The 42,979-nt window shown below is 43.6% G+C and carries 45 protein-coding genes, 1 tRNA gene, 1 pseudogene and 1 riboswitch; of the genes and pseudogenes, 21 read left to right on the top strand and 26 right to left on the bottom strand.

What is annotated here, in order from left to right:
- Both L8S15_RS21880 and fbp read right to left on the bottom strand, forming a co-directional pair.
- Window positions 1-81, bottom strand: a pseudogene (locus tag L8S15_RS21880) (helix-turn-helix domain-containing protein); the annotation flags it as partial.
- Between the two features lie 96 nt (window positions 82-177).
- Entirely contained in the window at window positions 178-1,188 is a 1,011-nt protein-coding gene (gene fbp, locus L8S15_RS20700) for a class 1 fructose-bisphosphatase (protein ID WP_010435070.1), read from the bottom strand.
- A 270-nt stretch (window positions 1,189-1,458) separates the two neighbouring features.
- Between fbp and mpl the strand changes: the two genes are divergently transcribed.
- From mpl to thiQ, 5 genes are all read left to right on the top strand, one after another.
- A complete protein-coding gene (gene mpl / locus L8S15_RS20695) occupies window positions 1,459-2,817 on the top strand; it encodes a UDP-N-acetylmuramate:L-alanyl-gamma-D-glutamyl-meso-diaminopimelate ligase (protein WP_280574953.1) in 1,359 nt (452 codons plus the stop codon).
- Between the two features lie 38 nt (window positions 2,818-2,855).
- On the top strand, window positions 2,856-3,479 hold the full coding sequence (locus L8S15_RS20690; RefSeq protein ID WP_016787846.1) for a flavin prenyltransferase UbiX: 624 nt from the start codon (window positions 2,856-2,858) through the stop codon (window positions 3,477-3,479).
- Window positions 3,480-3,522: 43 nt separating this feature from the next.
- Window positions 3,523-3,642: riboswitch (TPP riboswitch) on the top strand.
- 53 nt (window positions 3,643-3,695) lie between these two features.
- On the top strand, window positions 3,696-4,688 hold the full coding sequence (gene thiB, locus L8S15_RS20685; protein WP_280574951.1) for a thiamine ABC transporter substrate binding subunit: 993 nt from the start codon (window positions 3,696-3,698) through the stop codon (window positions 4,686-4,688).
- An 85-nt stretch (window positions 4,689-4,773) separates the two neighbouring features.
- The gene (thiP, locus tag L8S15_RS20680) at window positions 4,774-6,369 is read left to right on the top strand and encodes a thiamine/thiamine pyrophosphate ABC transporter permease ThiP (protein WP_261894894.1); all 1,596 of its coding nucleotides are present in this window, start codon (window positions 4,774-4,776) and stop codon (window positions 6,367-6,369) included.
- A 10-nt stretch (window positions 6,370-6,379) separates the two neighbouring features.
- On the top strand, window positions 6,380-7,084 hold the full coding sequence (gene thiQ / locus L8S15_RS20675) for a thiamine ABC transporter ATP-binding protein (RefSeq protein WP_010435064.1): 705 nt from the start codon (window positions 6,380-6,382) through the stop codon (window positions 7,082-7,084).
- Between the two features lie 113 nt (window positions 7,085-7,197).
- Here thiQ and yjgA read toward each other — a convergent pair whose 3' ends face one another.
- The gene (gene yjgA, locus L8S15_RS20670; protein ID WP_016795276.1) at window positions 7,198-7,722 is read right to left on the bottom strand and encodes a ribosome biogenesis factor YjgA; all 525 of its coding nucleotides are present in this window, start codon (window positions 7,720-7,722) and stop codon (window positions 7,198-7,200) included.
- Window positions 7,723-7,840: 118 nt separating this feature from the next.
- Here yjgA and pmbA point away from each other — a divergent pair, with 118 nt between their 5' ends.
- Window positions 7,841-9,184 carry a metalloprotease PmbA gene (pmbA, locus tag L8S15_RS20665; RefSeq protein ID WP_016791417.1) on the top strand — a complete coding sequence of 448 codons (1,344 nt, stop codon included), beginning with the start codon at window positions 7,841-7,843 and terminating at the stop codon, window positions 9,182-9,184.
- Window positions 9,185-9,298: 114 nt separating this feature from the next.
- On the opposite strand, the gene mgtE is transcribed toward pmbA, so the two are convergent.
- The 12 genes from mgtE to L8S15_RS20605 form a co-directional block, all read right to left on the bottom strand.
- On the bottom strand, window positions 9,299-10,654 hold the full coding sequence (gene mgtE, locus L8S15_RS20660) for a magnesium transporter (RefSeq protein ID WP_010435057.1): 1,356 nt from the start codon (window positions 10,652-10,654) through the stop codon (window positions 9,299-9,301).
- 147 nt (window positions 10,655-10,801) lie between these two features.
- Window positions 10,802-11,077 (bottom strand): HPr family phosphocarrier protein, encoded by a 276-nt coding sequence (locus tag L8S15_RS20655; protein ID WP_010435056.1) that lies wholly within the window; start codon window positions 11,075-11,077, stop codon window positions 10,802-10,804.
- A 2-nt stretch (window positions 11,078-11,079) separates the two neighbouring features.
- Window positions 11,080-11,949, bottom strand: coding sequence for an RNase adapter RapZ (gene rapZ, locus L8S15_RS20650; protein WP_280574942.1), 870 nt, complete (start codon window positions 11,947-11,949; stop codon window positions 11,080-11,082).
- Between the two features lies 1 nt (window position 11,950).
- Window positions 11,951-12,412 (bottom strand): PTS IIA-like nitrogen regulatory protein PtsN, encoded by a 462-nt coding sequence (ptsN, locus tag L8S15_RS20645; RefSeq protein WP_004738707.1) that lies wholly within the window; start codon window positions 12,410-12,412, stop codon window positions 11,951-11,953.
- Window position 12,413: 1 nt separating this feature from the next.
- Complete coding sequence (gene hpf, locus L8S15_RS20640; RefSeq protein WP_010435048.1) at window positions 12,414-12,701, bottom strand: ribosome hibernation promoting factor; 288 nt, start codon at window positions 12,699-12,701, stop codon at window positions 12,414-12,416.
- Window positions 12,702-12,761: 60 nt separating this feature from the next.
- Window positions 12,762-14,222, bottom strand: a complete 1,461-nt coding sequence (locus tag L8S15_RS20635; RefSeq protein WP_010435046.1) for an RNA polymerase factor sigma-54 — start codon at window positions 14,220-14,222, stop codon at window positions 12,762-12,764.
- A 54-nt stretch (window positions 14,223-14,276) separates the two neighbouring features.
- Window positions 14,277-15,002, bottom strand: coding sequence for an LPS export ABC transporter ATP-binding protein (gene lptB, locus L8S15_RS20630; RefSeq protein WP_004735304.1), 726 nt, complete (start codon window positions 15,000-15,002; stop codon window positions 14,277-14,279).
- 2 nt (window positions 15,003-15,004) lie between these two features.
- On the bottom strand, window positions 15,005-15,499 hold the full coding sequence (lptA, locus tag L8S15_RS20625; RefSeq protein WP_010435043.1) for a lipopolysaccharide transport periplasmic protein LptA: 495 nt from the start codon (window positions 15,497-15,499) through the stop codon (window positions 15,005-15,007).
- On the bottom strand, window positions 15,480-16,043 hold the full coding sequence (lptC, locus tag L8S15_RS20620; RefSeq protein ID WP_010435041.1) for an LPS export ABC transporter periplasmic protein LptC: 564 nt from the start codon (window positions 16,041-16,043) through the stop codon (window positions 15,480-15,482). Before lptC ends, lptA begins: the two co-directional genes overlap by 20 nt.
- Complete coding sequence (kdsC, locus tag L8S15_RS20615; RefSeq protein WP_016768636.1) at window positions 16,040-16,597, bottom strand: 3-deoxy-manno-octulosonate-8-phosphatase KdsC; 558 nt, start codon at window positions 16,595-16,597, stop codon at window positions 16,040-16,042. Before kdsC ends, lptC begins: the two co-directional genes overlap by 4 nt.
- Window positions 16,597-17,568, bottom strand: coding sequence for an arabinose-5-phosphate isomerase KdsD (kdsD, locus tag L8S15_RS20610; RefSeq protein ID WP_016795272.1), 972 nt, complete (start codon window positions 17,566-17,568; stop codon window positions 16,597-16,599). Before kdsD ends, kdsC begins: the two co-directional genes overlap by 1 nt.
- Window positions 17,569-17,602: 34 nt before the next feature.
- Window positions 17,603-18,568: a calcium/sodium antiporter gene (locus tag L8S15_RS20605; protein WP_010435036.1), complete on the bottom strand. Its 966-nt coding sequence runs from the start codon at window positions 18,566-18,568 to the stop codon at window positions 17,603-17,605.
- Between the two features lie 264 nt (window positions 18,569-18,832).
- Here L8S15_RS20605 and mlaF point away from each other — a divergent pair, with 264 nt between their 5' ends.
- The 8 genes from mlaF to L8S15_RS20565 all read left to right on the top strand — a co-directional run bounded on the left by mlaF (window position 18,833) and on the right by L8S15_RS20565 (window position 24,309).
- Complete coding sequence (gene mlaF / locus L8S15_RS20600; RefSeq protein WP_016787842.1) at window positions 18,833-19,627, top strand: phospholipid ABC transporter ATP-binding protein MlaF; 795 nt, start codon at window positions 18,833-18,835, stop codon at window positions 19,625-19,627.
- 1 nt (window position 19,628) lies between these two features.
- Window positions 19,629-20,408, top strand: coding sequence for a lipid asymmetry maintenance ABC transporter permease subunit MlaE (mlaE, locus tag L8S15_RS20595; RefSeq protein WP_010435033.1), 780 nt, complete (start codon window positions 19,629-19,631; stop codon window positions 20,406-20,408).
- Window positions 20,409-20,410: 2 nt separating this feature from the next.
- Entirely contained in the window at window positions 20,411-20,902 is a 492-nt protein-coding gene (gene mlaD, locus L8S15_RS20590) for an outer membrane lipid asymmetry maintenance protein MlaD (RefSeq protein ID WP_010435031.1), read from the top strand.
- Between the two features lie 40 nt (window positions 20,903-20,942).
- Window positions 20,943-21,584 (top strand): phospholipid-binding protein MlaC, encoded by a 642-nt coding sequence (locus tag L8S15_RS20585; RefSeq protein WP_123056820.1) that lies wholly within the window; start codon window positions 20,943-20,945, stop codon window positions 21,582-21,584.
- Complete coding sequence (locus L8S15_RS20580; protein ID WP_010435029.1) at window positions 21,584-21,892, top strand: lipid asymmetry maintenance protein MlaB; 309 nt, start codon at window positions 21,584-21,586, stop codon at window positions 21,890-21,892. Before L8S15_RS20585 ends, L8S15_RS20580 begins: the two co-directional genes overlap by 1 nt.
- A gap of 13 nt (window positions 21,893-21,905) precedes the next feature.
- Window positions 21,906-22,160, top strand: a complete 255-nt coding sequence (ibaG, locus tag L8S15_RS20575; RefSeq protein ID WP_010435028.1) for a BolA family iron metabolism protein IbaG — start codon at window positions 21,906-21,908, stop codon at window positions 22,158-22,160.
- Window positions 22,161-22,168: 8 nt separating this feature from the next.
- The gene (gene murA / locus L8S15_RS20570; RefSeq protein ID WP_016768634.1) at window positions 22,169-23,434 is read left to right on the top strand and encodes a UDP-N-acetylglucosamine 1-carboxyvinyltransferase; all 1,266 of its coding nucleotides are present in this window, start codon (window positions 22,169-22,171) and stop codon (window positions 23,432-23,434) included.
- 149 nt (window positions 23,435-23,583) lie between these two features.
- Window positions 23,584-24,309, top strand: coding sequence for a 1-acylglycerol-3-phosphate O-acyltransferase (locus L8S15_RS20565; protein ID WP_280574930.1), 726 nt, complete (start codon window positions 23,584-23,586; stop codon window positions 24,307-24,309).
- Window positions 24,310-24,435: 126 nt separating this feature from the next.
- Here the strand turns inward: L8S15_RS20565 and L8S15_RS20560 are convergent, their stop codons facing one another.
- The 5 genes from L8S15_RS20560 to arcA form a co-directional block, all read right to left on the bottom strand.
- Entirely contained in the window at window positions 24,436-24,825 is a 390-nt protein-coding gene (locus tag L8S15_RS20560; RefSeq protein WP_004735319.1) for a RidA family protein, read from the bottom strand.
- 136 nt (window positions 24,826-24,961) lie between these two features.
- The gene (pyrI, locus tag L8S15_RS20555; RefSeq protein ID WP_010435025.1) at window positions 24,962-25,423 is read right to left on the bottom strand and encodes an aspartate carbamoyltransferase regulatory subunit; all 462 of its coding nucleotides are present in this window, start codon (window positions 25,421-25,423) and stop codon (window positions 24,962-24,964) included.
- Window positions 25,424-25,435: 12 nt separating this feature from the next.
- A complete protein-coding gene (gene pyrB / locus L8S15_RS20550) occupies window positions 25,436-26,365 on the bottom strand; it encodes an aspartate carbamoyltransferase (RefSeq protein WP_004735321.1) in 930 nt (309 codons plus the stop codon).
- A gap of 287 nt (window positions 26,366-26,652) precedes the next feature.
- Window positions 26,653-27,657 (bottom strand): ornithine carbamoyltransferase, encoded by a 1,005-nt coding sequence (locus tag L8S15_RS20545; protein WP_016768633.1) that lies wholly within the window; start codon window positions 27,655-27,657, stop codon window positions 26,653-26,655.
- 156 nt (window positions 27,658-27,813) lie between these two features.
- The gene (gene arcA / locus L8S15_RS20540) at window positions 27,814-29,034 is read right to left on the bottom strand and encodes an arginine deiminase (protein ID WP_010435019.1); all 1,221 of its coding nucleotides are present in this window, start codon (window positions 29,032-29,034) and stop codon (window positions 27,814-27,816) included.
- A gap of 577 nt (window positions 29,035-29,611) precedes the next feature.
- On the opposite strand from arcA, the gene rraB reads away from it, so the two are divergent.
- Together rraB and L8S15_RS20530 are read left to right on the top strand one after the other, a co-directional pair.
- Window positions 29,612-30,028 carry a ribonuclease E inhibitor RraB gene (rraB, locus tag L8S15_RS20535; protein WP_010435017.1) on the top strand — a complete coding sequence of 139 codons (417 nt, stop codon included), beginning with the start codon at window positions 29,612-29,614 and terminating at the stop codon, window positions 30,026-30,028.
- A gap of 124 nt (window positions 30,029-30,152) precedes the next feature.
- Window positions 30,153-30,947 (top strand): beta-galactosidase, encoded by a 795-nt coding sequence (locus L8S15_RS20530; protein ID WP_010435015.1) that lies wholly within the window; start codon window positions 30,153-30,155, stop codon window positions 30,945-30,947.
- Window positions 30,948-30,972: 25 nt separating this feature from the next.
- Here L8S15_RS20530 and L8S15_RS20525 read toward each other — a convergent pair whose 3' ends face one another.
- From L8S15_RS20525 to pepA, 5 genes are all read right to left on the bottom strand, one after another.
- Window positions 30,973-31,467 carry a GNAT family N-acetyltransferase gene (locus L8S15_RS20525; protein ID WP_016798286.1) on the bottom strand — a complete coding sequence of 165 codons (495 nt, stop codon included), beginning with the start codon at window positions 31,465-31,467 and terminating at the stop codon, window positions 30,973-30,975.
- A gap of 49 nt (window positions 31,468-31,516) precedes the next feature.
- Complete coding sequence (locus L8S15_RS20520) at window positions 31,517-31,921, bottom strand: DUF2061 domain-containing protein (protein ID WP_010435010.1); 405 nt, start codon at window positions 31,919-31,921, stop codon at window positions 31,517-31,519.
- A 216-nt stretch (window positions 31,922-32,137) separates the two neighbouring features.
- Window positions 32,138-35,011 (bottom strand): valine--tRNA ligase, encoded by a 2,874-nt coding sequence (locus L8S15_RS20515; RefSeq protein WP_010435009.1) that lies wholly within the window; start codon window positions 35,009-35,011, stop codon window positions 32,138-32,140.
- A gap of 102 nt (window positions 35,012-35,113) precedes the next feature.
- Window positions 35,114-35,563: a DNA polymerase III subunit chi gene (locus L8S15_RS20510; RefSeq protein WP_010435007.1), complete on the bottom strand. Its 450-nt coding sequence runs from the start codon at window positions 35,561-35,563 to the stop codon at window positions 35,114-35,116.
- A 99-nt stretch (window positions 35,564-35,662) separates the two neighbouring features.
- Complete coding sequence (gene pepA, locus L8S15_RS20505) at window positions 35,663-37,183, bottom strand: leucyl aminopeptidase (RefSeq protein WP_010435005.1); 1,521 nt, start codon at window positions 37,181-37,183, stop codon at window positions 35,663-35,665.
- Window positions 37,184-37,375: 192 nt separating this feature from the next.
- On the opposite strand from pepA, the gene lptF reads away from it, so the two are divergent.
- Together lptF and lptG are read left to right on the top strand one after the other, a co-directional pair.
- Complete coding sequence (lptF, locus tag L8S15_RS20500; RefSeq protein ID WP_010435003.1) at window positions 37,376-38,476, top strand: LPS export ABC transporter permease LptF; 1,101 nt, start codon at window positions 37,376-37,378, stop codon at window positions 38,474-38,476.
- Window positions 38,477-38,479: 3 nt separating this feature from the next.
- Entirely contained in the window at window positions 38,480-39,550 is a 1,071-nt protein-coding gene (gene lptG, locus L8S15_RS20495; protein ID WP_010435002.1) for an LPS export ABC transporter permease LptG, read from the top strand.
- Window positions 39,551-39,614: 64 nt separating this feature from the next.
- Here the strand turns inward: lptG and L8S15_RS20490 are convergent, their stop codons facing one another.
- On the bottom strand, window positions 39,615-40,091 hold the full coding sequence (locus tag L8S15_RS20490) for an RDD family protein (protein ID WP_010435000.1): 477 nt from the start codon (window positions 40,089-40,091) through the stop codon (window positions 39,615-39,617).
- A 195-nt stretch (window positions 40,092-40,286) separates the two neighbouring features.
- On the opposite strand from L8S15_RS20490, the gene L8S15_RS20485 reads away from it, so the two are divergent.
- From L8S15_RS20485 to L8S15_RS20475, 3 genes are all read left to right on the top strand, one after another.
- Window positions 40,287-40,371 (top strand) — tRNA-Leu (locus L8S15_RS20485).
- Between the two features lie 474 nt (window positions 40,372-40,845).
- Window positions 40,846-41,253, top strand: a complete 408-nt coding sequence (locus tag L8S15_RS20480) for a VOC family protein (protein ID WP_010441580.1) — start codon at window positions 40,846-40,848, stop codon at window positions 41,251-41,253.
- A gap of 83 nt (window positions 41,254-41,336) precedes the next feature.
- On the top strand, window positions 41,337-42,590 hold the full coding sequence (locus tag L8S15_RS20475; protein ID WP_016783725.1) for an HD-GYP domain-containing protein: 1,254 nt from the start codon (window positions 41,337-41,339) through the stop codon (window positions 42,588-42,590).
- Window positions 42,591-42,979: the final 389 nt, after the last annotated feature.

Raw genomic sequence — 42,979 nt, 5'->3', positions numbered from 1 at the left:
TTTTGCTAAGTAGAGAGATGACGTGCCATCTAAGTATTGCCTAGCAATGATACATTTTAGCTCTCGGCTATATTTGGACATAAAAAGACCCCCAATAATTGGTGTCCAACTATTGGGGGTCAGTTCAGTAAATGCTGGCTTTTTTAATGACGTTATTTTGATAATTAATCGAGAAAACTAGTCTCGGTTAAGCTCAAGAAACTCTTCTACTTTACGTACCATACTTGTTGAGCCAACGAAGAAAGGCACACGTTGATGTAACTCAGTTGGTTTGATATCCATGATGCGTTGAACACCATCTGATGCGATGCCACCAGCTTGCTCCATAAGGAAAGCAATTGGGTTGCACTCGTACAACAGACGTAGTTTTCCTTGAGGGTGACTTTGTGTACTTGGATACAAGTAGATGCCACCTTTCAGTAGGTTACGGTGGAAATCCGATACTAGAGAACCAATGTAACGAGAGGTGTAAGGACGGTTGTCACTCGGCTCATCTTCTTGGCAGTACTTAATGTACTTTTTAACACCCGTAGGGAAACGGAAGTAGTTACCTTCGTTGATTGAGTAAATCTTACCTTCATCAGGGACCATCATGTTTTCATGAGACAGACAGAAAGTACCCAATGATGGGTCGTAGGTGAAGCCATTTACACCAGCGCCTGTCGTGTAAACAAGCATGGTTGAAGAACCGTAAATCACGTAACCTGCGGCTACTTGCTTGTGTCCAGGTTGTAGGAAATCTTCTTCTGTTGGCGGAGTGCCAATCGGTGATACTCGACGGTAGATAGAGAAAATTGTACCAACAGATACATTCACATCGATGTTTGAAGAGCCATCAAGTGGATCCATCAAAACAACGTATTTTGCATTTTTGTTTAGCTCTTTATTGAAGGCAACTGCTTCGTCTTCTTCTTCACTTGCTACACCACAAACTTGATCGCGAGCTTCTAGAGCTGCTTTAAATTTGTCGTTAGCGTAAAGGTCTAGCTTCTGCTGCTCTTCACCTTGAACGTTGTCTGTACCAACAGCGCCAGTAATGTCGACAAGACCTGCTTTGTTGATTTCACGGTTAACAATTTTTGCAGCAAGACGAATTGATGACAAAAGGGATGATAGATCACCACTTGCATGGGGAAAGTCATTTTGTTTTGCAACAATGAACTCACCAAGGGTGCGCATCTCAGACATGTTATTTCCTTAAACTTCTCTCAATATTAGGGGGGATTTGAGCACTGTAGATTCTGCCTCTTGTGTGGGCTTTATTCATCTAGACGCTTACCTAAATTCTACGGCTTAGATCTTTTTAATGGTAATGAACTAAGCGACACAGATCTCACTTACTATGTCGACTAAATTTGTTTTGCATTGCCACTCGCTTTTAATCGTCAATTCATGATAATGAAGGCTGATAGTTTGATTTAAACATGGTTCATTTAGCCAAGCGTTTGGAAGCAATATATGCATATTCATATCTTAGGAATTTGTGGCACCTTCATGGGTGGTGCTGCGGTATTGGCTCGTCAATTAGGTCACAAGGTTACGGGTAGTGACGCGAATGTTTATCCTCCAATGAGCACGCTGTTGGAATCTCAAGGGATTGAAATTATTGAAGGGTTCGACCCGAGCCAATTAGAGCCAAGGCCGGACCTAGTGGTTATCGGCAATGCGATGAGCCGTGGTAATCCGTGCGTTGAGTATGTATTGGATAATAATCTTAGATACACATCTGGCCCGCAATGGTTGCAAGAGTTCCTACTGCATGACCGTTGGGTTCTGGCGGTGTCGGGTACGCATGGCAAAACTACAACATCAAGTATGTTGGCTTGGATCTTAGAAGATTGTGGTTATGCGCCAGGCTTCTTAGTGGGTGGCGTATTGGGTAATTTTGGTATATCGGCTCGCCTTGGTGAAAGTATGTTCTTCGTGGTGGAGGCCGACGAATACGACAGTGCTTTTTTCGATAAGCGATCTAAGTTTGTTCATTACCACCCAAGAACCTTGGTAGTGAATAATCTAGAGTTCGATCATGCTGACATCTTCGATGATCTTGAAGCGATTAAGCGACAGTTCCATCATTTGGTGCGCACTGTACCAAGTAACGGTCGTATTTTTTCACCTAAGCAAGACACCGCTATTCAAGATGTTCTAGCTCGCGGTTGCTGGAGTGAAAGAGAATCGAGTGGTGAGCAAGGCGACTGGGATGCTAAGAAGCTGGTTAAAGATGGCTCTCAATTTGAGGTTTACCTCCAAAATGAATGTGTTGGAACGGTAAACTGGGATTTAGTGGGCGACCACAACGTAAATAATGCTTTGATGGCGATAGCTGCTGCACGACAAGTGGGCGTGACACCAGACCTAGCTTGTGAATCGTTAGCTACTTTTATTAATACTAAGCGTCGTTTGGAGTTTAAAGGCGAGGTGGCAGGTGTTTCTGTTTATGATGATTTTGCACATCACCCAACGGCGATTGAACTTACTCTGGGCGGATTACGTAATAAGGTCGACACGAAAAAAATCATTGCCGTTTTAGAGCCTCGTTCTGCCACAATGAAACGTGGTGTGCACAAAGAAACTTTGGCTGATTCGTTGAAACAGGCGGATTCTACCTACTTATTCCAACCGGATAATATTGATTGGTCGGTTCAAGATGTCGCAGACGCTTGTCACCAACCTGCGTATGTGAGTGATGATATGGATGCATTCGTTGCTAAAATTGTCTCAGAGGCACAAGTGGGCGACCAAATCTTGGTAATGAGTAATGGTGGCTTTGGTGGCATTCACCAAAAACTGTTGGATGGATTGGCACTCAAAGGCTAACGACATCCACGACCTTATAATTTGAAGTAATTGAGAACATGACAAAACACGATAAAGCGATAACCCTCGCTTTCACTGGCGCATCTGGTGCGCCTTACGGACTGCGTTTACTTGAATGCCTACTGGCGGCAGATTATCAGGTTTATTTGCTGATATCGTCGGCAGCTCGAGTGGTGTTGGCGACCGAGCATGAACTTAAGTTACCTGCTGGGCCAGATGCTGCGAAACAAGCTTTAGTTAAGCATTTAGGTTGCGACCCAGAAAAGCTGGTGGTGTGTGGCAAAGATGATTGGTTCTCACCGGTTGCCTCTGGTTCAGCAGCACCGAAGCAGATGGTGGTGTGTCCATGTTCTGCAGGAAGCTTGGCATCCATTGCTCATGGCCTATCAGATAACCTGATCGAGCGAGCAGCGGACGTGGTTATGAAAGAGCGAGGCCAGCTGTTGTTAGTGGTTCGTGAGACGCCATTTTCTACGTTGCACTTAGAGAACATGCACAAACTCTCGACCATGGGCGTAACGATCATGCCCGCGGCTCCGGGTTTTTATCACCAACCTAAGTCGATCGAAGATCTGGTCGATTTTATGGTGGCGCGTATTCTCGATCATCTTGGTATCGAGCAAGGTTTAGTGCCACGTTGGGGGTACGATCAACGTAATTGATCCAAACTTGATAGCTTATTGTTAAAATTCGAATTACAATTCTGAACACTCATCGGGGAGCAAACCATTCAAATAATGAATGCGAGCTGAGATCAAGCAAGTGCTTGGGACCCGTAAACCTGAACCAGATAATGCTGGCGTAGGAATTGAGTTAGGAACAACTTCTACCGTTCTCCTCCCTCAAACCTGTGCCGCTCAGACCATGGAGAGCGTCCAGTGAAATTAACATTTACAACTCTTGCTGTTACTACAGCTATCTCTTTCTCTGCCGTTGCTGCAGACAATACTCTAACTGTATATACCTATGATTCTTTTGCTGCGGATTGGGGCCCTCGTCCTGCCGTTGAAAAAGCATTCGAAGAAAAGTGTGGTTGTGATGTGAATTTTGTCGCGCTAGAAGATGGCGTGTCTATTTTAAATCGCTTGCGTCTTGAAGGTGGTAACAGCAAAGCTGATATCGTGTTAGGCCTAGATAACAATCTAATGGCTGAAGCGAAAGCGACGGGCTTATTGGCTGAGCACAGTGTTGATACGTCAGCAGTAACGCTTCCTAATGGTTGGAGTGACAGCACTTTTGTTCCATATGACTTTGGCTACTTTGCTTTTATTTACAACAAAGAGCAGTTGGTAAATCCACCTAAGAGCCTTAAAGAACTGGTTGAGCAGCGTGATGATCTTAAGGTTATCTACCAGGATCCACGTACATCAACACCAGGTCAAGGCATGATGCTATGGATGAAGTCTGTTTACGGTGATGAAGCGACAGACGCGTGGAAGAAGCTCGCTCAGAAAACGGTTACTGTGACTAAAGGTTGGTCTGAGGCTTACTCTATGTTCCTAGAAGGCGAGTCGGACTTAGTCCTGTCTTACACGACTTCTCCGGCTTACCACATCATTGCAGAAGGTGATTCTAAGTACGCAGCAGCAAGCTTTGAAGAAGGTCATTATACTCAAGTCGAAGTGGCAGCTAAGGTCAAAGGCAGCAAGAACGAAAAGCTGGCTGATAAATTTATGGTATTTATTCTGAGTGACGAGTTCCAATCAGCGATGCCAACGGGTAACTGGATGTACCCAGTGACAGATATTGAGCTTCCAAAAGGGTTCGAGCAACTTACGGTTCCTCAAAAAGCGCTAGGTTTCACGCCTGAAGAAATAGCATCTAAGCGTAAGCCATGGATTCGTGAATGGCAGAGTGCACTTACTTTTTAACTTACTATTAAAAAGATGAGCGCCCTGTACTTAAAGGCTCATTCGTGATGTTTGGAATGAGCCATTTACGGTAAATAATTAATTTATGATAAAGAAAACACCTAAGGTCGGGATCTGGGTTGCGATACTCATTACCGCCTTCGTGGTTTCAGCAGTTGGGGCATTGCTTAGCAATGCCCCTTCTCTTGATATCAGCCTAGTATGGTCTGATCCTTACTATTGGCATGTAACGAAATTCAGTTTTTATCAGGCGACACTCTCAACTGTGCTGAGTGTTGGCTTTGCTATACCTATTGCGCATGCTCTGTGTCGCAGACAGTTCTTTGGAAGAGCCTTGTTATTAAGGTTGTTCGCGTCAACCTTGGTTCTACCTGTGTTGGTCGGCGTATTTGGCTTGCTGGCGATTTACGGCAACAGTGGTTGGTTAGCTAAGTTCTTAGCGAACTTAGACATAGAGTTACCATTCTCGATTTATGGCTTGAATGGTATTTTACTAGCGCATGTTTTTTTCAACCTGCCTTACGCCAGCCGTTTACTTCTGCAAGCTTTGGATACCGTGCCTGCCGAGCAGCACAAGCTGTGTGCTCATTTAGGCATGAGCCATTGGAATAAATTTAAATGGGTTGAATGGCCGAGGTTAAGACAGCAGCTGCCGCATGTGTGCGGTTTGGTCTTCATGTTGTGCTTCACCAGCTTTGCTACCGTGATGGCGTTGGGTGGTGGTCCGAAATCAACCACCATTGAGCTAGCCATCTACCAAGCAATTAAATTCGACTTTGACCTGCAGGCTGGCGCGTTACTCGCGATATGGCAAATGCTGTTGTGTGGCGTATTAGCGGTGAGTATTCAGCGTTTGTCTAAGCCCATCTCTGTGACGGCTAGTCAGCTGTCGGAAGATAAATATTTGGTTAAGGACAGCTGGTGGTCAAAAGCTTGGGATAGCTTTTGGATCATCATAGTCTCAATACTGGTATTACCGCCATTAGCCATGGTTGTTCTAAGTGGTATTAACTCCCAGGCACTCACTGTACTGAGCAGTGAGCCGTTTTGGGCTGCGCTAATGACCTCGGTTCGTGTTGCTTCCCTCGCAAGCATTATCGCCGTTGGTATTGGTATCGCAATCCTTCTAACTAGTCGCACATGGCGTTTGCAAAACAAGAACTATAGAGCGGATAAGATTGAGCTGATTGGCACTATTATTTTGGTGACGCCGGGCTTAGTGATCAGTACGGGCCTCTTCTTATTACTGCGCTCATTTACCGATGTGTTCAGTTTGGCTTTCTTTATTGTGATTGCTGTAAACAGCTTGATGGCGCTGCCTTACGTGATTAAAACCTTGGCCCAACCTATGCTGCATCTTTCTCAGCAGTATCAGTATGTGTGTGCAAGCTTAGGAATGACAGGGTTCACTCGCTTTAGGCTCGTGGAGTGGCGCGCATTGCGCAAACCGATGGCGCAAGCATTCTCAATCAGCTTTATGCTGGCGATGGGCGACTTAAGTGCGATAGCCTTGTTTGGTAGCCAAGACTTTAGAACTTTGCCTTTGTATCTATTTCAATTGTTAGGCAGCTATCAAATGGAAGCGGCGGCAGTGGTGTCAGTGAGTTTATTGTTACTGAGTGTGGGCAGCTTTAGTTTGATTGAATTTTTGTTTACTCGAAGCTCAAAGCTAAAGAGTTAAGGAACCGATGATGTTAGTGATGAAAAATGTGGATTACCATTATCACCAAGAGTTGTTTAGTTTTGATTTCCAAGCAGAGCAGGGCGATATTGTTGCTCTTATGGGGCCAAGTGGTGCGGGGAAATCAACGCTACTCGCATTGGTTGCTGGCTTTATTGAGCCAACATCGGGCGAGATCTCGGTGGCAGGCCAATCGCTGATTGGCAAAGAAGCACATCAGCGCCCATTGGCGATGTTGTTCCAAGAACATAACCTATTTGCGCACCTCACGGTGCGTGAAAATATTGGCCTGGGTTTGCACCCAGGATTAAAGCTTACGGTAACCCAAAAGCTAGAAGTCGAACAAGCTGCTACACAAGTAGGGGTTGCTGAGTATTTAGATCGGCTGCCAGAGCATTTATCGGGTGGTCAGCGTCAGCGTGTTGCGCTAGCTCGCTGTTTTGTACAGCCGCATAATATTTGGCTGCTTGATGAGCCATTTTCTGCGCTTGATCCTTTGCTTCGTGAAGAGATGCTGAGCTTAGTGAAGCGATTAGCGGCAGAGCGAAACATTACTGTTTTGATGGTGACACACCATTTAGGTGATGCGCGCAGTATCGCGAACAAGTTTGTGTTTGTGGCATTGGGTAAGGTTTTAGTCGAAGACTCGATAGATGCGCTAACTGTCGATCACCCACAAGTCGAATTGAGTTCCTTTGTTCGAGCAGGTGAGTGAAGACTCATTCAGCCTTGATATTGAATACTTCTTGATATTGAGAGCGTCGAAAACAAAAAGACCTAGCATGTGCTAGGTCTTTGATTATCTTTACAAGTAAAGCAAGACGAAGATTAGTCGCCTAGCTTTAGCTCTTTTAAGATTTGGAAAATTTCACGAGAAGCTTTGGCTGGCTTGTTCGCTGATTTTTCTTTGTTAGCTTGGCGAGCGAGCTGACGAAGACGTTGACGGTCTGCTTCAGGGTACATGTCCATAACGTCTGAAATGGCAGTATCGCCTTCAGCTACAACACGGTCACGCAGTTGCTCAAGCTTATGTAGCTCAGCGGTTGCTTGTGAGTGCTTGTTACGTACTTTATCCAAAGCCGCTTGAATTGGCTCAGGATCGACACTACGCATTACTTTACCAATGTACTGAAGTTGACGGCGCTTCGCTTCATTTTTAAAGCGTTGTGCATCTTTAATCGCTTGTGCCAAATCTTCAGACAGAGGAAACTTGTCTAATACAGAAGGCTTTAAACCAACAAGCTCTTCTCCCAGCTTTTGCAGGGCATCCATGTCCGTTTTCATTTCTGTCTTACTTACCCAGATGATTTCTTCTTCTGGTTCCCATGGGGCTTTTTGGTTTTTGCGAGCCATCTTTTCTGCCTATGTCACTATCTCAAACGAATATATTGCCTATTTTAGCAAGAATCTTGGGGAGAAAGCGAAATTCTTGTTATCCTACCTAATATTGACCTACAAAATTAGAATAGATATGGATGTAAAACAGCAAGTCGCCCAGCAAAGAGTTGAGCTAGAAGCCGCAGTAGCTAAAGCGTTGGATATGGCATCAGTGAGTGCAGACGCAGCTGAGGTCGCTATTACTAAGTCAACGGGTTTAAGTGTTTCAACACGTATGTGTGAAGTGGAAAACGTTGAATTTAATAGTGATGGTGCACTAGGTATTACTGTTTACCGTGGCCAGAAGAAAGGCAGCGCATCCACATCTGATCTAAGTGAGAAGGCTATTGCTCAAACTGTCGCAGCGGCACTAGACATCGCTCAATACACTTCGGAAGACCCATTTGCTGGCCCTGCCGCAAAAGAATACATGGTGAAAGAAATTCCAGATTTGGATCTTTTTCACCCTGATGAACCAAACCCAGACTATGCCGCGGAGATTGCGATAGCTGCTGAGAAGCAAGCATTAGCTTATAGCGACAAGATCAAGCAAAGTGATGGTGCAAGCTACGACAGTCACTATGGCGTTAAAGTTTATGGTAACAGTCATGGCTTACTTGCGAGCTACGCTTCCAGTCGCCACAGTACGAGCTGCTGTGTGATTGGGCAAGGCACTAACGGTGAAATGGAACGAGACTACAGCTACACAGTTGCACGTCACCGTGACGAGCTCTGGACGCCTGAGCGTGTAGGTCAAGAAGCTGCAGAAAAAACGATCAGTCGTTTGGATGCTAAAAAACTACCAACAGGCCAATACCCGATTATGTTCGCTAACGATGTCGCAACTGGCTTAATTGGTCATCTTGTGATGGCAATCAGTGGTGGCAACCTTTACCGTAAATCATCTTTCTTGTTGGATCACCTCGGTCAGAAAATTCTACCAGATTGGTTCAATATCTCAGAGCGCCCACATCTTTTACGTGGTTTGGCTTCGAGTCCATTTGATAGTGAAGGTGTTTACACTCAAGACCGTGAAATCATCACCGATGGTGTTTTAGCCACTTACCTACTGACGAGTTACGCTGCGCGTAAAATGGATATGACGCCAACAGGCCATGCCGGTGGCATCCATAACTGGTTCGTTAAATCGACAGGTCAAAGCTTTGAGCAAATGCTAAAAGAATTAGGCACAGGTTTCCTTGTGACTGAAGTGATGGGTCAAGGTGTGAATACCGTTACTGGCGATTACTCTCGTGGCGCTGCGGGTTTCTGGGTTGAGAATGGAGAAATCCAGTACCCAGTATCTGAAGTGACGATCGCGGGCAATCTAAAAGACATGTTCACTCAGATTGTTGCGGTTGGTAACGACGTAGAAACACGTTCGCAAATTCAAACCGGTTCTATCTTGCTTGAGTCGATGAAAGTCGCAGGCGAGTGATTTGCTTAATTTGCTTAGTTTTAAACATAAGATTTAAACCTGAAGCTTAAATCTTATGTATTAAAAAAGGGAGCCAATGGCTCCCTTTTTGTATTTACCGAGTCGGTAATCAAGCTAGATAAGTATGGTGGCTAAGCCTAAGAACACCGATAGGCCAATTACATCGGTTACCGTTGTGAGTGCCATACCACCAGCAAGGGCAGGGTCGATATTCATCTTCTTCAACATCACTGGAATGGTTACGCCTGCAATACCCGCGACAATCAAGTTTGTCATCATCGCTGCAGAGATAATGCCTCCCAAGATCCAATTGCCTTTCCAAGCAACTACTATACCGCCAATGATAACGGCCCATAGAATGCCGTTAAGGAAGCCTATAGAGGCTTCTTTGAGTAGTAATTCACGTTTGTTACTGTCACCAATGTGACCAAGTGCTAAACCTCGAATGACCAGAGCAACGGTTTGGTTACCAGCAACACCACCCATGGACGGTACGATGGTCATCAAAACAGCGATGGCTGCCATCTCATTCAGTGTCGCCTCAAACATATTAGACACAGACGCTGCTGCGAGTGCCGCCAAAACATTTGCGCCTAACCACACACTACGACGACGAGCGGATTTGACGACCGGAGCGAAGGTGTCTTCGTCATCGTCCATACCCGCCATACTCATCATAGAGTGTTCAGCATCTTCACGAATGACATCAACCACGTCATCGATCGTAATACGGCCAACAAGGTGTTGATTTACATCGACAACAGGAGCTGAAACCCAGTTACGACGTTCGAAGAGGCTGGCGATATCAGAAGCACTGGTTTCCACAGCGATAGCTTCGTCGGCATCTTCCATTACTTCCGAAACCGCCACATCGGGTTGTGTTGTGATCAATGTACTGAGTGAAAGGTTACCAATGAGACGTTCATCGTCGTCGATAACATAGAGAGCATCAGTTGCGTCAGGTAATTCACCACGCATACGTAAGTAACGCAAGACAACTTCAACATCGACATCACCACGGATTGTGATTACGTCAGTGTTCATTAACGCACCCGCTGAATCTTCGGGGTACGATAGTGCGGTTTCAACTAAAGCACGATCAACGGAGTCCATTTGAGAAAGTACTTCGCGAGAAACATCGTCGGGTAGGCTTCGAAGTACGTACGCGACGTCATCGGTTTCCATGCCTTCGGTTGCTTCTGCCAAGGTTTCTGGTGCCATTTTCGACACAAGAGCATCTTTGACGTCTTCGTTTAGCTCATCAAGAATTTCACCGTAGTCTTCAGGATCGGTGAGTTGCCAGAGTACATCACGACTTTTGCGAGGGGAGGCTTCTAAAAGGTGTGCAATATCTTCAGGTTCCATGTCCTGAAGCTGTCGGCGTACATGAACAAATCGGCCGTTTTCTAGGGCTTCGCTGACTTCTTGGAGGGTTTGGTGAGCTTGGTCGAATTCTAATTGCTCTGCCATATTTTCCTCCTATCTCATTATTTTAACAATGCTTGGAATAGTAACTTAATTCTGGGGCTTATTTAAATCATTAACTTAGGTAGAACTAAGATTTAATATTGGTTGGTTCGTTGTTTGAGTTTTTGGCGGCGTGAGTGACGTATTTCGTTACTCACCCTCATCAAACTTTGCTTCAATTAGCTGACAGACAGCATCAAGAGCTTGCTGAGAATCAGAGCCTGCCGCTTGAATGGTAATGTGTTGCCCTTGCGCTGATTCCAGCATAAGTAGCCCCATCACGCTATCTGCAGTCGCGATCTTATCTTCTTCGCTATGGATAGTAATGGTCGCATCAAAGCTTTGCGCTAGCTCAACCAACTTGACGGCTGCTCTAGCGTGAAGACCCAAGCGATTTTGGATCAGTACAGTTCGAGTTAATTCCATGGTTAGCCCTGTTGGTGCTTCTCTAGGGAGGCGTGTCTGATCTGAACTTGATGGCCAAGTTGATCGAAATACTCACCAATTTTCTGAGTCAGATAAACCGAGCGGTGTTTGCCGCCAGTACAGCCAATCGCGACCGTTAGGTAACTGCGATTATTCTTTTCTAGCATTGGTAACCACTGCTCGATAAAGCCTTGGATTTGTTGCTTGAGCTCTAGAACTTCCGGGTGCTTTTCTAGAAAAGAGTGAATAGGGGCATCAAGACCTGTTAATGGTCGTAGAGCGGGTTCCCAATGAGGGTTCGGCAAGAAGCGTACGTCAAACACATAGTCAGCATCGCTTGGTAGACCATATTTAAAGCCGAAAGACTGAAGAACAATGATCAGCTCTTGCTTCTCTTTACCTTCAACTTTAAAGCGAACCTTTTCACTCAATTCGTAGAGGTTGCAGTCGCTGCTATCAATTACAATACAGGCTTGTTCAGCAAGCGGTGTTAGGAGTGTCTTCTCTAAATCGATAGCTTGTTCAAGAGAGAGCTTTTCTTGGCCAATCGACAAAGGGTGGATTCGGCGAGTTTCACTGTAGCGTTTGAGTAGCGTTTGCTTGCTCGCATCTAAGAACAACACGTTCACATCGATGTCGGTTGCAGACTCAAGCTGCTCAAGCGTATCTGTGACTAATTGAGGCTCTTTCGGTAAGTTACGAATATCAATGCTAACGGCGACGTTTTGATTGATTTCACGAACTGACTCGACGAAGTCGTTGAGCAGATTTACTGGAAGGTTATCGACACAGTAATACCCCAAGTCTTCAAGGACTCGTAGCGCGACACTTTTACCTGCTCCTGATTGGCCACTAACAACGATTAACCGCATGTTATTGCTCGCAAGTTGGCACTTGAATCATGATGTCGTAAAGCTCTTGATCGCTTTGAGCATTACGCAACTGTTTAAGAGTCTGCTTGTCGTTAAGTCGTTCTGCCATGCAAGAAAGGGTTTTTAGATGCTCCTTACATTGTTCACTTGGAACAAGCAGAGCAAATAGTAGATCGACAGGACGGTTATCAATCGCATCAAATTCGATGGGATCTTGGCATTGCAGTAATACAGCAATTGCTTTGTCACTGACGTTCATACGAGCATGGGGAATAGCAATGCCATTACCAATACCTGTACTGCCCATTTTCTCGCGGCTCAACATGCACTCAAACAGTTCTGTTGAATCTTGACCACAGCTTTCTGCTGCGATCTGACTGATGAGCTCAAGGGCTCTTTTCTTGCTTGTGCATTGGACTGCACTTTTGGTGCAGTCCAATGAAAGTACTTCGCTTAATTGCATGTTAGTGACTACTTAGCTTTTCTTTGTGCTTGTTGAGTTGACGGACGAGTTTATCAACCAATGAATCAATCGCAGCATACATACTTTCATCTGTTGCTGTTGCATGAATCTCTCCTTGGTTTACATGAAGGGTCGCTTCTGCAATTTGATTGATTTTCTCAACTTTTAAAACAACCTGAATGCTATTGATGTGATCAAAAAAGCGTTCAAGTTTTTCGAATTTGGTGTGAACATAGTCTTGCATTGAATCGGTAAGATCAACGTGATGGCCTTGAATATTGATTTGCATAGACTTTCCTTTTCAGTTGGTTGCCTGACTATAACTAAATCTATAGCTAACTAAATTAGCCTACAGCAGGCGTTTACGCTGACTCGATGGGGCGATGCCCAGAGACTCACGGTATTTTGCTATGGTACGTCTAGCTACCTGAATTCCTTGGTCAGCCAGTAAAGCAGCAATCTTACTATCACTTAGAGGTTTCGCGGTATTTTCCGCCGCGACAAGCTTCTTAATGAGCGCACGAATTGCTGTCGATGAACACTCTCCGCCATTGTCTGTACTGACGTGGCTCGAGAAAAAATATTTGAGTTCGAAGATGCCACGTGGTGTGTGCATGAATTTTTGAGTCGTCACACGAGAGATTGTGGATTCATGCATATCAACGGCTAACGCAACATCGTTGAGAACCATAGGTTTCATCGCTTCTTCGCCATGTTCGAAGAAATCACGTTGATGTTCAACAATACATCGTGCAACTTTGAGTAGCGTCTCATTTCGACTTTCTAAGCTCTTAATTAGCCATTTTGCTTCTTGCAAATTTGAGCGAATGTACTGGTTGTCGGCGCTGCTACCTTTGCTTCCAAGGTCGGCGTATTGTTGATTCACTTTCAGTTTAGGCACGCTGTCTGGATTTATGGTGACTAACCACTTACCAAGATCTTTGAATACTGAAACATCAGGAACAACATATTCGGTTTCATCTGGTGTAATCTTACTGCCAGGTCGTGGATCCAGTTGTTGAATCAGTTGCAAAACCTCACGCAGTTCTGCTTCTTTCAACTTAGTTTCTTTGATAACCAGTTTGTAATCACGGTTACCTAGTTGGTCGATATGGCTAGTAAGTACTAACTTAGCTTCATTAAGCCAAGGGGTATCTTGCGGGAAGGTAGCCAGTTGTAGTAACAAGCAATCTTGCAGGTTGATTGAACCGACACCTAAAGGGTCAAACTGCTGAATACGTTTGCGAACGGCTTCAATCTCATCAAGCTCTACTTCTTCTCTATCGAAGTTTTCAAGAATATCTTCACAAGATACGGTGAGGTAGCCATAGTCATCAATGGCATCTATTAAAGCAAAAGCGATGCTTCTATCTGTTTCAGTGAATGGTGTTAGGTCGAGCTGCCAAAGTAAGTAATCATGTAGGCTTTCAGTCGTCTCACCTTGGTAAACTGGCATGTCATCATCAATCGCAATACCAGTGTTTCCGGTGTTTGCACTGTAGACATCCTCCCAAGTTGTGTCGATTTCTAGTTCATTACCAATCTCTGATTTTTCGATTAAGTCTGAGCTATCAGGTAAGTCTTGCTCTGTGGCTTCAACTGTTTCTTTCTCGTCACTGCTAGGTTTTTCTTCCGATGCAGGCGTTTCTTCATTGCCTTCTTCGACATCGAGTAGTGGGTTAGATTCAAGTGCTTCTTGAATCTCTTGCTGCAAATCTAATGTAGACAACTGCAACAAACGAATCGCTTGCTGCAATTGAGGAGTCATTGCTAACTGTTGGCCTAGCTTAAGTTGTAATGAGGGTTTCATTCAGTGTGACTTACCTAGTTATTATTCTTAGAATTCTCGATACTCTCTATCTAATCATAGACGGAATTGTTCGCCTAGATAAACTTGTTTAACTTGCTCGTTATTGAGAACATCTTCAGGAGTACCTTCAGCAATCAGGTGCCCTTGGCTTACGATGTAAGCTTTTTCACACACGTCTAATGTTTCACGGACGTTGTGGTCGGTAATTAGAACACCTAAGCCGCGATCGCGTAGGTGAACAATGATTTTTTTGATATCAATAACCGAGATTGGGTCAACACCAGCAAAGGGTTCATCCAATAGAATGAACTGAGGGTTTGCCGCTAGAGCTCGAGCAATCTCAACACGACGACGCTCACCACCTGACAGAGCCATACCATTACTGGTGCGGATATGTTGGATGTGGAACTCTTCTAGAAGGTCTTCTAACTTATCTTGACGCTGCTCGTTGGTCATCTCGTCACGCGTTTGTAAAACGGCCATGATGTTGTTCTCAACGGAAAGCTTTCTGAAAATAGAAGCTTCTTGAGGTAGGTAACCGATACCAAGACGCGAGCGACTGTGCATTGGCAAAATACTGATGTCTCGGTCATCAATGCTAATCGTGCCTTCATCACGAGCGACCAGACCTACAATCATATAGAAAGAGGTCGTTTTGCCTGCCCCGTTAGGCCCAAGTAGTCCAACGATTTGACCAGACTCTACCTGCAGGCTTACGTCGGTTACAACTTTACGCTTGCTGTACGTTTTTGCTAGGTTTTTTGCTTTAAGAACAGCCATGGCTACTTATTCACTTCCGCAGGTTGTAAGACCGTTGATACACGTTCGCTACTATCACTATCGGCAACCAGTTTTTGAGAAGCGATTTGATAAGTAATCTTAGAGCCACGGATGATACTGCCATCTTGAGAGAGCATTGCATTCTTGGTCATGATCAATTTATCGGCAATCAGTTGATAATGTAAATCATCAGCTTCACCGTAAAGTGTTTTTCCATCATCAGTGAGTTGAGAGAAAGTCGCAGGCTTGCCATAGCCTTGAATTTCCTCTATCTCACCGTTGACCGCATTTCGAGTAACAATGACCTTATCGGCATTAATGTTGATGCTACCTTGCTTAAGGTTTACATCACCAAGGAAGGTCACTTGGTTACTTTTCATATCCAATTGCTGGCTGTCTGAGTCAATGTAGACAGGCTGCTCACTATCCGAAGATAGGGCATAGACATTAGGTGCCGCAAGGGTCAAAGCGAATAAACTAAGGTGTAAGAGTTTCATATCTACCTTGAACAGAATTAAAGAGAGTCGCATTGTTGGTACCGAAGTTACCCTTCATTGCTTGACCCTCAGTTTCAAAAAATGTACCGATCATATGGACCGGAGTCTCTGAATAAAAATCTCGGCTAGTCAGCTCAACAACCATTTTATCTGTGGTCATAGTATCGAAACTGGCTTCTGGCAATAGATTCTTTGCCACAACGTTGTCATAGAACGTGACAACTTGATTCTCATCCATAATCGCGCGATCAGCGGTGACTTGCCATTCAATCGTATGTCCTTCCCGGAACACCGAAAGAACAGGATTTTGAAAATGTGTATCACCAACTACTGAATAGTGTTCTAAATACGTCGACTCAACTTGATAGCTACGGATACCTGATTGGTCATAGCTTATGTTGTTTAGACTTTTGCCGCTAAAAGCGGGCAGCTCCAAATTTGGAGCCACTTGTATTGTCGAAGCTTGCTCTTTGTCGAACAAATAATAGGTCGACCAAGAAGCAATAAATATGAGTATTAAATAGATAATACGAGTAAAACTCATATGCTTAAACCTTTATGCACGTCGAGTTCATTTCTTGCTTGCAGAATAAGGTCACATACTTCACGTACAGCACCATGGCCGCCGTTAATCGTGGTCACATAATTCGCTCGCTTCGCAAGTAGTGGGTGACCATCTGCCACGCATACCTTTAAGCCAACTTTTTCCATGACAGGCCAGTCGATCAGATCGTCTCCGATGTAGCCTGTATTTTCAGGCGCAACAGAAAGTTTATCGCAAATATCGTAATACGCTTTTACTTTATCATCTTGGCCTTGGTAAATAAGCTTAATACCCAGAGCAGTCATGCGGTTTTCAACAATTTGAGATTTACGACCAGTTATGATTGCGATTTCAATACCAGCATTCATCAGTGATTTGATACCGTAGCCATCACGAGTATGAAAGGTTTTCAGCTCTTCACCGTTGTTGCCCATGTAAATACGACCGTCCGAGAATACGCCATCGACATCACAAATTAGCAGTTTGATCTCTTTTGCTACGGCAAATACGTCTGAATCGACCGTGCCGTATAACGTTTCAACTGTCTGCGTCATTACATTACTCCTGCTTTCAGTAAGTCATGCATGTTCAAAGCTCCAACTAATGTACCTTCATGGCATAACATCAGGCCATTAATACTTTTAGCCTGCATTAAGTTTAGCCCCTCAACTGCAAGCATGTTTGGTTCTGCTACCGTAGGATTAAGCGTCATTACGTCGCCAATCTGAGTGTTATGAATATCAACACGTTTGTCTAAGATACGGCGTAAATCACCATCAGTAAAAATACCGGCCATTTGACCATCGCTACCAACGATTGCCGTCATGCCTAAGCCTTTCTGAGATATCTCTAATAGAGCATCTCTTATCAGAGCATCCGGAGTCACAACAGGCAGAGCATCACCTGTGTGCATGATGTCATCGAGTTTCAACAGTAATTGACGACCTAAAGCGCCACCTGGATGAGACAGAGCAAAATCTTGAGCGGTAAAGCCTCGTGCCTGTAAAAGTGCAACGGCTAGTGCATCCCCCATCACCAAAGTAGCAGTGGTACTGGTTGTTGGCGCTAAGCCCAGTGGGCATGCTTCTTCCGGTACTGAAATTTGTAAATGGATATCAGATAAGGTCGCCATGTTCGACGCTGGCTTACCTGTCATACTGATAATCTTAATGTTCAAACGCTTTAATACTGGGAATAGGCTGAGGATCTCTCCTGATTCACCTGAGTTTGATATTGCAATCACAATATCGCCAGGTTCGATCATTCCTAAATCACCATGTGCCGCTTCACCTGGATGTACAAAGAAAGCTGATGTACCAGTACTTGCCAGTGTGGCTGCTATTTTGTTACCAATGTGGCCTGATTTACCCATGCCCATCACAACGACTTTACCTTTGTTGTTCAGGATAAGATCGCAAGCCTTGCAAAAATCATCATTAAAATATTGGTCTAATTGAGTAAGACCTGCAACTTCGGTTTCCAAAACTTGTTTTGCAACACTGCGATAATCAAATGGCTGAGACATCAAATACTCCAAGTACGGGAATTTAAATCAACAATTAAGCCGACATGTTCATAAGTAAGTAAGCTTGGTAGGCCACGAACGTTATGATTAACACGCCGCCTTCAATACGATTCACACTGCGAGATTTACCTAGTGCCATTACCACGAGTAAAAGTGATACGCCTAACATTACCCAGAAATCTCTACCCATAGCAAATTCACTTAAGATTGAAGGGTTGAGGATGCCCGGTATCCCCATCACGGCAAGAATGTTGAATACGTTCGAGCCAATGATATTACCTACGGCCATGTCATCTTCCCCTTTCATTACACCGGCAAGTGATGCGGCAAGTTCGGGAAGACTGGTACCAACGGCAATAATGGTTAAACCAATCACAAGATCGCTCATGCCAAAGAACTTCGCGATAACAACCGCGTTATCAACCAACATATTGGCCGCTAAAGGTAGAATAATTAGACCAACTACTACCCACATGGCGGCTTTAAGGTTACTTACGCCCTCAGGGATCTCTGACTCTTGTTCATCAAGGAAAGCATCGCCGTTCTTTTTCTCGCTACGGCTGATTTGTAACATCGCAAATAAGAAAGCGGCGAAAAGAACAAACAACAACACGCCTTCGTAGAAACCTAAATGGTTATCCCAAAGCAGTGCGCCTGCTAGTAGAGTGACACCAATCATTAATGGTAGTTCACGGCGAATTACGCCTGAACTAATTGATAGCGGTTTGATAAGTGCTGTAATACCCAAAATCAGAGCGATGTTGGCGATGTTAGAACCGAGAACGTTACCAACAGCCGTATCTGTTTTGCCGTCAAGAGCTGCTGTTGCTGAAACCATCATTTCAGGGGCTGAAGAGCCCATTGCTAGAATCGTCATACCGATAACTAATGGTGATATACCGAAGTTGCGAGCAAGAGCGGCGGCGCCGAAGACCAGTTTATCTGCGCTCCACACCAAAAAACCTAGGCCGATAATAAGAAACGCAATCGCTTCAAGCATGATGATTCCTAAAAATTAATAAAAAACGGAGAATTAACCGCTAATTTTGACTTGTTGCTAGATAAAAGGGAAGTCACTCGACAAATTAATTGCCCGTTAGCAGTAAAGAAATGTCGCTGAATGATGAATTTCTTAATGCTTTCAAATCCCTGTCACTGTTTTCTGTTTTGTACAATTAATTGAACAGTGCTTTTAATTCTAAAGTAGACTCATTATTATTGCAGCCACAATTGGCGTTTTTTAGAGCAAGGAAACAACAAGATCATGTTGAATACTGAGCTTGTAAAAGTTAAAAACCTAAGTTTCTCTCGAGGTGAACGAGTTATCTTTGATGACATCAGTTTAGAAGTACCTCAAGGAAAAATAACCGCAATTATGGGCCCTTCAGGGATCGGTAAAACGACCTTGTTGCGTTTGATCGGTGGACAATTACCGCCAGATAGCGGTGAAATTTGGTTTGATGGGGACAATATCCCTGCATTATCTCGTCGAAAGCTCTATCAAGCACGTAAGAAAATGAGCATGCTTTTTCAATCGGGTGCACTTTTTACGGATCTCAATGTCTTTGATAATGTGGCGTTTCCACTGCGAGAGCACACTGAACTTAATGAAAAATTCATTCGTACCATCGTATTACTAAAACTTGAAGCGGTGGGTTTGCGAGGCGCAGCAGAATTAATGCCAAGTGAACTGTCTGGTGGTATGGCGAGGCGTGCGGCGTTAGCTCGAGCAATAGCGTTGGATCCGGAACTTATCATGTACGATGAACCTTTTGTTGGCCAGGATCCAATTACCATGGGAGTTTTGGTTGAACTCATCCGAAACCTCAACCAAGCTTTAGACTTAACCTCGATTGTGGTGTCGCATGACGTCCCAGAGGTGATGAGTATCGCTGATTGGGTTTATTTGATGGCTGATGGGAAGATTATTGCATCGGGCTCGCCTGAGGAGTTGTACAACAATAGCGATCCTCGAGTGCAGCAATTTTTGCAAGGTGAAGCGGATGGTCCCGTGCCATTTAGGTTCCCTGCAAAGAGCTTAGAAGAGGATCTGTTTTAATATGATTGTTAAAACTATTGTAGGTGTCGGTAGACGCACACTTGCGATCTGTGAGTCATTTGGTCGAGCAAGCCTAATGTTATTTGGGGCTTTGTTTGGCATCCCGCGACTAAAAAACTTCCCCTTATTAGTAAAACAACTTTATAGCGTTGGCGTTCAGTCATTGGCTATTATTTTAGTTTCGGGTTTATTCATCGGTATGGTGCTGAGTCTTCAAGGCTATGTCGTACTTATCGACTACGGCGCTGAAGGTAACCTTGGTCAAATGGTCGCACTTTCACTGTTACGTGAGTTGGGCCCAGTTGTGACTGCGTTATTGTTTGCAGGCCGCGCAGGTTCAGCATTAACCGCTGAAATTGGTTTAATGAAAGCAACAGAGCAGATTTCCAGCCTTGAGATGATGGCTGTTGATCCTCTTAAACGTATTATTGCACCACGACTTTGGGCTGGGCTTATCTCAATGCCGTTGTTAGCTATGATCTTTATGGCGGTCGGGATTTGGGGCGGTCAGCTAGTTGGTGTTGATTGGAAAGGCATTGATCACGGCAGTTTCTGGTCTGCGATGCAGTCTTCAGTTGAGCTTGGTCGAGATATTGGTAATAGCATGATCAAATGTATGGTTTTCGCTATCACCGTAACTTGGATCGCACTTTTCAACGGTTATGACGCAGTACCGACTTCTGAAGGTATTAGTCAGGCAACCACGCGCACAGTCGTGCACTCTTCTCTAGCGGTACTAGGGCTAGATTTTATTCTTACCGCATTGATGTTTGGGAATTAATCATGCAACAAACTCGAAAACTAGAATTATGGGTCGGCACCTTTGTTATAGCCGGAATTTGCGCAATCTTAATCATGATCTTTCAAGTCGCTGACGTAAAAGGCTTAGGTTCAAACCATACTTACAACTTAAAAGCGACTTTCGACAATATTGGTAGTCTAAAGGTTCGTTCTCCAGTGAAGGTCGGTGGCGTTGTTGTTGGTCGAGTTAAAAGCATTGAGCTTGATACCGAGAGTTACCTTCCTGTAGTCGAATTGTCTATTGATGCGAAGTACTCACAATTTCCTGATACCTCTAGTGCTCAAATCTTAACGTCAGGCTTGATCGGTGAGCAATATATCAGCCTAGTACCAGGGTTCATTTTTGATGACGAAGAGATGCTGGTTGATGGTGATTCGATTGAAGACACTAAATCAGCACTAGTGCTAGAAGATTTGATTGGCCAAGTGCTGTATAGCGTTGGTGGTTCTGATAACAACGAAGCTAAGGAGTAGTCTCATGTCACAGTTCAAAAATATGTTGAAGACTAATGCCATTTTGAAAAGATTGGTTATGACTGCGGTCGCTTTATTGATATCGACTCAAGCCTTTGCTGCTGAATCGATTGACCGCACTCAGCCTTATCAGATGATGACTCAAGTAGCTGAAGTCGCTTTTGAACGTTTAAAAAACGAGCAAGAAAACATTCACAATGATCCTGAGTTACTAAAGGTCATCGTGGAAGAAGAATTGATGCCTTATGTGAATGCTCAATATGCGGCACTTAAGTTGTTAGGGCCTAACTTAAAAGGTGCGGACAGAAAAGATGTACGCGTATTTATTGATGCATTCCGTAAATACCTCGTTTCTTCTTATGCTCAAGTGTTGACTCAATACACAGATCAGACAATTGAATTTGGTCCAGAGCCAAAAGTGAAGCCGGAAAGCCGCATCACCAGTATCAAGGTTGATATTATTGATACACCTCGACCAAACATTAAACTTGAGTTTAAGCTACGTAAAGATAAGAAGTCGGGTGAGTGGAAGGCATTTGATATGGTTGCTGAAGGTATTAGCCTATTATCGAGCAAGCAATCAGAGTGGAATACTAAAATTCGTCAAGAAGGCATTTTACAAGTTGCTGATGAATTGGAGAAACTGTCCGCACAGCCGATTCGTTTTGAGAGTAATAAATAATGAGCGACTCTCAATGGCAAAAGCTAAGTTCTAAAGAGTTCCAACTTCTCGGAGACATTGACCGAGATACCGTCCCTGCAATCTGGCGTATATTAGAAAAGTGGCAAACGACGGAATCGAGTGTTGAAATTAACCTCAGCCATATAAATAGAGTCGATTCAGCAGGAATGGTGATGCTAATTCACTTATTAGAGCATGCAAAAAATCAAAACTGTCATATAATGCTCAGTTTCGTGCCAGAACAATTACGAACGTTGTTCCAATTGAGCAATATCCAGCCAATGATGGCAGAACACATAAAAAATTAGGCAGGAGCTATTTGTGGACAGCACAAAAGTACAAGAATTATTAGCAGAAGCACTGAACCTTCAGGAAATTTTCGTGAAGGGAGAAGGCAGTCATTACGAAGTTGTTGCGGTTGATGCATGTTTTGACGGCATGAATCGAGTTAAGAAGCAGCAACTAATCTACGGCCCACTAATGGAATACATTCAACGCAATGATATCCATGCTCTTTCTATTAAGGCTTTTACGCCTGAAGAGTGGGAACGTGATAAGAAACTGATGTCACTTTAAGGTTTATGATGGAAAAGTTTCGAGTTATTGGATCGGATAAACCGCTAAGCGGTGAAGTGACGATCTCCGGCGCAAAAAATGCAGCGCTACCTATTTTATTTGCTTCAATTCTTGCTGAAGAGCCAGTAGAAGTCAGTAATGTTCCTCACCTACGTGACATCGATACGACGATGGAATTGCTTAAGCGTTTAGGCGCAAAAGTATCGCGTAATGGTAGCGTTCATGTTGATGGCAGCGAAATCAACGAGTTCTGTGCGCCATATGATTTAGTGAAAACAATGCGTGCTTCTATTTGGGCTTTAGGTCCGCTAGTCGCTCGCTTTGGTGAAGGACAAGTGTCACTTCCTGGTGGTTGTGCTATTGGTGCTCGACCTGTTGATTTACATATCCATGGCCTAGAACAATTAGGTGCGACCATTAAACTGGAAGATGGTTATGTGAAAGCAAGTGTTGATGGCCGCTTGAAAGGCGCGCACATCGTGATGGATAAAGTAAGTGTGGGTGCCACCATTACTATCATGTGTGCAGCAACGCTAGCAGAAGGAACGACAGTACTTGATAACTCGGCCCGCGAGCCTGAGATTGTTGATACAGCTGATTTCCTAAACAAGCTAGGTGCTAAGATTTCTGGCGCAGGTACAGACACGATTACGATCGAAGGCGTTGAACGTCTTGGTGGTGGTCACCACTCTGTGGTTGCTGACCGTATTGAAACCGGTACTTTCCTAGTTGCTGCTGCTGTGTCTGGCGGTACCGTGACTTGTCGCAATACTAACGCTCATCTTCTTGAAGCTGCATTAGCGAAGCTTGAAGAAGCGGGTGCGAAGGTTGAAACGGGCGAAGACTGGATAAGTCTTGATATGACAGGTCGTGAGCTGAAAGCGGTAAAAATCGTAACAGCACCTCACCCTGGTTTCCCTACTGATATGCAAGCCCAATTTACTTTGCTTAACATGATGGCGAAGGGCAGTGGTGTTATCACGGAGACTATCTTTGAAAACCGCTTTATGCACATTCCTGAATTACAGCGAATGGGTGCGAAAGCTGAGATTGAAGGTAACACGGCTATCTGTGGTGAAACGGAAAAATTGAGCGGTGCTCAAGTAATGGCAACGGACCTGCGCGCATCTGCGAGCCTTGTTATTGCTGGCTGTATCGCTCAAGGCGAAACTATCGTTGATCGTATTTATCACATCGATCGTGGCTACGATAAGATTGAAGATAAGCTTTCAGCCCTAGGCGCAAACATTACACGATTTAGTGATTCGAACTAACTTCGGTTAGTGGGTTCTTGAATTAGTGACATGAAAGCATAAAAGTCGGAACCTTGGTTTCGGCTTTTTTATAGTTGTATTTACCGCAAGTGAATCTGATGCCAATTTTGTGCGAATAGGTGAAAAACTTGACGGTTGAGAGGAACAAAATGATAGCAATATTACGTATTTTCGCAGTGGCGATATTTGCGATTCTTATGTTTGTATTTGGGTGTGGTTACTGTTTACTAAGCCCACGTAACCCGAAACACGTATTTACCTTTGGTCGTTACTTCGGTCGTATGTCTAAAATATTCGGCATGAAGTTAGAACTTCGTATCCCGGAAGATGCTTACTCTCGTGGCCAACATGTTTATGTGGCGAACCACCAAAACAGCTGGGATCTATTCACTATCTCATCAGCAGTGACACCTAAGGTAGTGACGGTTGGTAAGAAAAGCTTAGTGTGGATGCCTCTATTTGGTCAGCTTTACTGGCTGACGGGTAATATCCTAATTGACCGTGCCAATCGCAGCAAAGCGGTAGGTACGATCGACCAAGTAGTGACGAGCTTAAAAGAGAGCGATGTTTCAGTATGGATGTTCCCTGAAGGGACTCGTTCTCGTGGTCGTGGTCTGTTGCCATTCAAAACGGGTGCTTTCCATGCCGCAATTGGCGCTGGCTTGCCTATTATCCCTATCGTGTGTAGCTCAACAGGTGGCGTGAAGCTAAACCGTTGGAACAATGGTCACGTGATAGTTGAAATGTTGCCGCCTATCAGCACTGAAGGTTACGACAAGTCGAACGTTCGTCAACTTGCTAACCTAGCCCGAGAGCAAATGGCCGCTAAGCTTGAAGACTTAGACAAAGAAGTGGTTGAGCTTAATAAGAAGTAATTTAAGCTAAGCGAAACGATGAATAATAAAAAAGGTTGCCAATAGGGCAACCTTTTTTGTCTCTGATAAACATTCAGCTTTATGCCAACTTGTTTACTAGAAACCGTTTATTCTAGATATTAAAATCTATTTGCGAACTGCAATCGCTTCGATCTCGATACCTACATCTTTTGGTAGACGCGCTACTTCAACACATGAACGTGCTGGGTAGTTTGCAACGCCGTGTTCATCAAAGAATTTACCGTAAACTTCGTTTACTGTACCGAAGTCGTTTAGATCTTTAACGAATACCGTTAGTTTTACGATGTCTTTTACAGTCAGGCCTGAAGCTTCAACTACGGCTTGAACGTTATCTAGAGATTGGCGAGCTTGTTCTGCGATATCTGCAGATACTTCACCAGTTGCTGGGTTTACTGGGATTTGACCAGAAGTCAGTACCATGTTGCCAAGGTCAACACCTTGTACGTATGGGCCGATTGCAGCTGGAGCTGATTCTGTGTGAAGTACTTTAGTCATTGGTTTATTCCATCAGTTATTAGATAAAAAGCAATTTTCAGTGTGCCTACAAACTTTCGATAGGTAAAGAGCAAAATACCCCGCATAGGCGAGGTATTTGATAGTTTATAGGTTCGGTCAATATTGCCGTATGGCGTTATCTTTCTGTCACGATTTCGCGAGAGAAAACTTTTTCGCAGTACTTACACTTCAATCGAATATCTTCTTTCTTTTCAAAGATCTTAAAGCTGCTTTCAACTGGTTCATTGTGAGTAATACAGTTGGTGTTTGGACACTCAAACACATCGTTGATTTGCTCTGGAAGCTCTAATGCTAATTTCTTAACTACTTCGTAATCTTCGATTTGGTTAACCGTAGCGTGAGGTGCATATAGTGCCAGTTTGCTTGCTTGTTCTTCAGTGATAAACACATTCTCAATCTTGAGTAGGTCTTTGCCTCCGAGCGCAGATGAAGGTAGATTTAGGCCAATCGTCACACGTTGATGAGAGTTATGCATGTCGAACAGTTTTAGCACTTTGATCCCGATGTTTGCTGGGATATGGTCGATAACCGTTCCGTTCTTGATTGCTTCAACTTTTAATTGAGTCTCTTTAGACATGATATCTCTCCTCTACAGCGTTTCGTTAAGAACAAGGGCTAGTAATGCTTCACGTGCGTAAACACCGTTCTCTGCTTGCTGGAAGTAGTAAGCGTAAGGTGTTTTATCGACATCGACAGTAATTTCATCAACACGAGGAAGAGGGTGAAGAACCTTTAGGTTATCACGTGCATTTTCCAACATCGGAGCGGTCAGGATGTACGCCGATTTGATGTGCGCGTATTCCGATTCATCAAAACGTTCTTTTTGAACTCGAGTCATGTAAAGAACATCAAGTTCAGGAATGACATCTTCCATGTCTGTCAGTAGTTGGTATTTGATACCCGCTTCATCAAGCTCTTCACAAATGTAGTCAGGCATCGCTAGTGCTTCTGGAGCAACGAAGTAAAAACAGATGTTGTCGAATTTAGCTAGTGCTTGAGTCAGCGAGTGAACCGTACGTCCGTACTTAAGGTCACCGACAAATGCAACATTGAGATTATCTAAGCGGCCCTGTGTCTCAGCGATAGAGAATAGATCTAACAGTGTTTGAGTTGGGTGTTGGTTTGCACCGTCACCTGCGTTAATAACAGGTACACCGTTAGAAAACTCAGAGGCCAGACGCGCAGCACCTTCTTGAGGGTGACGCATTACGTAAGCATCAACATAAGAAGAAATAACCTGTACAGAGTCCGCTAGCGTTTCGCCTTTCTTCGCCAAGGAAGTGTTACCACCACTGTCGAAACCAATCACATCACCACCGATGCGTTGAATCGCAGTTTCAAAAGAGAGACGAGTTCGCGTTGAAGGTTCGAAGAAGCAGCTTGCCACAACTTTGTTCTTGATGAGTTCTGGGTTCGGTTCAGCTTTGAGTTGACCAGCTGTTTGAACAATTAATTCTAGCTCTTCACGAGAAAGCTCTGGAATTGAGATGATGTGCTTTTGATAAAGCGAATTCGCCATGATCTTCTTCCCCACAATAATGTATTGGCCATAAAAAAGCCCCCCATAATGGGAGGCTTTAAAAAAGTGCTGAAAAGCAGAATAGACGACCTGGTAAGCATCTTAGCTTACGAGCAATATTTGGTGTTTTCACAATATTATTATGTGTTTTCACAATATCATTATGTTTTATCACAACATTGCTTGGCGTCATTTTTACTACTCTCAGACAAATTGCCGAGAATTATACGCTTTCAAATTGTGAGCGCAAGCGATTACATCAAGCTTTTGTTTACTTTCATTCTTAGTTATTGACCTAAGGTCGCCACCATTACGGCCTTGATGGTGTGCATGCGATTCTCTGCTTCATCAAACACAATAGAGTAGTCAGATTCAAACACTTCATCGGTCACTTCCAAGCCGTTCATTCCATATTTGTCTGCGACTTGCTGGCCGATCACGGTTTCATTGTTGTGGAAAGCGGGTAGGCAATGCATGAACTTTACTTGAGGGTTACCTGTGAGCTTTATGACATCCATATTCACTTGGTAAGGTGTCATTACAGCCACGCGTTCGTCCCAAGCTTCGGGCGCTTCACCCATAGAAACCCAAACATCGGTGTAGAGGAAATCACAATCTTTCACGCCTTCGGCAACGTCCTCTGTCAGCGTGATTTTTGCACCTGTATTTTGCGCGATAGCGTGGCACTCTTCAACGAGCTGTTCTTCTGGCCAGAACGCTTTAGGTGCAATAAGGCGAATATCCATCCCCATTTTAGCTGCACCTACTAACAGAGAATTACCCATGTTGTTACGTGCATCTCCTAGGTAAGCAAAACTGATTTGATGCAGACGTTTACCGCGACCATGTTCGATCATGGTGAGGAAATCAGCCAAGATCTGAGTTGGATGGAACTCATCGGTTAGACCGTTCCAAACCGGCACACCCGCATAAGCGCCAAGATCTTCGACAATACTCTGGCCAAAACCACGATATTCAATACCATCGTACATACGACCTAATACACGCGCCGTATCTTTCATTGATTCTTTTTGACCAATCTGAGAACCAGAAGGGCCTAAATAAGAGACTTGAGCTCCTTGATCAAAAGCAGCTACCTCAAAGGCACATCGAGTTCGAGTTGATGCTTTTTCAAAGATCAAAGCGATGTTTTTACCGTTAAGCTTTTTTTGCTCTGTACCTGCATACTTAGCTTTTTTAAGGTCAGCAGACAAGTCGAGTAAAAACTGAATCTCTTTAGGAGTAAAGTCGAGAAGTTTTAGAAAGTTACGATTGCGAAGATTAAAGGCCATCTCTCGCTCCTTGTGTATATAGAATCAATGAAGAACTCAGTTAAACATAAAAATGCTGTATTTGTGAATATTTATTTTATTAAATTGATAAAAAAGGCCAGTACAATGGTACTGGCCTAGATAAGTTAGTGTGTTCGCTTTATTAAATTTTGTAGCTTAGATACCGTCTCTTTCGATAGGACAGCTCATACAACGAGCGCCACCGCGACCACGACCCAGTTCATTGCCTGGAATCGTCAGAACTTCGATACCTGCTTTGTCGTATTTCTCATTGGTGTAAACATTACGCTCATAACCGATAACCGTACCTGGTTTCACGGTAAGTACGTTGTTTGCGTCATTCCACTGTTCACGTTCAGCTTCGTAGTTGTCACCACCTGTGGTTATAATCTTCAGTTGATCGAGTCCTAATGCACCTTCAATAGCAGAAAGGTAGTTGTCAGCCTTTTCTACACGCATCTCGCCATTTTCTTTTGGCGTTAAGCGCCAGGTGTCTAAGTCTTTGCGAACAATTTCTGGGTAGACTGAGAACGTGTCGATATCCATATGAGTCATAACCGTATCAAGGTGCATGCAAGAGCGGTGCTTTGGTAAATCAATTGCAATGACTTCTTTTGCTTGACCCGATTTGAATAAACTCGCTGCTAGGTTTTCGACACCCTGTGGTTTAGTTCGCTCTGAAATACCGATAAGCACGGCGCCTTTACCAATAACTAGGACATCGCCGCCTTCAATATTTGCGTTATCGTAGTGAAGATCCTCATCACCGAAATACTTAATAAAATCTTGGCCAGCGAAGACAGGATGCCAGCGGTATATTGCTCGTAAGTGATTTGTTTCTCGTTGACGAGCAGGCATCATCATCGGGTTAAGAGAGACGCCTCCATAAACCCAACATGAGGTATCTCGTGTAAATAGATGGTTAGGGAGCGGTTCGATAACGAAATCGAGTGGGCGATGCATCTTCGGTAGCATTGAAGATGATTTGATAGGAAGCTCAGAGTAAGCTAAACCACCAAGTAGGATGGTAGCCAAATGCTCATTGTCCATTTGAGCAAGATATTCTCTCAAATCACGCGCAAATGTTGGACCATAACGAAAATCAGATATTTGAGTATTAAGCAACCATTCACGAGCTGGAGCAACAGCAAGTGTCTCAACCAGTAGGTCATGCAGTAATAACACTTCAACGTCTTGGTTACGAAGTGTTGTCGCAAAGGCATCGTGTTCTTCACCTGCGGCTTCTACTGCAAGTACATCATCAAAGAGTAACTCATGACAGTTAGAAGGGGTGAGGTGGGTGAGTGCCCTTTCAGGTCGATTTAGGAGAACTCGTCTTAATTGACCGACTTCGGAGCCAACGTACAGCTTACTCATTTTGCATCCTTACTATTAATCCAGCGTCTATTTATGACAAGCTTGATCGTAATATGCAAGTTTTAAAGCTTGTGTTAATACGAGGTGTTTCTAGAATATTTAGTGTTAAATCCCATATATATTCTATTTGTTTATATTTTAATCCAAATAACAGATGTAATTCCCCAACAACCTTTTTGACGATCTATGCTCAAAACCTTGTGAGTTTGGATTCGACTTTTGTCTAATAATAGTGATTTTTTATTCACTATTATTCATTTTTTGATTTCAGGTCGAGATTTTATGCAACTCTAAAGTTGTCAGGAGTATGCATTTTGTGTGACTAAGCACGCAGTTTTTATTCACTTTCGGCAAAGAGCGCAATAAAAATGAAATGCTAAAACACGCATGGGTTAATAATATGTTGAAAATTTGTTTCTGTGATTTTGATTTCACTTTTTTATTGGTATTGCCTTTGTTATCCGGCGAGAAACTTACCTTTATAAGCCTGATCTAGGTGGCTTTTCTGGACGATCCATGACATATTTCGTGGCAATCAAATTTGATCTTTTCATAGTCAACACTCTGGAGCAGACACATGTCTCACGAAGATGAATATCTATCAGTAGCGGAATTAATTGAATTTCAAAAGGAAGAGACTCGCGACATCATTACAGCGTTAATTGAAGATGGTAGCGATCCTGAAGCTCTATACGATATCGAGCATCACCTATTTGCTGAAGATTTCGGTGTACTTGAGAAAGCGGTTGTTGAAGCCTTCAAAATGGGCTTTGAAGTTCTTGAAGCTGAAGAGACAGAAGACGAAGATGGCAATAAGCTACTTTGTTGTGATGCGACGATGCAGTGTACTCTGAATGCAGAAGCGATTGATGAGCAAGTTGAGAAGCTTGTGAATCTTGCAGAGAAGTTTGACATTATCTATGACGGGTGGGGCACTTACTACGAAGGTGAAGATGCTATCTACCCAGATGAAGATGATGAAGGCGAAGAGTAATCTCTCCCAGTTTTAAAGAATGCCAGCTTCGAGCTGGCATTTTTTTGTCCTCAGAAAAATAAATGTCTTTATATGCATTCATTCTTTATAATGCATTCAAAATTGATCTAGCTCAAGGAATGACATGCGGCTACCTCTCGATGGTCTTTGGCAAATTTCGCCACTGACGGATCTTTCTATTCCACAAGATGACATTGCCTTTCCTGCTCCGTTAAGTTCAAAGCTCCCTGATAGCTTGAGTGAAGACGATATTGCAAAGCAAGAATGGCACTTGATGCACGACATTGAAGTGGATGATGCCATGTTGGCATGCCCGTTTGTTGAGCTAGTGGTTGCAGGCGTCGATTACTTTGCAGAAGTACGGCTTAATGGCGTTGCTGTGTTTGACTGTGATGGCAGCGAATCTGAATACCGTAAAGACATTCGCCCTTATATGCAGCTTGGTCGAAATCGTTTTGAGATTCTTTTCTTAGAGGAAGAGGAGAGCTTGTTGCTTGAAGAGGACATGGATGAGTCAGCCTCTTCAGCAATTGTCGCTAAATCTGATTCGCGTATCGGGGTTTGGCACGCACCGTACTTGCAATTTGTTCGTAACGTCAAGCTAGAGCAAGTTGTCACCGAGCAAATTTGGCATCACGGTGGCGGCTGTGAGTTTAAAGTGGATGTTATTTATCAGACACTAAAAGCAGGGTTGGTGTCGGCTTCTATTAAATTTAATGGTATGACATTAGTTATGCCGATAGATGTGCGAGCCGAACATACTGGCGTTGTGTTCCAGGTTGAGGCTCCGATCTGTTTTGATCTTGAGAACCCCAATCCTAAGCATTTGTATCCGTTAGAAGTTGAACTCGATGGGCAAAAAGAAAGCTCTTTTGTGGCCTTGAATCCAGCTTCTTGCGTGAGTAACTTCCTGCGTTAGAAGAGTTATTTCTTAGTTACTCTTTTTACAACGATCTGGCCATGACAACTTCACAAGCATCATGGCCAGTTTCTCCCCATGCTGAATCCAGGTGTTCAAAGCCTAGCTTTTCATAAAGTTTCACCGCTGCATTAAGGCATTCTGTCGTTTCTAAGTACATATGTTGATAACCTAAACCTTTAGCCCGGTCCATCGACATATTGACCAACTTCTTAGCTAAGCCTTTACCTCTAGTTACTGGTAAGAAGTACATCTTTTGTAGTTCGCATACTTCGGGCATTCCTGCTAACGGCGCAAATCCACCGCCACCGACGACCTTTCCATTAAGCTCAATCACCCAATATTGCGATTTTTCATTGTTATAAACACTGAACATGTCTTCTAATGTTGGATCTGCTACGCCATAGCCTTTGTCTTCTGTCAGTCCGTTCTCATAAGAAACTTGGCGAATTACGTTAGCAATGCTTGGATTATCTTCTAATTCAATTGAGCGAATAGTGAGGTTAGCAATCTGTTCCATGTTCTGCCTATAAAAATGGGTTACTCATCAGAAGCCCAATATATTGTGATTAAGCATGTTGGTGCAAACAAAACTGTAATTGTGTTGTTTGGCTTTCTGTTTTTCGTAACCAAACTTTTTCGTGGAAATAGTAAGCGATTGTATTTAAAGCTGGCTCTAGCGTGGCCATCACACCGCCAATAAAGGCATCACCAGTTAATAAATAGACAACGGCAAAGGCAACACTAAAATGGATAGTGGCAAAGCTTGCTGTTTTTAGTTTAGTCATAAATTGGCGAGCTTTAAGTGCTGGAATTTGAGCCCAAGCCTTTTCATGAAAATAAAAAGCGACTGTATTTACGGAGGGTTCAATCATGGCAATTAAGCTACCAATCAAGATGTCGCCCGTTAGTACGTAAGCGACACTAAATGCGATAGTAAAATGTAATGCGGCAAAGGTTAGTGTCTTTTTCATGATAATTACTCAATCGTTTTGTTGTTTTGATAGAACTATTATTGAGAATTATTATCATTAATTAAAGTGGGTTGTAAGGATTGATTCGATAGATGAAACCTATCAATAAGTGTGGCGAGCAAGATATATTGGAATCAGAGGCATAAAAAAAGGCTGGTCACGAGGACCAACCTTTTTATTTAGATCGAGAAGTTCGAAGCTTTCTCGTTCAATCAGTTAAAGCGCAGCGATGGTCGCTTTTTGCTCTTCAAGCTTAACAAGAGTCTCTTGGTAGCCTTCAAGCTTTTCACGCTCTTTCGCGATAACAACTTCAGGTGCTTTAGCAACGAAACCTTCGTTACCTAGTTTACCTTCGATACGTTTGATTTCGCCTTGAGTCTTAGCCACTTCTTTATCTAGACGAGCAAGTTCAGCATCTTTGTCGATAAGACCCGCCATTGGGATCATCAATTCAGATTTACCAACAAGCTTCGTTGCACAAGCTGGAGTCACTTCACCATCAGCCAGTACTTTGATGTCATCTAGTTTCGCTAGAGAAGTAAGAACGATCTTGTTTGCTTCGATACGCGCAGCATCTTTCTCATCAGCGACTTTGATCATCACTTCTAGGCCTTTGCTAGGAGCAATATCGTATTCCGCACGTAGGTTACGGATAGCAGTGATGAAAGTCTTAACCCATTCGATATCGTCAACGATCTCAGCATTGAAGTTAGCTTCATTAAACTGAGGAAGTGCTTGAGTCATGATTGTCTCTCCTTCAACACCGTCTACTAGTGGCTTAACGCTCTGCCAGATAGATTCAGTGATGTAAGGAAGAACTGGGTGAGCAAGACGCAGTGTTTTCTCAAGAACCGTGATCAAAGTGTAACGGGTCGCTTGTTGTTGAGCTTCAGTACCCTTCCAAAGAACCGGTTTAGTTAGCTCTAGGTACCAGTCACAGAATTGGTTCCAGATGAATTCGTAAAGCGTGTTTGCTGCCATGTCTAGACGGTAGTTGTCTAGGTGAGCATTAAATTCTTTCGCTGCAACTTCAAACTGAGATTCAATCCACTTATCTGCTAGAGAGAATTCCATGTTTGCACGGTCTTCAACAGACAGTGACATGCCACAATCGTGCTCTTCTGTATTCATCAGTACGTAACGGCTTGCGTTCCATAGCTTGTTACAGAAGTTACGGTAACCTTCAAGACGCTTCATGTCCCAGTTGATGTCACGGCCAGTTGAAGCCATAGCAGCAAGAGTGAAACGTAATGCATCAGTACCGTATGGTTCGATACCATCTTCGAAAGTTTTACGTGTAGCCTTTTCGATCTTAGCAGCCAGTTTAGGTTGCATCATGTTGCCACAACGCTTCTCTACTAGCTCTTCAAGGCCGATGCCGTCAATCATGTCGATTGGATCAAGTACGTTACCTTTCGACTTAGACATCTTGTCGCCGTTTTCATCACGGATAAGACCTGTCATGTAAACGGTTTTGAAAGGTACTTGAGCCTTGCCATCTTCGTCTTTCACGAAGTGCATGGTCATCATGATCATACGAGCAACCCAGAAGAAGATAATATCAAAACCAGATACTAGTACTTCAGATGGGTGGAATGTTTTTAGTGCTTCAGTATCTTCAGGCCAGCCTTGCGTGCCGAATGTCCAAAGTGCAGAAGAGAACCAAGTATCTAGTACGTCGTCGTCTTGCTTAAGTACAACAACAGGCGCTAGGTTGTTCTTTTCACGAACTTCTTCTTCAGTGCGACCTACGTAAACCTTACCATCGTTGTCGTACCATGCTGGGATACGGTGGCCCCACCAAAGTTGACGAGAGATACACCAGTCTTGCACGTCACGCATCCACGCGAAATACATGTTTTCGTACTGTTTAGGTACGAATTGGATTTGGCCATCTTCAACCGCTTTAACCGCAGGTTCTGCAAGAGGTGCTGTGCGCACGTACCATTGGTCAGTCAGCATTGGTTCGATAACCACGCCACCACGGTCGCCGTAAGGGACAGTCAGGTCGTGATCTTTGATCTCTTCAAGAAGACCAAGCTCATCGAATTCAGCAACGATAGCTTTACGTGCAGCAAAACGCTCCATGCCTTGGTATTTAGCAGGGATGTCCGTTGAGTAAACATCGCTTTCTTCGCCGTTCGTTGTGAAGACTTCAGCAGCATCACGGATATCAGCGTTGAACGTTAGGATGTTGATCATTGGTAGGTTGTTGCGCTTACCCACTTCGTAATCGTTAAAGTCATGAGCTGGAGTTATCTTCACACAACCCGTGCCTTTTTCCATATCTGCGTGCTCATCGCCTACGATAGGAATAAGACGGTTTACAACAGGAAGTAGGATTTCTTTGCCGATAAGATCTTTGTAACGAGGATCTTCTGGGTTAACAGCAACGCCAGTATCGCCAAGCATGGTTTCTGGACGAGTCGTCGCTACAACGATGTAATCTTTACCATCAGCCGTTTTAACACCGTTCGCTAGCGGGTAGCGGAAGTGCCACATGAAACCTTTTTTGTCTTTGTTTTCAACTTCAAGATCCGAGATTGCCGTGTGCAGTTTAGGATCCCAGTTTACTAGACGCTTACCACGGTAGATTAGGTCTTCTTCGTATAGACGAACAAACACTTCTTGAGTCGCAGCCGATAGGCCATCATCCATAGTGAATCGTTCACGATCCCAATCTACAGATGCACCAAGACGACGAAGTTGTTGAGTGATCGTGCCACCCGATTCGCCTTTCCATTCCCAGATTTTATCGATGAAAGCTTCACGGCCGTAGTCGTGTTTTGTTTTGCCTTCTTCAGCAGCGATCTTACGCTCAACAACCATTTGAGTTGCGATACCAGCGTGGTCAGTACCCACTTGCCAAAGCGTGTTTTTGCCTTTCATACGTTGAGCACGGATAAGCGTATCCATGATCGTATCTTGGAACGCGTGACCCATGTGTAGGCTGCCAGTGACGTTCGGTGGCGGGATCATGATGCTGTAAGCTTCTTTTGATGTGTCACCGTGTGGCTTAAAGTAGCCTTTCTCTTCCCAAGTCTTGTACAGAGCTTGTTCGATTGATGTTGGGTTGTATGTCTTTTCCATAGTGCTCTTAAACGGATACTGTGAATGGTTAATCGTGGTCAAACTTCATAAGTGAAGCTTCTTGAGTTTAAAGTCAAAGAGAGCTTTAACTATGACGTTTGACTATGGATGTTGAATCTCGATAGTTTGTAGCTGATATCCAGCTTGACGGTAAATTTTATACCTTTCTCGAGCGAGTTGCTTAGCTTTTTCTTCGCAAGGCACGAAGTCTATCACCTGAGCAAAGGCGTTCGCAAAGGTTGTATGATTATCGGCCAGATTAATTACTAGCTGACGATTCCAATTATGTTTTACGCCTTGGTAGCCGATTTCGACGTTGGTTGAATACTTTGGTCCTTCGCCAACCAAGTTGTGTGCCATAAATTCACTGGGTTCAACTTGCCAGAAAACTTCCGCAATACGTTCGGCATGCTCTTTGTCATTACAGTTGAGATAAAGTTTAGCGCCTTGTTTTGCAAAGTGCTGAACAAGAAACAGCACATAGTGAGTAAAACCATCTTCGCGGGCTTGCGGACTGTCTGAAGGCACTATGTAAAAAGTGGCAGTTTGCATACTTAACACTCGAACTGAAAATTGTGGACCTCAATATTACTTGGTCTACAGACTCTAACAAATAGCAGTTATTAAAAAAGGGCCCGTAGGCCCTTTTTACTATTTTGAAGATTGCTCTTCAGTCTCTTGGCCGCTGCGGTTCAATAAGAATTGGACAAGCATTGAGACAGGACGACCTGTCGAGCCTTTCGCTGCGCCTGACTTCCACGCCGTACCAGCACTGTCGATGTGTGCCCAGTGGTACTTCTTAGTGAATTTAGACAGGAAGCAACCAGCAGTAATTGTGCCGCCAGGACGGCCGCCGATGTTCGCCATATCAGCGAATGGGCTGTTTAGCTGCTCATGGTATTCGTCAGCCATAGGTAGACGCCATGCTCGGTCGCTTGCTTGCTCTGAAGCATTAACAAGTTCATGAGATAGTGGGTTGTGGTTTGATAGAACACCACTGATGTGGTGACCTAGAGCAATAACACATGCGCCAGTTAGTGTCGCAACGTCGACAACACAATCAGGTTCAAAACGCTCAACGTAAGTTAGAGCATCACATAAAACCAAACGACCTTCTGCATCAGTATTTAATACTTCAACGGTTTGACCAGACATCGTAGTTAGGATGTCACCAGGGCGATAAGCGTTGCTACCAGGCATATTTTCACAACCCGCTAGAATACCAACAACGTTGATTGGCAGGTTAAGTTTCGCCAATGCTTTCATTGTACCGAATACAGAGGCAGCACCACACATATCGTACTTCATCTCATCCATGCCTTCGCCAGGCTTAAGTGAGATACCGCCTGAATCGAAAGTAAGACCTTTACCGACTAGGACGATAGGTTTTGCGTCTGGATCCGCAGCGCCTTTGTATTCCATGATAGACATCATCGATTCGTTCTTAGAGCCACGGCCTACTGCTAGGTATGAAGTCATACCCAGTTTTTCCATCTCTTCTTCGCCAATGATCTTAGTCTTCACAGTTTCATAATCGTCAGCTAGGCGACGAGCTTGAGATGCAAGGTAAGCAGGGTTTGCGATGTTCGGTGGCATATTGCCTAGATCTTTCGATGCTTTCACACCTGAAGCAATAGCAAGGCCATGAGAAATAGCTTTCTCACCAAGGCTCAATTCACGACGTGTAGGTACGTTGAATACCAATTTACGTAGTGGGCGACGAGTCTCTGGCTTATTACTCTTGAATTGGTCAAACGTGTAAAGGCCATCTTTAGTTGCTTCTACAGCTTGACGAACTTTCCAGTAAGTGTCGCGACCTTTAACGTGAAGTTCTGTAAGGAAACATACTGCTTCCATAGAACCTGTTTCGTTTAGTGTGCTGATGGTTTTTTGGATGATTTCTTTGTATTGACGTTCGCCTAGCTCACGCTCTTTACCACAGCCTACCAGTAGAACACGTTCTGAAAGTACACCAGGTACTTGATGCAGTAGTAGCATCTGGCCAGGTTTACCCTCTAGATCACCGCGACGAAGCAGTGAACTAATATAGCCATCGCTAATCTTATCTAATTGCTCGGCGACTGGAGAAAGGCGGCGCGGTTCGAATACACCGACAACGATACATGCGCTGCGTTGTTTCTCTGGGCTGCCACTTTTTACACTGAACTCCATGCGTACTCCTACATCCTGAAGACAAATCGAACTAAATGTTAGATAATGGGTTCTTACTTGTTGGATCCTATAATGGAACTAACCTTAAAGAAGAACGCTAACACTTAGCTAAAAATTTAAAAAAATAAAAGGTTCAACGGGAAATTATAGTGATTCAATCAAAAAAACAAGTTTTGTATAGGTAATTTGAGCGTGATTATTGTTAGATATTTGATCCGCGAGACAATCAAGAGCCAATTTGCGATCTTTTTTGTTCTCTTTCTCGTGTTTCTCAGCCAAAAATTCATCAGTGTTTTAGCGGACGCCTCTGATGGTGATATCCCAGCGAGCCTCATATTGTCGATTGTTGGCTTAAATATGCCCGCGATGGGCTTATTGATGCTTCCACTCAGTATCTATATTGGTATTTTACTTACTTTTGGTCGCCTTTACGCTGAAAGTGAAATAGTCGTAATGAACGCGACTGGTATTGGTAATAAATTCCTTATTCAATCTGCACTTTACTTGGCCTTAATCACAGCATCTGTTGCTGCTTTTAACTCATTTTGGCTGTCTCCTTGGTCGCAAGATAAAGTTGAGCAAATGTATGAAGAAGTGGCTGCAGAGAACAGTGTGGATTTACTGCCAAAAGGTAAGTTTGAAGGCACTCCTGATGGTTCTTCAGTCGTTTTCATCGATGACATCGACGGTAATAAGTTAGAAAATGTGTTTGTAGCTCAAATGCGCCCACGTGATTCAGTGTTACCTAGTGTAATGTTCTCTAAATCCGGAGACGTAAAAGAGCTTAGCGATGGTCGACAAGTGATTGTGATGTACGATGGTACCCGTCATGAAGGTGTTCCAACTCGTCTTGATTATATGGTGACACACTTTGAAGAGTACGAAGGCCTGATTGGCCAACGTGAAGTTGAGAAGAAAGGCCGTGACTGGGAAGCCATTCCTACGCTCGATCTGATTGGTAATCCAGAAAACAGTGCGAAAGCAGAATTGCAGTGGCGAATTTCATTGGTGCTTTGTATTCCATTGTTGACCATGCTTGTTGTGCCACTGTCTGCAGTAAACCCTAGACAAGGTCGTTTCGCCAAAATCGGCCCAGCTATACTGATTTATCTAACTTACTTCTTAGCAATCAGTGCAACCAAATCTTCGATTGAAGAAGGGAGTATTCCCGCGGTAGTCGGCATGTGGCCAATAAATGCGTTGTTGTTACTTGTCGCGATTGGTGCAAACTTTATGGATAGTGTGCCAGTAAGGCGTTTGAAAGAAAAATTCAAGAATAAGAGGTTGGCTTAAGCCGTGTTTAAAATTCTCGATTTATATATAGGCAGAACCATCATCGCAACGACGTCATTGGTATTGGTGACGTTTGTTGGCCTCTCTGGGATCATCAAGTACGTAGAGCAGCTTAGAAAGGTTGGTCGCGGTACATACGATCTATTACAAGCGCTGTATTTCGTTTTGTTGAGTATCCCACGTGATATTGAAATGTTCTTTCCAATGGCCGCTTTGCTTGGCGCATTGATCGGGCTTGGTATGCTTGCTGCAAGTTCTGAACTCGTTGTAATGCAGGCTGCGGGTTTCTCTAAGTTAGATATCGGCCTATCGGTACTCAAAACCGCAATCCCACTGATGATCGTTGTGACATTGCTTGGTCAGTGGGGCGCACCTCAAGCACAGAAAATGGCTCGTGACTTAAGAACCATATCAATTGCTGGTGGTAATATTATCTCGACTCAAAGTGGTGTATGGGCTCGCGATGCCAATGATTTTATCTTCATTGTCAAAATTGATGATGAGAAGCTATATGGAATGAACATGTGGCGCTTTGATGAGAATAAAGCTCTAAAGACCGCTATTTACTCTGACGAAGTTGATTACGTTGGAGATAACGTGTGGACGATGAAAAATGTAGAGATCACGTCTTTTGAAAACGAACTTCAAATTACTAAAGAAAGCCTGCCAACTTATTCTTGGAAGACATCATTAGCACCGGATAAGCTCGCGATAGTAACGGTTAAACCAGAAGAGCTTTCATTAAGTGGATTGTATGATTATGTTTCTTATCTCAAAGCTTCAGAACAAGATGCATCACGCTATGAACTGGCGTTATGGCGAAAGATAACTCAGCCTATCTCGATAGCGGTCATGATGCTGATGGCATTATCGTTTATCTTTGGCCCTCTACGTAGTGTGACCATGGGTGCTAGGATTCTTTCTGGTGTTATCGCAGGTTTTACTTTCTACATATCCAGTGAGTTTTTTGGTCCAGTGAGTTTGGTTTATCAAATTCCCCCCGCTTTTGGTGCGCTAGCTCCGAGTGTGGTATTCCTCGGAATAGCAGTCATGCTCTTGAGGCGGAAACTGTAAATAGAAAAAAGGAAGGTATAACGCCTTCCTTTTTTGATCTTGATTAGAGCTAACTTAAATCACGCTATCGTGCTTGTGGTAACACAACGACTTCGGTCTTTGCCCAGATATCGTGAAAGCCACGCTTTTTTGGATCGAATGGAACACATAGGTTTGCCAATCCAAAACCTGAAGTACCCAAACGAATCATCGCCTGAGTTACTGTAATAGCTGAACCGTCTTTGTTTTGAACGCGTAGCTTCCAGGCTCTCATTCCCAGAGTTTGTCCTGCTCTTGTCCAGAAGAACACAAAGAAGTAAACCCAAACGACCACTAAGTAAAAAGTATACGCTGGGCTCCAAATCGGATGGTTTGTTAAGAAGTCACTAACATCTGCATATCCGCTATGGTTAAAAATACCAAGAGCCATTAGAGCGTGCAGCAGAGCGACAATAACGCCAGCTGCCAACATTTCAATAGCGATTACAATAAGGGCGTCATAGAACAAAGCACCAAATCGGCGCATTACTCCTGCTGGTGGCAGAGTGTTTGTTGATGTCATTGTGTTATTACTTCTTCAAAAATTGAGGCGTCAGAATATAGTTTAAGGCTTAGCGTGAAAAGAGACATAACGCACAGCTTATGACTTAGTGGCGAAATTATCGGCAAACACACATGAATTCAAGTTTTTATACTTGCCACATCAGTTCGCATACGTATAATGCCAGACATCGAAAGGGCAATGCCCCAAGATAATGCCGGTATGGTGAAATTGGTATACACGACGGATTCAAAATCCGTTGCCTTCGGGCGTGGCGGTTCAAGTCCGCCTACCGGTACCATATTTAAATGACAAAGCCTCGACTCAAGTCGGGGCTTTGTTGTATCTGGAGAGCAAAAAACGTTGCCTTCGCTGTGACGGCAGGGGTGCCTGTCCAATCAGTCCGCCTGCGGGTACCAAACATAGAAAGGTCGTTTTTATCTCGACCTTTCGTCGTTTTGGGCGTTTGTGAATTCCTAACCCAGGGTGCCGGCTTGGATGCAAGCCCAGTCAAGTCGCCTATCGGATCATATTTAATGACAAAGCCTCGACTCAAATCGGGGCTTTGTTGTATCTGGAGAGCAGAAAACGTTGCCTTCGCTGTGGCGGCAGGTATGCCTGTTCAATCAGTCAGATCTTGATGTTTCATTCCTAAATTTCATCATTTCTGTTCGTAATCTAATGTGCCAATGAATTAATTATCTTAAATCAGAATGTTACCTTTAATTCTCACATCTATTGTCTATGTTTAAGATAGATCATAAAGGAGAGAGATATGCTGAAAGTTACCCCTTACTTATTTTTTGATGGTCGTTGTAATGAAGCATTGGACTTTTATCACAAGTGCTTTGGTGGTGTAGTTTTATCAAAACAACTATTTAGTGACGCACCACAGGTAATAGAGGGTGCTCAGCCTGATTGGGTTATGCACGCAGAGTTTGAAGCATTCGGTATGAAGCTTATGATGTCAGATGGCGTCAAAGCGAAAGAATTAGAAGGAAACAATCTTGCACTCTCCCTTGTTACTGAGGATACGACGACTCAAGAGCAAATCTTTGAAAAATTAAAGCAAGGTGGTCGTATTATGACACCTTTAGCGGATACTTTTTGGGGAGCGCGGTTTGGTAAAGTGGAAGATAAATTTGGTATACGCTGGATGGTACATTGTGACTCTTTAAGTTGAACCAGTGAAATTGGATAGTGAAATTGCTGCTTGGTTTTATTAGAATTATAAATAGAGATTATTGATCGATATTATATATAAAAATGGGCAGCATAAAGATTACCGTAGATCGCATTCAGCCCGGTCTACACATACGACTCCCAGTAAAATGGAATGAACACCCATTTCTACTCAACAGTTTCAAAATCAAAGATGATGCTCAAGTACAAGTAATTCGACATCTTGGAATCAAGCACGTCTATATAAATCCGAATCAGAGCGATACATCCCCTCTACCAGTTAACCACGTGAATGAACAAGCCTTGGATACTGATTTACAGGCAAGTATTGAAACGGAAAGAATGTGGAAAGATAAGCATGAACGTATTGAAACTCTAAGTTCTTACCGTCGCAGAGTAAGCCATTGTGAGAAAGAGTTCGAACGTTCGCTTGCTCGAATGCGTTCTGTTATGACCAAGATTCGTAATCGTCCTTTAGCTGCGGTAGGGGAGGTGAAGGCTCTTGTTGACGATATTGTCGAAACACTCGTGAGCGATGACAACGTTACCCTGCATCTTATGAATACTAAAGTGGACTTTGATGACCTCTACTTTCATACATTGAATGTTTCTGTTGTTGCACTAATGATAGGTAAGGCTAAAGGTTTCGATACTCAACAATTAAAAGAACTCTCCTTTGCTGCGTTATTTCACGATATCGGCAAAATAAAAATACCTACGGCTATCTTAAGAAAACAGACTGCGTTAACGGTACCGGAAGAAAACTATTTAAAGCTTCATACGAAATACGGTGTGGATATAGTCGCAGGAATTGATGATTTTCCTGACAGCGCGAAGAAGGTAATTGGTCAGCACCATGAAATGAATGATGGTTCAGGTTACCCCGAAGGGTTAACGGAAGGAGAGATTGATGAATTTGCGAAGATAGTCGCTGTAGCGAATACCTTCGACAACCTTTGTCATGGCAGAGGGCAACCTCACCCTAAGATCCCTTATCTAGCATTGTCCCACTTATACAAGAATTGCAAACACCTATATAGTCAGGACAACTTGAGTTTGTTAGTTAAGTTTATGGGTGTGTATCCGCCAGGTACGGTGGTACAACTTTCCAATGACTCTATTGGTGTTGTGATCTCCGTTAATGCGAAACATATGCTCTACCCGAATGTACTGATTTATGATCCTAGCGTCCCTAGAACTCAAGCTCCGATTATTGACTTGCTTAATAAAGAGATAAAAATCGTTAATGCAGTACATCCAAGCAAACTACCCGAGCAAGTGAGAGAGTATTTAAATCCACGAGCTCGATTATCTTACTTTTTTGAAAGTAACGACTAGTTATCCACAAGGTTCTGTGGGTAATTTGTTTAAAAGTTGGGGTGAGATTGGTATAAATAGGCTCTTGGTTGAAATCTCTTCGCTTAGCCTCTTTTTTTAATGAAAAACGTATTTAATGCTTGCCAATGAGAGCTGCATCTCTATAATGCCGCCTCACTGACACGGCAGACGCCATAAGGCTTCAGCGAAGAATGTTAGTAAGGCAACTAGCTTTAAGCGATGATTCGCTTTTACTTTTTAAAAGTAGAAATTAATTCCGAATAAGTGTTTGACACTGAGAATTAAATAGCTAGAATGGCCGCCTCTTCCGAAGTGATGCAAATCACAACGAAGAGAAGCTCTTTAACAATTTAAACCTATCAATCTGTGTGGGCACTCGTTGATGAATA

Source organism: Vibrio sp. S/42/10 (genome assembly GCF_029890535.1).
Lineage (GTDB): Bacteria > Pseudomonadota > Gammaproteobacteria > Enterobacterales > Vibrionaceae > Vibrio > Vibrio cyclitrophicus.
Note: the sequence above shows the minus strand (reverse complement) of the source record. Positions and strands in the feature narration are given on the sequence as shown.

What these genes read in the sequence shown, in the direction of transcription:
- fbp (WP_010435070.1), bottom strand. Translation starts at nt 1,188, where the DNA reads ATGTCTGAGATGCGCACCCTTGGTGAGTTCATTGTTGCAAAACAAAAT.
- mpl (WP_280574953.1), top strand. Translation starts at nt 1,459, where the DNA reads ATGCATATTCATATCTTAGGAATTTGTGGCACCTTCATGGGTGGTGCT.
- L8S15_RS20690 (WP_016787846.1), top strand. Translation starts at nt 2,856, where the DNA reads ATGACAAAACACGATAAAGCGATAACCCTCGCTTTCACTGGCGCATCT.
- thiP (WP_261894894.1), top strand. Translation starts at nt 4,774, where the DNA reads ATGATAAAGAAAACACCTAAGGTCGGGATCTGGGTTGCGATACTCATT.
- thiQ (WP_010435064.1), top strand. Translation starts at nt 6,380, where the DNA reads ATGTTAGTGATGAAAAATGTGGATTACCATTATCACCAAGAGTTGTTT.
- yjgA (WP_016795276.1), bottom strand. Translation starts at nt 7,722, where the DNA reads ATGGCTCGCAAAAACCAAAAAGCCCCATGGGAACCAGAAGAAGAAATC.
- pmbA (WP_016791417.1), top strand. Translation starts at nt 7,841, where the DNA reads ATGGATGTAAAACAGCAAGTCGCCCAGCAAAGAGTTGAGCTAGAAGCC.
- mgtE (WP_010435057.1), bottom strand. Translation starts at nt 10,654, where the DNA reads ATGGCAGAGCAATTAGAATTCGACCAAGCTCACCAAACCCTCCAAGAA.
- L8S15_RS20655 (WP_010435056.1), bottom strand. Translation starts at nt 11,077, where the DNA reads ATGGAATTAACTCGAACTGTACTGATCCAAAATCGCTTGGGTCTTCAC.
- rapZ (WP_280574942.1), bottom strand. Translation starts at nt 11,949, where the DNA reads ATGCGGTTAATCGTTGTTAGTGGCCAATCAGGAGCAGGTAAAAGTGTC.
- ptsN (WP_004738707.1), bottom strand. Translation starts at nt 12,412, where the DNA reads ATGCAATTAAGCGAAGTACTTTCATTGGACTGCACCAAAAGTGCAGTC.
- hpf (WP_010435048.1), bottom strand. Translation starts at nt 12,701, where the DNA reads ATGCAAATCAATATTCAAGGCCATCACGTTGATCTTACCGATTCAATG.
- L8S15_RS20635 (WP_010435046.1), bottom strand. Translation starts at nt 14,222, where the DNA reads ATGAAACCCTCATTACAACTTAAGCTAGGCCAACAGTTAGCAATGACT.
- lptB (WP_004735304.1), bottom strand. Translation starts at nt 15,002, where the DNA reads ATGGCTGTTCTTAAAGCAAAAAACCTAGCAAAAACGTACAGCAAGCGT.
- lptA (WP_010435043.1), bottom strand. Translation starts at nt 15,499, where the DNA reads ATGAAACTCTTACACCTTAGTTTATTCGCTTTGACCCTTGCGGCACCT.
- lptC (WP_010435041.1), bottom strand. Translation starts at nt 16,043, where the DNA reads ATGAGTTTTACTCGTATTATCTATTTAATACTCATATTTATTGCTTCT.
- kdsC (WP_016768636.1), bottom strand. Translation starts at nt 16,597, where the DNA reads ATGACGCAGACAGTTGAAACGTTATACGGCACGGTCGATTCAGACGTA.
- kdsD (WP_016795272.1), bottom strand. Translation starts at nt 17,568, where the DNA reads ATGTCTCAGCCATTTGATTATCGCAGTGTTGCAAAACAAGTTTTGGAA.
- L8S15_RS20605 (WP_010435036.1), bottom strand. Translation starts at nt 18,568, where the DNA reads ATGCTTGAAGCGATTGCGTTTCTTATTATCGGCCTAGGTTTTTTGGTG.
- mlaF (WP_016787842.1), top strand. Translation starts at nt 18,833, where the DNA reads ATGTTGAATACTGAGCTTGTAAAAGTTAAAAACCTAAGTTTCTCTCGA.
- mlaE (WP_010435033.1), top strand. Translation starts at nt 19,629, where the DNA reads ATGATTGTTAAAACTATTGTAGGTGTCGGTAGACGCACACTTGCGATC.
- mlaD (WP_010435031.1), top strand. Translation starts at nt 20,411, where the DNA reads ATGCAACAAACTCGAAAACTAGAATTATGGGTCGGCACCTTTGTTATA.
- L8S15_RS20580 (WP_010435029.1), top strand. Translation starts at nt 21,584, where the DNA reads ATGAGCGACTCTCAATGGCAAAAGCTAAGTTCTAAAGAGTTCCAACTT.
- murA (WP_016768634.1), top strand. Translation starts at nt 22,169, where the DNA reads ATGGAAAAGTTTCGAGTTATTGGATCGGATAAACCGCTAAGCGGTGAA.
- L8S15_RS20565 (WP_280574930.1), top strand. Translation starts at nt 23,584, where the DNA reads ATGATAGCAATATTACGTATTTTCGCAGTGGCGATATTTGCGATTCTT.
- L8S15_RS20560 (WP_004735319.1), bottom strand. Translation starts at nt 24,825, where the DNA reads ATGACTAAAGTACTTCACACAGAATCAGCTCCAGCTGCAATCGGCCCA.
- pyrI (WP_010435025.1), bottom strand. Translation starts at nt 25,423, where the DNA reads ATGTCTAAAGAGACTCAATTAAAAGTTGAAGCAATCAAGAACGGAACG.
- pyrB (WP_004735321.1), bottom strand. Translation starts at nt 26,365, where the DNA reads ATGGCGAATTCGCTTTATCAAAAGCACATCATCTCAATTCCAGAGCTT.
- L8S15_RS20545 (WP_016768633.1), bottom strand. Translation starts at nt 27,657, where the DNA reads ATGGCCTTTAATCTTCGCAATCGTAACTTTCTAAAACTTCTCGACTTT.
- arcA (WP_010435019.1), bottom strand. Translation starts at nt 29,034, where the DNA reads ATGAGTAAGCTGTACGTTGGCTCCGAAGTCGGTCAATTAAGACGAGTT.
- rraB (WP_010435017.1), top strand. Translation starts at nt 29,612, where the DNA reads ATGTCTCACGAAGATGAATATCTATCAGTAGCGGAATTAATTGAATTT.
- L8S15_RS20530 (WP_010435015.1), top strand. Translation starts at nt 30,153, where the DNA reads ATGCGGCTACCTCTCGATGGTCTTTGGCAAATTTCGCCACTGACGGAT.
- L8S15_RS20525 (WP_016798286.1), bottom strand. Translation starts at nt 31,467, where the DNA reads ATGGAACAGATTGCTAACCTCACTATTCGCTCAATTGAATTAGAAGAT.
- L8S15_RS20520 (WP_010435010.1), bottom strand. Translation starts at nt 31,921, where the DNA reads ATGAAAAAGACACTAACCTTTGCCGCATTACATTTTACTATCGCATTT.
- L8S15_RS20515 (WP_010435009.1), bottom strand. Translation starts at nt 35,011, where the DNA reads ATGGAAAAGACATACAACCCAACATCAATCGAACAAGCTCTGTACAAG.
- L8S15_RS20510 (WP_010435007.1), bottom strand. Translation starts at nt 35,563, where the DNA reads ATGCAAACTGCCACTTTTTACATAGTGCCTTCAGACAGTCCGCAAGCC.
- pepA (WP_010435005.1), bottom strand. Translation starts at nt 37,183, where the DNA reads ATGGAGTTCAGTGTAAAAAGTGGCAGCCCAGAGAAACAACGCAGCGCA.
- L8S15_RS20490 (WP_010435000.1), bottom strand. Translation starts at nt 40,091, where the DNA reads ATGACATCAACAAACACTCTGCCACCAGCAGGAGTAATGCGCCGATTT.
- L8S15_RS20480 (WP_010441580.1), top strand. Translation starts at nt 40,846, where the DNA reads ATGCTGAAAGTTACCCCTTACTTATTTTTTGATGGTCGTTGTAATGAA.
- L8S15_RS20475 (WP_016783725.1), top strand. Translation starts at nt 41,337, where the DNA reads ATGGGCAGCATAAAGATTACCGTAGATCGCATTCAGCCCGGTCTACAC.